We start from the raw sequence: 57,671 nt of genomic DNA on the forward strand, positions 1-57,671 counted from the left end.
GAGTTCACGAATTACCAGCACCGTGTCTTCGCGCTGCACAAGGGTCAGGCGTACCAGTTCCCGATGGGGCTCGGCCTCGTGTCGCAGTTCTTCGGCCGGTACTTCACGCCCGAGGAAGCACGTGCCCTCATCGCCGAGCAGTCCAGCGAGATCGATTCGAAGGATGCCTCCAACCTCGAAGAGAAGGCGATCTCCCTGATCGGGCGCCCGCTCTACGAAGCATTCGTGCGCGACTACACCGCAAAGCAGTGGCAGACCGACCCCACCGAGCTGCCCGCGGCGAATATCAGCCGCCTGCCGGTCCGCTACAACTTCGACAACCGCTACTTCAACGACACGTACGAGGGCCTGCCCGTCGACGGCTACACGGCGTGGCTCGAGAACATGGCGAAGGATCCGAAGATCGAGGTCCGTCTCGACACCGATTACTTCGACGTCCGCGACGAACTGCGCGCCGCGAGCCCCGACGCACCTGTCATCTACACGGGCCCGCTCGACCGCTACTTCGACTACTCCGAAGGTGCGCTGGGATGGCGCACCCTCGACTTCGAAACCGAGGTTCTGCCCACCGGAGACTTCCAGGGCACTCCGGTCATGAACTACAACGACGCCGACGTGCCGTTCACCCGTATCCACGAGTTCCGTCACTTCCACCCGGAGCGCGAGTACCCGACCGACAAGACCGTCATCATGCGTGAGTTCTCACGTGCCGCCGAGTCGACGGACGAGCCGTACTACCCGATCAACACCCCCGAGGACCGCGAGAAGCTCGGCGCGTACCGCTCGCGCGCCAAGAAGGAGACCGCGGAGAACAAGGTCCTCTTCGGTGGACGTCTCGGCACCTACCAGTACCTGGACATGCACATGGCGATCGCCAGCGCGCTGACCATGTTCGAGAACACCCTGCGCCCGCATCTCGAATCGGGTGCGGAATTGGCAGGGGAGAGCGAATGAACGCACGTCATCTACTCGAAGGCGAAGACGCCGTCACCGGCGACGAGGTGACCTACCTCGGCAAGTCCCTGCTCCAGCGGATCATCCTGCCCCGCGCCGGTGAGCCGCTCGACGTCCGCACGTTGTACTTGGAAGAGTCCTGGTCCAACAGTCGGCGGGCGCACTCCACCTCGCGCACGTCGGTAGCGCTCGGCGCCGAGACCGAGGTCTCGTTCGCCACCTACTTCAACGCATTCCCCGCCAGCTACTGGCGTCGCTGGTCGATCCTGAAATCGGTGGTCCTGCGTCTGGAACTGTCCGGACACGGCCGCGTCGACATCTACCGTTCCAAGGCGGATTCCTCGCGAATTCACGTGGAAGGCAAGGAATTTGCCGACGGTGATGCCGCAGTCGAGTTCGAGGTGGAACTGGCACCGTTCGAGGACGGTGGCTGGATCTGGTTCGACATCACCACAGATACGGCAGTGGTCGTCGAGAGTGGTGGCTGGTACGCGCCCGTCGAGGCTCCCGGCGAAGCGACTGTCGCCGTTGGTATTCCGACCTTCAATCGTCCGACCGACGCAGTCAAGGCGCTCGCCGCGCTGGCTTCCGATCCGCTGGTGTCTGATGTGATCAAGGCCGTCATCATGCCGGATCAGGGCACCCGTAAGGTGCGTGACGAACCCGGATTCGCCGAAGCCGCTGCAGCGCTTGGTGATCGGCTCGCCATTCACGATCAGGGCAACCTCGGCGGTTCGGGCGGGTACAGCCGAATCATGTACGAGGCGCTCAAGACCACGCAGTGCCAGCACATCTTGTTCATGGACGACGACATCGAGATCGAACCCGATTCGATCCTTCGCGCGCTTTCGTTCTCGCGTTTCGCGAAGTCGCCGATGCTGGTGGGTGGGCAGATGCTCAACCTCCAGGAGCGCAGCCACCTCCACGTGATGGGTGAAGTGGTCAACCGCGGCATCTTCATGTGGACCGCAGCACCGAACGTCGAATACGACCACGACTTCTCGAAGAAGCCGCTGCGCGAATCGAAACTCCTGCACCGCCGCATCGACGTCGACTTCAACGGCTGGTGGATGTGCATGATCCCGCGGCAGGTCGCCGAAGAGATCAAGCAGCCCCTCCCGCTCTTCATCAAGTGGGACGACTGCGAATACGGTTTGCGCGCAAAGAAAGCCGGATACCCGACCGTCACGCTGCCCGGTGCCGCGATCTGGCACATGGCGTGGAGCGACAAGGACGACGCCATCGACTGGCAGGCGTACTTCCACCTCCGTAACCGCCTCGTGGTGGCAGCCCTCCACATGCCGGGCAACGGCCGCGGTCTCGTCGTCAACACGGTGAAGGCAACACTCAAGCACCTGCTGTGCCTCGAGTACTCCACCGTCGCGATCCAGAACAAGGCAATCGCGGACTTCCTCGCCGGTCCGGAACATGTCGCGAACATGCTGCCGACGGCACTCGGTGAGGTCCACGCCCAGCGCAAGGAATTCTCCGACGCCGTCGTACTGCCCTCGTCGACTGCGCTGCCGCTGCCCTCGGGTGCGGATGTCGGGGACGTGAGCCTGCCTCTGTCGACCGTCGCGAAGATCACCCGGGTACTCAAGGCAGGAGTGCACAACGTGAAGCCGGCCAAGCCGGAACACCTCGAGCGCCCTCAGCTCAACGTGCCGACCATCGACGCCCGTTGGTTCCTGCTCTCACAGGTCGACGGCGTCACTGTCACCACGGCCGACGGCCGCGGCGTCGTCTACCGCAAGCGCAATCCGAAGCTTGCGCTCGAACTGCTCAAGGAAGCCACACGGTTGCGCCGCGAACTCGCCGCACGTTTCCCTGAGCTCAAGAAGCAGTACCAGGACGCCGTTCCTTCACTGACCAGCACGGAAAGGTGGGAACGTGTCTTCGGCATCTCCTGAAGTACAGATTCTGGCCGGGATTCAATCGACCGTCGGGCAGCTTCCGGGAGCAGTGAAGGTCGCTCGCGGTATGTCTCACTTCGGTGAGCACTCCCTCGGGTGGATCGCGATCGCTGCCGTCGGAGCTGCCGTGGACAAGCCGCGTCGACGTGAATGGGCCGGAGCAGCCGTCGGAGCTTTCGGTGCACACGCCGCCTCCGTCGTGATCAAACGAGTCGTCAGGCGCAAGCGGCCTTCCGACCCTTCGGTGCAGGTCAACGTCTCGACACCGAGCAAGCTCAGCTTCCCGTCCTCACACGCGACGTCGACGACGGCGGCGGCTGTGCTGATCGGTCGACTGACCGGGCTACCCTTACCGGCGTTGCTGGTGCCCCCGATGATGCTCTCGCGTCTGGTCCTGGGAGTTCACTACCCGACCGACGTACTCGCCGGAGCGGCACTGGGAGCCGCATCCGCGGCGGTAGTTCGCCGGGTCGAAGAAGCCAGAGCCGAACAGAAATGTGGAGATAAATGAGCGAGGAACCGGCTACGGTCAGCGGACCCCCGAAGTCCCTGCCCGCCGGCATCGTCAAGGCGCTTCGCCCACGTCAGTGGGTCAAGAACGTCCTTGTGCTGGCAGCGCCCATCGCGGCCGGAACCGCCACCGAAGCCGACGTGCTGTTGCCCGTCGCGCTGGCGTTCGTCGTGTTCTGTATGGCGGCATCGGGCATCTACCTCGTCAACGACGCGATGGATGTCGAAGCCGACCGCGCTCACCCCACGAAGCGTTTCCGTCCCATCGCGGCCGGAGTTCTACCCGTCAACATCGCGTACGGCATGGCAGTCGTGCTGCTGGCCGGTGCGATCGGACTGTCGTTCCTGGCCAACTGGCAACTCGCCGTGGTCATGGGCGTGTACATCGTCATCCAGCTCGCCTACTGCTTCGGTCTCAAGCATCAGGCCGTGATCGACATCTGCATCGTCTCGTCCGGCTTCCTGCTTCGAGCGATCGCCGGTGGCGTTGCCGCCGAGATCGACCTCTCGCAGTGGTTCCTGCTGATGATGGCGTTCGGTTCACTGTTCATGGCGGCCGGCAAGCGCTACGCCGAACTGCAGTTGGCCGAGAAGACCGGCGCGAAGATCCGTAAGTCCCTCGAGAGCTACACGATGACGTACCTGCGTTTCGTGTGGACGATGGCAGCGACGACGCTGGTCCTCTGCTACGGACTGTGGGCGTTCCAGCAGGACGCCATCAAGGGCACCAACTGGTACGCCATCTCGATGGTGCCGTTCACCATCGCGGTGCTGCGATACGCGGTGGACGTCGACGGCGGCGAAGCCGGAGAGCCTGAGGAGATCGCGCTCGGTGACCGGGTGCTGCAACTCCTCGCGATTGCGTGGATCGGAGTAGTGGGTGTCGCTGTCTACCTCGTCTGAGCCACGCACCGAGGCCGACCCGCACGTCGACACTGCGGCGAACCGCACCACCCTCAGTCGAGGAGTTTTTCTCGGCGGGGTGGTGCTTGCTGCTGCCCTCATGTTCTGGGGTGCGTGGGAGCGTCGTTGGATCGCCGACGACGGACTCATCGTCTTGCGAACCGTCCGCAACCTGCTCGCGGGGAACGGCCCGGTCTTCAACGCGGGTGAGCGTGTCGAGGCGAACACGAGTACCGCGTGGACGTACATCGTCTACGCATTCAGCTGGCTCACGCAGGTCCGCCTCGAATACGTCGTTCTGACGATCGCGCTCGTACTCTCGACTGCTGCCGTCGTGTTGGCGATGCTCGGTACCGGTCGTCTGTACCGAGGCGTACGGCCGTCGGCGGGCGGAACGATCCTGCTGGTACCAGCAGGTGTTCTCGTCTACATCGCGGTTCCGCCTGCGCGAGATTTCGCCACTTCCGGGCTCGAGACGTGCTTGGTGATCTTCTGGATCGCGCTCCTGTGGCTATTGCTCGTTCGGTGGGCGCAGGCGTCGACGCCGTCCACGGCGTCGATCCTGATTCTCTCGTTCGTGGCAGGACTCGGACCACTGGTCCGACCCGAGATGGCAATTCCCGGTGCCGCCGCGTTGATGATGATCGTTCTCTCCGCCGGCCTGACCTGGAAGATTCGCGCACTGATCGTGGTCGTGGCGGGACTTGTCCCGGTGGGCTATCAGATCTGGCGAATGGGCTATTACGCCCTGCCGTACCCGAACACGGCAGTGTCGAAGGACGCCGGTGGTGCGAAGTGGGCGCAGGGATTTGCGTACCTGTGGAACCTCGTCGGGCCGTACCTGCTCTGGCTGCCGCTGCTGTTCCTGCTCATCGGTGCGCTGCTGCTCGTGTGGCGAAACCGAGCGGACGCACCGGCCACCACCACCGATCAACCTGCACGCCCGCTGTGGCAGCGCTTTCAACAGTTTCTGCGCACGCCGCGGGCCGTCGTCACGTTCATTCTCGGCAGCGGACTGATTCTCGGGATCTACTCTCTGCGCGTCGGCGGCGACTTCATGCACGGACGCGTCCTGTTGCCGGTGCTGTTCTGCCTGCTCATCCCGGTCGCCGTCATTCCGTTGCGAGTTCCGGCGCGGACAGCGTTCGGGAGCAACCGAGACACCGCGATCTTCGGGGTCTCGGCGGTGCTGTGGATCGGCACGATCATCTGGGCCTTCTTCGCCGCGAACACGACGGGTATGCCCGAAGGGTCCGTGGTGGGGCGCTCGGGAATCGTCGACGAGCGAGCGTTCTACGCCCTCAACACCGGTCACAAGCACCCGATCCTTGCCGAGGACTACCTCGACTATCCACGGATGCGTGCCATGGTCGAGACCATCGCACGGACTCCGGAGGGCGGGCTGCTGTTGCCGTCCGCCAACTACGATTCCTGGTTCGTCGTCCCCCCGCCGGGGCCGCTCGAGGAGCCGGCCGAGCACGTGGTCTTCTTCCTCAACCTCGGAATGACGAGCATGAACGTCGGGCTCGACGTTCGGGTGCTCGATCAGATGGGGCTGGCGTACCCCTTGGCCGCTCACACCGAGCGACTCGAGGACGGCCGGATCGGCCACGACAAGAATCTCTATCCGGACTGGGTGGTCGCGGATACGGGAATGATCGACGTTCGCCCGTGGCTGCCGTTCTTCCTCGACGAAGACTGGGTTGCCGACGCGAAGCTGGCCATCACCTGCCCGGAAACACAGGAGCTGCTCACGTCGTACCGCTCGGAGTTGACCTGGGCGAGATTCAAGCAGAATTTCCAGCAGGCATTCGACTTCGCGAAGTACCGATTCGACCGGGTTCCGGCCTACGAATTGGAACGCTGCGGGCTCGTTCCGCCAGAGCCACCCCGGTGATGTGATCAGCATCACCGGCTGTTGAAGGTTTGAATATTTCGATTCAGTAACACCGAATTGATTGACCACGATGTACTCGAAGACGATTCACCTAACCTGAATCACCCCCAGGGGTGAAGACGGCGTCGCTCGCAGACTGGGACGTAACGGTCCACCTATTTGTCACAGCTGAACCTGTGACATAAAGTCCAGCGAGCGCAGTGTGACTTGGAAGAGGTCCGCTGCCGACCCGAACTCGTTCGGGCTGGCAGAAAAGCCTGTTCCCCGACGGAATCCGCCGGAACCACTCCACCGAGTGGGTTCCGCAGACGAAGAGAGAGAGCAGTATCCATGCGTTTTGCCAGAAAGAGGCTGACCCAGCGCCTCAAGCACCGAGCGTTGGCCATCGGTGCCGCAGCACTTGTGCTCCCCCTTGCTGCAGGTGTTGCCGGTAGTGCTGTCGCCTCTGCTGCGCCCGCGCACACTGCTCCCAGCCACACCGCTCCCTCGGGCGGATACGACGAGCTGTGGGTGCCCTCCTCGATGGGCAACATCAAGGTCCAGGTCCAGTGGGCCGCACGCGGCGGAAACGCTGCTCTCTACCTCCTCGACGGCCTGCGTGCGCGTAACGACGCCAACGCGTGGAGCTTCGAGACCAACGCGATGGACCAGTACAAGAACGACAACATCACCCTCGTGATGCCCGTCGGTGGCGAGTCCAGCTTCTACAGCGACTGGTACGCACCGTCGAACTTCAACGGCCAGCAGATCACGTACAAGTGGGAAACGTTCCTCACGCAGGAACTCCCCAACTTCCTCGCGAACTACGGCGTTTCGCCCACCAACAACGCGGTTCTCGGTCTCTCGATGGGCGGCAGCGCTGCTCTGACGCTGGCTGCGTACCACCGTGACCAGTTCAAGTTCGCCGGCTCGCTCTCGGGTTACCTGAACATCTCGGCTCCCGGCATGCGCGAAGCAATCCGCGTCGCAATGCTCGATGCCGGTCGCTTCAACGTCGACTCCATGTGGGGACCGCCGTGGAGCCCGTCCTGGCTGCGCAACGACCCGTTCGTCTTCGCACCGCGTCTGCAGGGCCTGTCGATGTACATCTCGTCGGCAAGCGGCCTGCCCGGTGAATACGACCACCCGCGCGCACCGATCGACTACTACAACACGGCCAACGGCATGGGCCTCGAAGCTCTCGCCCTGGTCAACACCCGTGCATTCCAGATCCGCATGAACTCGCTGGGTATCCCGGCCACCTACAGCTTCCCGTCCAATGGCACGCACTCGTGGCCGTACTGGTCGGCAGAGCTGTGGAAGGCTCGCGGCCAGATCCTCGACACCATGAACGCTTGGTGATCGTGCGCGATCCCGTGACCTAGTCACTTCACCAGTGCCGTTCCGGACTCCCTCGAAGGAGAACCGGGACGGCACTTGTGTATTCAGGTGCTGCACAAGCGCCCGATGTCAGTAACAATTGCACCACCAGTAACAGCGCGGCTACCCCAAGCGGGGATCGTTTGCGTGTAGAAATAGTTTCAACGGGGGTCTGGCTGCTCAGGCGGCCACACGATCGACGCGCGGACCGACTGTAAGGAAAGAGAGTGAGCTCATGCGAGTAGGCCTTGCCACGGAGGACCGTCGCCGGTCCCGGGCAACCTTCCGGACAAAGGTCGTCGGCGCACTGGCAGCGATGCTGGTTCTGCCGATCGCCGCGGGCTTGACCACGGCCGGAACCGCGGCAGCCGCGCCGGCACCTGCTCAGGCCGCACCGGCCGCCACCCAGAACCCCACCGGTGCAGCGGTCACGAAGGTCGACTGGCTCAGCGAGCGTCGCGTCGCGCTGTGGGTGAACTCTCCCGCGATGGGCGCCCCGATTCAGGTGCAGATCCTGTTGGCCCGCGATTGGAACGTCAATCCGTCGGCCAGCTTCCCCTCGGTCTGGATGCTCGACGGTCTTCGCGCGACCGACAACGAGAACGCCTGGACCTACGAGACCGACGCCGAGTCCTTCTACGCGGACAAGAACGTCAACGTCATCCTCCCGGTCGGCGGTCAGTCCAGCTTCTACTCCGACTGGCTCCAGCCCGACAACGGCAAGAACTACCAGTGGGAGACGTTCCTGACCAAGGAACTGCCCCCCATCCTCGAAAAGGACTGGCGGACCACGCAGACACGCGGTGTCGTCGGACTGTCGATGGGCGGCACGTCCGCGATGTTCCTCACGGCGCGCAACCCCGGCTTCTTCAAGTTCGCTGCTTCGCTCTCCGGCATCCTCACCACGACTTCGCTCGGCATGCCTCAGGCAATCCAGTTCGCGATGACCGACGCCGGGGGATACAACTCCGCCGCAATGTGGGGACCCCCGTCCAACCCGCAGTGGGCCGCACATGATCCGTACGCGCTGGCCGAGAAGCTCAAGGGCGTCAGCCTGTACGTCTCGAGCGGTAGCGGTACGACCGGCCCCTACGACCAGCCGTCGGGAATTCCCGGTGTCAGCACCAACTACGCAGGTATGGGCCTCGAGATTCTCGCTCGCCTGACTTCGCAGACTTTCGCCACCAAGCTCAACCAGCTCGGTATCCCCGCACAGGTCAACTACCGCCCGTCCGGAACCCACTCGTGGCCGTACTGGCAGTTCGAGCTTCATCAGCTGTGGCCGCAGTTGGCCAACGCCATCGGCGTCGAGGTCGAGAAGCCGGCTTGTGGCACTTCGGGTGCGATCGGTGCGACGGCCGCAGCCAACGGCTGGATCGGCGACTGCATCACCCCCGAGTACAGCGTCGCGGGTGGCCTGGCACAGGACTTCCGCAACGGTCGCATCTACTTCACCAGTGGAACGGGCGCCCAGCCTGTCGCCGGTCGTATCGCCGGCGCGTACATGAACACCGGAGCAGCGGCCGGCCCGCTCGGCTTCCCGCGTACCCCGGAACTCGGTACCCCCGACGGACGCGGACGCTTCAACCACTTCCAGAACGGCTCCATCTACTGGACCCCGCAGACCGGCGCTCACCCCGTCAGCGGCGACATCCTCACCGAGTGGTCCGCACAGGGATGGGAAGGCGGCCCGCTCGGCTACCCGACTGCCGACGAGATCGCGACCCCCGGCAAGCCGGGCAAGGTTCAGGGATTCGAGATCGGCGCGATGTACAGCAGCGCCAACGGAACTCATGCCGTTCTCGGAATGATCATGGGCAAGTACGGCGAACTCGGTTGGGAAAACGGCTGGCTCGGATTCCCGAAGTCGAACGAGGTTCCGATCAAGGACAACGGACGCTTCACCGAGTTCGAGGGCGGCAACATCTACTGGAGCCCCGGCACCGGTGCATGGTCCGTCGAGAACGGCCCGCTGTTCGACGGTTGGAAGAGCGTCGGATACGAAGGCGGCCGCCTCGGATTCCCGATCAGTGACAAGTTCGACATTCCCGGTGGTGTCCAGCAGAACTTCCAGTTCGGCTACATCACGGTGATCGGTGACAAGACAGAAGTTCACTAACTCACAGTGGTGCACGACGGGCGGGCCCGATCACGGATCGGTGCCCGCCCGCGTGCGTTGCGTAACCTGTTGATGGACTTTCGACTGAAGGCAAGGACGGACATTGATGTCGCTTTTCTCGGGTAACCGAAACACTTGTGCACGCGCGATCGCGGTCGGCGCCTTGGCGCTCGCCACGGGTGGCGCACTGGTCGCGTGCGGTAGTGACGACTCCACTGCAACCTCCAATCCGGTCACCACGACGTCCGCTGCGGCTTCGTCCTCGAGCGGTTCGGCGTCTGCGTCCGCCTCTGCGACCACGACGGCGTCGGCTGCGCCCACCAGTCCGGGAGCAGCGGCCACCGCGCCGCCGGAGCAGCCGCAGAGCATCGAAGGCTTCCCGGGTCCCACAGTCGTCGAGGTCAGTCCCGAGGCTCAGAAGTTCCTCGACGGACTGAAGGCGAAGGGCATCACCCCGGCCGGTGACGGAAGCATCGCCGTCAACACAGCCAATTACATCTGTGCTGCCGGTCCTCAGACCGACGACGAGGTCCTGACCTTCGTGACTGCCTTCGTCGGCCAGGAAGCGTCTGCGGAAGGCAAGCAGATCACTCCCGAGCAGGCAGGTGCGAACGCTCAGATCTACGTCGACGTCGCCAACGCCACCTACTGCAAGTAGGCGCGGGTCATGGCGAGGTCTGGAAAGCGTCGTGGGTGCCTGATCCCGCTGCTGATCATTCTTGTGGTCGCAGCGGTCGTGATCGGCGGTTGGTACATCCTGGCCGGGCGGGTGCCTTCGCCGACTCCGATCCCGCCGAGTCCGGAGCCGCCGGTGTCTCAGCCGGCCAGTTGCCCCGATGTCCAGGTAGTAGCCATACCGGGTACGTGGGAGTCGAGCGCTACCGACGACCCGTACAACCCGACGGCCAATCCGGCGTCGTTGATGCTGAACGTGACCCGTCCTCTGCAGGAGCAGTTCGATACTTCGAGGGCCGACGTCTACACCGTTCCGTACGTCGCACAGTTTTCGAATCCGGTTGCGATCCCGCCGGACGGACAGCAGTCCTACAACAACAGTCGGGCGGCGGGAACTGCTGCCACTAACGACTTTCTGATGAAGCGGCACGCCGAGTGCCCGCTCACGAGCTACGTCCTGACCGGATTTTCCCAGGGCGCGGTGATCGCGGGTGACGTCGCCGCGAGCATCGGTGACGGTACCGGTGCGGTACCGGCCGATCTGGTTCTCGGCGTCGGCTTGATTGCCGACGGTCGACGCGATCCGGCGTTCGGGAACACCGTTGGCCCGAGCGTTGCCGGTGTGGGTGCCGAGCTGTCACTGAACGGGCTGAAACTTCCCGGTCTCACGATGACCGGCCCGAGGCCCGGCGGGTTCGGTGACCTCAACGATCGGACCTATCAGATATGCGCGCCCAGTGACGGTATCTGCGACGCTCCGGCCGCCGCTCTCAATCCGACCAACTGGCTGAGTTCGGCGCCGCGCCTGCTCGAGTACTACAACAACCCTGTGCACGCGATGTACAACTCCTTCCAAGTCGATCCGAACGGCACGACGGCCACCCAATGGATGGCACAGTGGGCTGCGGAGAAGATCGACGCCGCGCCGACGCCGCCCCACAGTTGAGTCACCGCCGCACTGTTGATTCGTCACAATCGGGCGTCTCGGGAGTTCGCTCGCGGGTAATCTGCTCGTTTGGTCCCGGTAGAGTGCTGCACGGTCCGGGGGCTTCCTCTACAGTGCTGTCACGTAAGTGACTGGCGAGTAGGTTCGATTTGTCCGGTTTCGAAGTCCGAGTACGACGTACGTGTCCATCACAGGAGAATCGTTATATGAGTTCCACCCACGGCAGCGATGCCCTACGCAAATTCCGGTTTGCGGCCGGTGGCGAGGGCAACGCCGAAGAGGGTGGTGCGCGACGCTTCGTCAAGCTTGCGCAGAAGGCCGAGGAACTCGGCTACGACTCGTTCATGATTCCGGACCACCTGGGTAATCAGGTCGGCCCGATCGCCGCTCTGGGAGCGCTCGCGGTGGCCACGGACAAGATTCGTCTCGGCACTGCCGTGTTGGCCAACGGCTTCCGTCATCCTGCTGTGCTCGCGAAGGACGCGGCGACCATCGACGTGCTGTCCGGTGGTCGACTCGAACTCGGTATCGGCGCAGGCTGGATGAAGGAAGAGTTCGACAAGGGCGGTATCGCCTACGAAAGCCCCGGCGTTCGAATCGAGAAACTCGAGGAGTCTCTGCAGATTCTCGACACACTGCTGCGCGGGCAGGAATGCACCTTCGAAGGCAAGCACTATCAGGTGCGTGGTCTCAAGGGCAGCCCGCGACCGCGGCAGGGCCCGCGGCCGCCGATCATCGTCGGTGGCGGCGGACCGAAGATGCTCGCTCTCGCCGCGAAGTACGCGGACATCATCTCGGTCGCCACACCGACCAACCGTGACGGGCGACTTCTGCTCTCCGGAATCACGATGGAAAAGACCATCGAACGTGTCGAGCGCATCCGCGAAGCTGCCGGCGAGCGTTTCGATGAGATCGAACTCAACTGGACCATCACCATGATCATGATCACCGACGACCGAGAGCAGGCTGCCGAGATGGCAATCGCCGCTCTGGACCAAGGTTTTCCGCCGAACATCGAAGTGGATCGTAAGCTGAGCGTGGAGGAGTTGCTGAACTCTCCATACCTGGCTGTGGGCACTTTCGAGGAGATCGCAGACCAGATTCGACTGGTCCGCGAGAAGACGTCGATGTCGTATGTGGGGGTCTTCCCGACGCAGATGGAAGCGTTCGCCCCGATCATCCCGTTACTGGCGGGCGAGTAGGCCGGAGAATACGGACGATGCGAATCTGTAACATATCGATGGTTTGGGATCGATGAAGTGATTCAGGTGAGTTGCGCACAAAGTGCGATTCGATTGATCGAAGATGGACCCGAGAGAGCGAAGGAAGTCTGGGGCGCAGGCATGAAAGACAGTGCTTGTGTGATCGCTTCGGAGGAGATGGAATGAACGCGCTGTTCGATGGCTTTCTCGACGAGAAGGGCCAGATCCGCCTGCAACCAGGCTTCACGCTGGTCGACTACGTCGAGCAACACTCGCGTGTCAACGCGGACGAGCTCGCGTATCGGTACATCGATTACTCACGCGAACGTGACGGTGAAGCCCTGGAGCTGACCTGGGAGCAGTTCGGTGTGCGTCTGCGCGCTGTTGCGGCCCGTCTGCAGCAGGTCACCAAGCGTGGCGACCGTGTCGCGATTCTTGCTCCGCAGGGACTCGACTACGTCATTTCGTTCTTCGCCGCCATCCAGGCCGGTTCCATCGCGGTGCCGCTCTTCGATCCGGACGAGCCCGGGCACACCGACCGTCTTCACGCTGTTCTCGGTGACTGCAAGCCGACTGCGATTCTGACTGCCGCATCGTCGGCGGCCGGTGTTCGTCAGTTGTTCCGCTCGCTTCCCGCTGCCGAGCGTCCGCGCATCATCGCCGTCGACGCGATTCCCGACACCGTCGGTGAGACGTGGGTTCGTCCAGACATCGAACTCGACGACATCGCGTACCTGCAGTACACCTCCGGTTCGACCCGAGTTCCCGCCGGCGTGGAGATCACCCACCGCGCAGTCGGAACGAACGCGCTCCAGATGGTCGACTCGATCGAACTCAACGAGGACTCACGCGGCGTCACGTGGCTGCCGCTGTTCCACGACATGGGCCTGCTGACGGTCATCCTGCCTGCTCTGGGCGGCAAGTACATCACCATCATGAGCCCGCGTGCTTTCGTGCAGCGGCCGTACCGGTGGATCAAGGAACTGGCTGCGGTCTCCGACGGCGCCGGCACCTTCGCTGCCGCTCCCAACTTCGCTTTCGAGCACGCCGCCGCACGCGGCCTGCCGAAGGATGGCGAGACCCTCGACCTGAGCAATGTCATCGGACTGATCAACGGCAGTGAGCCGGTCACGACGTCGTCGATGCGCAAGTTCAACGACGCTTTTGCTCAGTACGGTCTGCCCAAGACTGCGATCAAGCCGTCTTACGGCATGGCCGAAGCGACGCTCTTCGTCTCCTCGACCAAGCATTCCGACGAGGCCAAGGTCATCTACGTCGACCGCACGGAACTCAACAAGGGCCGCATGGTCATCGTCGACCAGTACTCCGAGAACGCCATCGCGCAGGTCTCCTGTGGGTACGTCTCGCGTAGTCAGTGGGCGGCGATCGTCGATCCCGAGACGCTGACCGAGGTCCCCGACAATCACGTCGGTGAAATCTGGTTGCACGGCGAGAACATCGGCATCGGCTACTGGGGACGCCCCGACGAGACGGCGGAGACCTTCCACAACAAGCTGGACAACCGGCTGAGCGAAGACAGTCACACCGAGGGCACGCCCGCGGATGCCAACTGGATGCGTACCGGCGACTTCGGCGTCTACGTCGACGGCGAGCTGTACATCACCGGTCGCGTCAAGGACCTCGTGATCGTCGACGGCCGCAATCATTACCCGCAGGATCTCGAGGCTTCGGCTCAGGAAGCCAGCCCCGCCCTGCGCCCCGGCTTCATCGCTGCGTTTGCCGTGCCGGCCAACCAGCTGCCCTCCGTCGTGTTCTCCAACACGCATTCGGGTCTGAAGTTCGACGACGACGATTCCTCGGAGCAGTTGGTCATCGTGGCCGAGCGTGCTCCCGGCGCAGGCAAGGCCGATCCGCAGCCGATCGCGGACACCGTGCGTGCGGCGATTTCTTCCCGTCACGGCGTTACAGCCCGAGACATCCTGCTCGTTCCTGCCGGTTCGATTCCGCGAACGTCCAGCGGCAAGATCGCTCGCCGCGCATGTAAGGCGAGCTATATCGAGGGAACGCTGCGAGGCGGCTATCAGCAGACCGCATTCCCCGATAGCGTTTGAGGAGCAGTCCCTTCATGATCGGTGGCTTGGTGAGTTGATGGTTGAACAAGATGGTGTGCAGAGCAAAGACGTCGTGAGCGAGATGAGTGTCGCGCAGTTGCGTGAGTGGCTTCGCAACTGGATCGCCGACGCGACCGGTCAGCCGGTGTCGACGATTGTGGACGACCGGCCGCTGGACGAGTTCGGACTCGCCTCGCGGGACGCAGTTGCTCTGAGCGGAGACATCGAGGATCTGCTCGGTGTCACGCTGACCGCCACGATCGTCTACCAACACCCCACCATCGCCTCGCTGGCTACTCGGATCATCGAAGGTGAGCCCGAGGCGCCGGAGGAGACCGTCGACGCGTCGTACTACGTCTCAGGCGCCACGACGGACGCCCACGACATCGCCATCGTCGGACTGTCCACACGATTCCCCGGTGCCGGGCATACGCCTTCGGACATGTGGGAAATGCTGGCGGCCGGACGCGACGGCATCAGCGACCTCCCCGAGGACCGCTGGGCCGAGTTCATGTCGGATCCCGCCATCAAGGCCGCGGTCGAGAACGCCAACACCAAGGGCGGGTACCTCGACGACGTCAAGGGCTTCGACGCCGAGTTCTTCGCGATGTCTCCGCTCGAGGTCGTCAACGTCGATCCGCAGCAGCGCCTCGCCCTGGAACTCGCGTGGGAAGCGCTCGAGCACGCACGCATTCCGGCCAGCGGGCTCAAGGGCAAGCAGGTCGGTGTTTTCATCGGCAGTTCCGCCAACGACTACCAGCTGCTCGCGGTCAGTGATCCGACGACGGCGCACCCGTACGCACTGACCGGAACGTCGACGGCCATCGTCGCGAACCGGGTTTCGTACTTCTTCGACTTCCGTGGACCGTCCATCGCTCTGGACACCGCCTGCTCGTCGTCGTTGGTTGCCGTTCACGAGGCTGTGCGTTCGCTGCGTAGTGGTGATTCCGACATCGCGCTGGCCGGTGGCGTCAACATGCTGCTGGCCCCTCCCGGAACCCTCGGTTTCGACCAGACCGGGATGCTCGCTCCCGACGGCAAACTGCGTGCCTTCTCCGCACAGGCTCAGGGAATCGTTCGCAGTGAGGGCGGCGGACTCGTCGTGCTCAAGCGTCTCGAAGACGCCGAGCGTGACGGCGATTCCATCCTCGCGGTGATCGCCGGATCCGCGATCAATCAGGACGGCCGTTCCAACGGTCTGCTCGCACCCAATCCCGATGCCCAGGCCGACGTGCTGCGTTTCGCGTACCGCGACGCCGGCATCCTGCCGACCACCGTCGACTACATCGAGGCACACGGGACGGGTACCGATCTCGGTGATCCGATCGAGGCCGACGCGCTCAGCCGTGTCGTCGGTCGTGGCCGTGACGACGACAAGCCGGCACTGCTCGGTAGTGCGAAGACCAACTTCGGGCACCTGGAGGCAGCGGCAGGCGCCGCCGGCCTGATCAAGGTCGTTCTGGCGATGCAGGAAAACAAGATTCCCGCGACGATCAACTACCTGGGTCCGAACCCGCACATCGACTTCGAGAAGGCGCACCTGCAGGTGACGCCCGAGGCCACCGATTGGCCGCGTTACACCGGCAAGGCTGTCGCCGGTGTTTCCGGTTTCGGTTTCGGTGGTACCAACGCGCACGTCGTCGTCAAGGAATACGTGCCTGCCGAGACGGTAGTGGATGCCCCTGTCGTCGATGCACCTGTGGAAGACGAGAGCACCGTTGTGCTGGCTGTGTCCGGTGCGCTGCCGTCGCGTCGTCGCCGCGCAGCTGCAGATCTGGCCGACTGGCTCGAAACCGAAGAGGGAAGCAAGACGCCCCTCGCCGACGTCGCCCGCACACTTGCGCGTCGCAACCACGGCCGCTCGCGTGCCGCTGTTCTGGCGAAGACGCGGTCCGAGGCCATCAGCTCGCTGCGCGGCGTCGCCGCGGGCAAGCCGGCCCAGGGAGTCTTCTCGGCCGACTCGCCGTCGCCCAAGGGCGCGGTGTGGGTGTTCTCGGGCTTCGGCTCGCAGCACCGCAAGATGGCCAAGCAGCTCTACACGGAGAACTCGGCTTTCAAGGCAGCCGTCGACGAGGTCGACGCGCTGATCCAGGACGAGGCCGGTTACTCGATGGTCGAGATGTTCCTCGACGATGCAATCGAGTACAACGTCGAGACCGCACAGGTGGGAATCTTCACCATCCAGGTCGGTCTTGCCGCGTTGCTGCGTCACCACGGCGCCGAGGCCGAAGCCGTGGTTCCGCACTCGATGGGTGAGGCCGCTGCTGCGTACGTTTCCGGTGGCCTGAACCTGGAAGACGCTGTCCGCGTGATCTGTTCACGTTCACGGCTGATGGGTGAGGCCGAGGGCGCGCTAGTCGGCGACGACATCCGTCTGATGGCACTGCTCGAGTACAGCGCATCCGAGATCGAGGCGTTGCTGCCCACGTACCCCAAGCTCGAGGTCTGCGTCTACGCAGCTCCGACGCACACGGTGATCGGTGGACCGCAGCCGGACATCGAGGCGATCGTCGCGGCCGCCGAGGCTGACGGCAAGATGGCGCGTGTCCTGCAGACCAAGGGTGCCAGCCATACTTCGCAGGTAGATCCGTTGCTCGGTGAGCTTGCCGCGGAGTTGGCCGGTATCGAGCCGACGACGTTGAAGCTCGGTGTCTACTCGTCCGTCGACAAGGACACCTTCTATCGTCCCGGCCACGAGCCGATCCATCAAGAGGCGTACTGGGTCAAGGGTCTTCGCCACAGCGTGTACTTCACCAACGCGGTGCGCGGTGCGGTTGCCCACGGCCACACCACCTTCGTCGAGCTCGCACCCAACCCGGTGACGCTGATGTCGGTGGCGGCTACCGCTTTCGATTCGGGTCTGCACGACATGGAGCTCATCCAGACGCTCAAGCGTAAGGAAGACGAGTCCGCGGGTGTGCTTGCCGCTCTCGCGCAGCTGTACGTCCACGGTCATGCCGTGAACCTCGAGTCTCTGCTTCCCGCAGGCGATTTCGCTTCGGTGCCGCGCACCGCGTTCCTGCGTAAGCCGTACTGGCTCGACATTCGCGTCAGTGCCGGCGGTTCGGCTCGCGTTCCCGGTTCGCACGTCGCTCTGCCCGACGGCCGTCACGTGTGGGAGGTCGACGCCTCCGCCGTCACCGACCTGGCGGTGCTCGTGACTGCCGCTGCCGGACAGGTTCTTTCGGACGTCGCTCTGACGGCTGCGGTTCCCCACGGTGAGCTGGCCGGTGCTGCGACCCTGACGACAACTCTCAACCCGCACCCGGGTGGAGCGTCGGTGCAGGTGCACGCTCGTGAGGGCGCTACGTTCCGTTTGCTGTTCGACGCCGTCGTCACGTCCGGTGAGCCGCTTCCCGAGCTGGTCGTCAGTGCGCCGGTCAAGACCAGTGCGCCGATGGAAACCCTGGCCGAGGTCGTCGAAGACGCCGGAGACAAGTGGGATCCGAACGGTTCGCAGAGCCTCGACGACCGCCTCAAGATCGTCGTTGCCGAGTCGATGGGGTACTCGCCGGAAGATCTTCCGGCCGAGGTTCCGCTGATCGAACTGGGCCTCGACTCGCTCATGGCGATGCGTATCAAGAACCGCGTCGAGTACGAGTTCGACATTCCGCAACTCCAGCTCCAGGCAGTCAAGGACGCGAGCCTCAACGAGGTCAACAAGTACCTGCGCTACGCGATCGACAATCGCGAAGAGGTTCAGGCGATGGCCGACAAGCAGGCCGCGGAGAAGCTGGCGGCCGATGCTGCTGACGAGGACGCTGCTCCCGCCGAGGTGTCGGTGGAACTGCCGGCGACTGCTCCGGTTGCTGCCGCGCCTGCCGATCCCTCCCGTGCCGGAACTGCCGACGACGCCGGCTCCGACGTTCCGCCGCGAGATGCGGCCGAGCGCTTGACGTTTGCGACGTGGGCCGTCGTCACCGGGAAGTCGGCCAAGGGCATCTTCAACGATCTGCCGATCGTCGGTGACGAGGTCGCCGAGAAGCTGGCAGCTCGGCTTTCCGAGCGTGCGGGCGGCGAGATCACTCTCGACGACGTGCTCGACTCCACCACCATCGAAGAACTCGCGGACGTCGTTCGCCAGTACCTCGAGGACGACGGCAAGATCGACGGACTCGTTCGTACGCTGCGTGCTCGTCCCGAAGGCTCCACGGCCGTACCGGTATTCGTCTTCCATGCTGCCGGTGGTTCGACGGTGACGTACGAGCCTTTGCTCAAGCGCCTGCCCGCCGGCACGCCGATGTACGGGTTCGAGCGGGTCGAAGGCTCGATCGAAACCCGCGCTGCGGCCTACGTTCCGCTGCTTCGTGAGATCCAGGGTGACGGGCCGTACGTGCTGTGCGGCTGGTCGTTCGGCGGCGTGATGTCGTATGCGGTCGCGAAGTTGCTGCGTGAGCAGGGCGCTGACGTGCGTGTGGTCGGACTGCTCGACACCGTCATGGCCGGCGAGGTCGTGCCGGACACCGAGGCGGAACGACGCAAGCGGTGGGAGCGCTACGGCAAGTTCGCCAAGCGTACCTACAACCTGGATGTGCCGCTGCCGCTCGATGTTCTGGCTTCCACCGAAGCCGACGAGGATCAGATCCAGATCTTGATGGACATGATCAAGATGAGCGGCGCCAAGATTCCCGGCGGCATCATCGAGCATCAGCGGACGTCGTGGTTGGACAATCGCGCCATCCAGACGGCCGAGTTCAGCAGTTACGACGGCGACGTCGTGCTCTACATGGCCGACAAGTACCACGACGAGCTGATGACGCTCGAGCCTGCATTCAAGACCCGCAAGGCAGATGGTGGCTGGGGTGACTACGTGAAGAACCTCGAGGTCGTCTACATCGGCGGGGACCACCTGCAGATCGTCGACGAGCCGTACATCGCGAAGGTTGCGGCAGACCTCACCACCAAGCTGGCCCAGATCGAGACAGCTCAGACCAAAGCAGCGGAAACCGGAGTTCAGAAGTGACGACAACCACCGCGGAGAAGCTCGCTGAACTCCGCGAAAAGTTGGAGAAGGCAAAGGAACCCGGCTCGGCTCGGGCCATTGCGAAGCGCGATGCAGCAGGGCACAGTACGCCGCGCCAGCGCATCGACATGTTGCTCGATCCCGGTAGCTTCGTCGAGGTCGGCGCCCTGGTGAAGATGGCGGGCGAGGACAACCCGTACAGCGACGGCGTCATGACCGGTCACGGAACCGTCGACGGGCGTCCGGTTGCCGTGTTCGCGCACGATCAGACTGTGTTCGGCGGTGCCGCCGGAGAGATGTTCGGCCGTAAGGTCGCAGCCGTCAACGATTTTGCACTGAAGGTGGGCTGCCCGGTCGTCGGTATCAACGATTCCGGTGGAGCTCGAATCCAGGATGCCGTTTCCTCATTGGCCTGGTACGCCAACATGGGTTCACGTCAGGAGCCCTTGTCCGGCGTCTGCCCACAGATCTCGGTCATCCTCGGTAAGTGCGCCGGCGGTGCCGTGTACGCACCGATCAACACCGACGTCGTGGTCGCGACCGAAGAGTCGTACATGTTCGTCACCGGACCCGACGTCATCAAGTCGGTCACCGGCGAAGAGGTCAGCCTCGAGGACCTGGGCGGAGCGCGCAAGCAGGCGGAGTACGGAAACATCCATCACGTCGCTCCCGACGAGAAGGCTGCATTCGACTGGGTGCGTGAGTACCTGAGCTTCATGCCGTCCTCGTGCACGGAGAAGGCGCCGCTGATCAACCCGGGTCTCGAACCCGAGATCACCGAGTCGGATCTCGAACTCGACGCCTTCATGCCGGATGCCGACAATGCCGGCTACGACATGCACGACATCATTCTGCGGATCTTCGACGACGGAACCTTCCACGAAATCGGAGCCCAGGTCGCGCACAACGTGATCACCGGGTTCTCCCGCGTCGACGGACTGCCCGTCGGTGTCGTGGCCAACCAGCCCACCTACCTCAGTGGCGCCCTCGACGCGGACAGCTCCGACAAGGCCGCACATTTCGTGCGCCTGTGCGACGCTTTCAACATCCCGCTCGTGTTCGTCGTCGACACACCGGGCTTCCTTCCCGGCGTCGATCAGGAAAAGGTCGGCGTCATCAAGCGCGGCGGACGTTTCCTGTTCTCGTACATCGAAGCCACCGTGCCGAAGGTGACCGTGGTGGTTCGTAAGGCGTACGGCGGCGGTTACGCCGTCATGGGCTGCAAGCAGCTCGGTGCCGACATCAACCTCGCGTGGCCGACCGCTCGTATCGCCGTGATGGGCGCCGAGGGTGCCGTCAACATCATGGGACGTCGTCAGCTCGCCGAGGCGGGCGAGAATGCTCCCGCAGTGCGTGCGCAGCTGATCAACTTCTACAACGAGTTCGTCGCGACGCCGTACATCGCGGCCGAGCGCGGATACATCGACGCGGTGATCGAGCCTTCGCAGACGCGTCTCGAAATCCGCAAGGCTCTGAAGTTGCTCAAGGACAAGACGATCTTCAAGAACCCGCGCAAGCACAACTTGATGCCGCTCTAATTCCGGCTGTCACCGAGAGCGTCGAACTGGCGGCGTAGCGCTTCTATCGCCGCCAGGACGGCCGGCCTCTCGCTGTCGGTCCGCCAGGCGAGGTAGATGTCTCGCCCCAACGGCGGAACAGTGTCGAGCATTCGAACACCTTCCGGCGGTACAACTCTCGCCAGTCGCGGAATCAAAGCGACGGCGAGTCCCTGAGCGACGAATTCGACCTGGGTGGGAAACTCGGCGACCTCGTACTCGATTCGAGGGTCGAACCCCTGCGCACGCAGGGTCCTGACGGTGAAGGTGTGAAAATCCGTTCCCCGCGTCCACGTCGCCCAGGCATGCTCGGACAGCTCGCTCAGTGCGACAACCTTGTTCTCCGCCAGCGGATGTGATGCCGGGAGTGCAAGTAGCGCCACGTCGTCGTACACGGGTGTGAAGGAGAGTCCGTCGGGAAGTTCGACGGGCAGGGTGCTCCAGCTGTCTACCACCACGACGTCGAGGTCGCGGCGAATCAGTGCGGGGAGCAGTTCTTCGGATTCGCCTTCGTTGAAGGTGATTTCGAGCTGGGGGTGTGCGTGCCTGATCTCGGCGATGGCTCGCGGCAGCACCGTCCTGCTGGGGGAGACCAGGGCGCCGATACGTACGCGGCCCGTCACTTCGCTCTGCAGCGACGCGATTTCCGCCTCGGCCTGAGCAAGCGTCGAGAGAACCTCTGCGGTTCGGCGCGCGAGGATCCGGCCCGCTTCGGTGAGTCGCACACCGCGGCCCTGTGGTTCGAGGAGCGGAACACCGACCTCGCGCTCGAGTTTGTTCAACTGCTGCGAAATGCCGGACGGTGTGACATGCAAGGTGCGGGCGGCTGCCGCCACTGATCCGTTCTCGGCGACAGCGTGCAGGGCGCGAAGTCTTTCGAGATTCAACACGGTAGTAATACTACTGAATATACGGTCTGAACATTTGCTTGTGCTGAATAGTTAGCGGCAGGAACATTGTCGAGTGACCACTCTGACCTCCGCGACTGCGCAGACACCGACACCCACCCGAACTCCTCGGGGGCGCATCGACCCTCGACTGCTTGTCGTCGGAGGCGCAGCTGCGATCTCGATCAGTTCGCTCCTCATCAAGCTGGCCGATGTCGGGCCTTCGACGGCAGTCTTCTTCCGTTGCTTCCTCGCTTTGCCGCCGCTGTTGTGGTTGGTGTGGCGGGAGTACCGCCGGGTGGGCAAGCCGAGCAGGCGGGCAGTCGTTCTGCAGGTGCTGGGTGGTCTGCTGCTCGGATTGGATTTCGCGTTGTGGTCGCAGTCGATTCTCATGATCGGCGCGGGTATGGCGAGCGTCGTCGTGAACGTGCAGGTGATCGTGGTGCCCACACTGTCCTGGTTGGTGTTCGGTAACAAGGTTCCGATGCGCTTCGTCTTTGCCCTGCCGTTCATGTTCACGGGAATCGCCTTGGCGGGCGGCGTGTTCGGGGGCGGGGGCACTGGCGACGAACTGCTGTGGGGAACGGCGCTCTCGCTCGTCTCCGGAATCGCCTACGGCGGCTACATCTTCGTGGTCGGCCGGACGGGCGAGGCGGATCGGGCAGCGAGCCAGGTGTTGATCTCGACGACGTCCGCGGGCATCGCCGGCTCCGTGATCGGATCACTGTGGGGCCGGATCGATTTCGTCCCGGGTTGGGAAGCGTTCGGCTGGCTCGCGGCACTGGCGCTGGTGGGCCAGGTGTTCGGCTGGATGCTGATGGGACACTCGCTCCCTCGGCTTCCCGCCGAGGTAGGCGCGACGCTCCTGCTCATGCAACCGGTGCTCGCCGTACTGCTGGCGGTTGTGCTGCTCGGTGAACGGCCAGGCGTTGGGCAACTACTCGGGTGCGTCGTCGTTGTCGGAGCGGTCTCGGCCGTCTCCGTACGTCGCACCCGAGCAGTCACCCGAGTAGGCAGCGCAGGCTAGTGCACCCGCATCTCGCCGGGCATCCACATGCCCGAGCGGGTTGCCGTGCCCGTCTCCACCTCTGCCGGAACAGCATTGGGGAAGTACCGGTCGTACCGCTCGAGTGATCCCCAGTCCCGCGCCCAGTCGTCCTTCAGGTACGTCGGAACCGTCGTCGCACCGGCGAGGACCTCGGTGAACCCGAGTGGGCCACCGTTGTCCGCGGACTGCCAGGTGTCGGTGGAGCTGACGGCCAGGGGACGGTCCGGGAGGATGCGGAAGTTCGGCATCTCGGCCACACCGTTCTGATGTGTGAACGGACGTTGGCACGGGAACTGAAGGCCGACAGCCCAGTCCAGGAGGACCGGCTGCTCGTTGCCGATGTACGAGTTCAGGGACTCGAGCTTCGGCACGCGCGGCGGCGTGAATGCCATCCACTGATCGCCTGTGAGGTTGGGATCGAACGCGACCACTCGAACGGCGTCGGCGTCCGGCGCGAGTTCGTCGATGGGGATGCGGACGTTGCGCCACGACGGCGCGGGCCCGATGTCCCGCGGCATGTACGAACCTTGAACCTGCACGGTTCCGTCGGGCTGAGTTTTTCCGTACTCGACCAGCAGCGACTGGCCGTACGTGATCGCACCGGTGTTGTCGACGGACCACACGCGGCCCGCCACGGACATGACCACCAGCGGTGATTCTTCACTGCGAGTGGGCAATCCGTACCAACTCGAGATGAGGGAAGCAGGTTCCTGCACGCCGGGCTGGTAGCTGCCCATGACCGGCGTCTTCGACGGATCGAGACCGAAGGGGAGTTTGGCCGTGCTGCCGTTGACGCCGATGTTGCCGGTGCCGCCGCTGGTTCCGGCGCCGGAACCGGTGGCGAAGCTGGGGCCGACACTCTGGGTGTCGGTATTGCCCATGCCCTGCTTGACTTCGATGTAATCCGCAGTGAGATCGCTGGGAACCCCGTTGGGGGAGAAACCCTTCGAATCAACTCCGGACAACGGATCCTCGGCGTTGAATCCGGGAGCGGTGAGCGGACGTAGATTCCCGGAATTGACGTCGGTCTCGACCAGGACGTCCTCGGCCATGCCGCAGGTCTTGCCCGCGAGTGCCTCGATGTTGCTTCGGCCCAGCGAGTACGCCGGGTACTGCGACACCGCTCCCTTGAGCAGCGAGAGCACCTCGAACAGGACCATCAGACCGGCGATCACGGTGAGCGGAGCGGCCGCGAACTTGCGAATTCGTCTGCCCTTGGCCGTGTTCGGCTTCTCGGGCGGAGCTGCAAATCCCTCACGCAGATACTGCCAGGCGGCAAAGGCCAAGGCGAGAGCAAAGAGCGCGAGGAACAGTGTGTTGGATTCACGGCCGTCGTAGGAGATGGTCTTGTCGAACCACGGCACGCCGTAACTCGAGACGTACCAGTAGCCGTTGATACCGGCGAACGTCAACGCCAGCATCAGGAGGAGTCCGGCCACGAACACCGATCGGTTACGACGTGAGCGCAGGGCCGACGCGGACACGGCGACGGCGGTCAGCGCGGCGAGAGAACCGGCGATGCCCGCGTACGCACCGAAGTGGTGAGTCCACTTGGTGGGGTTGAACATCATCAGGAACATCGTGCCGAAGACGACGCCGACCAGGCGCCACGACGGACCGGTTGCCGCGCCGGGGACGCGGCCGCGGCGCAACAACACGAAGAGCGTCGTGAAGAGGCACAGGATCATCGTCAAGAACGCGAAGCGTCGGGCAACCGAGCCGTCGACGGTCTGGACGAAGAGGTAGTAGTAGCGCAGGAAGTCCTGGTACCACTCGAGATTGGGGCCGATGATCGTTCGGACGCGCGTGGCTTCCATGACGCCGGCAAAGGTCTGGTCGGCGAAGATGACCACCAGCACGATGGTTCCGGCAGCGGCGATCGGTGCGAGAAGCGGCAGTGTGCCGACCAGTCGGTGACGCTTGACGACGATGCGCACCAATGGGCGCACACCGGCGAGAAGGGCTGCGATACACATCAATCCGGTGGGCGCGGCGGCAAGAGTGAAGGCACCGATCAAGATTGCGGTGGCCGCGGGAAGCAGGCGTCCGGTGGCGATGGCGCGCTCGATGGAGCACCAGGTGAGCAGTGCGCCGAGAGCCACGATGGGCTCGGGGCGAAGACCGTTGTTGTACGCCAGCCAGAAGGACAGGAACACCAGCCCGCCGGTCCACAGCGCGACGTTGTTCCGGCGAACCGCCCGGCCGAGACGCGGGACGACCTCGCGGCTGATGACCATCCAGCAGAGGATTCCGGCGAGCAGAGCGGGCAGGCGCATGAACGGGCTCGCGGTCGAGATCTTCGCCATCACGGCCAGCACTTCGTAGTACCAACCGAACGGAGCCTCGGGAACGCCGAACCAACGGAAGTAGTTGGCCATGTATCCCGCGTCCGGCGAGACTCGGGCCATGGTGAGGAGATAACCGTCGTCGGCGGTGTTCGCGCCGATGAAGTGCCAGACAACCAGTGTGCCGACCACAACTCCGTCGATGCCGGAGAACTTCCACCAGCGTGCAGGCAGGAAGCGTCGGTGCTTGCGGCCGTCGGTGCCGTCGAGGCGGGCCAGGGCGATCAGCGCGACGATGGTCGAGAGGACGGCCACGATCATCGCGACCAGCTTCACGACGCTGGGGCTCGACGAGAATCGTGAATCGATCGTCATCGAGAAGCCGAGGCCGTCGGGGGCAGCGCCGTCGGGCAGGTCGCTGAAGACACCGACCACCTGCGGGCGGAAGTCGCCGTCGAGCTGGCCACGAATCGGGTTGCCGTCGGGATAGGTCAGTCCGACGAACTCGGCGGCGGTCCGATTGACGTCCGAGCTGAACGCGATGGCTCCGCAGCGACTCGACTCGACGTCCTCGCGCGCCGCCGAAGCGACCACGACATTGCGATCGAGCACGTCGACACTGGTCGCGGACACGCGGACGAACATCGAGGAGAGTGCGGCGCCGTCGCCCTGAGCAGGCGCTGTCGACATGAGGATGCCGCCACCCTCGGGGAGCGAGCTGACCGCGGTGCAGGGGATCGACGCGTTGACGTCGATGGGAACCTGCGCCATCAGAGGTGCCTCGACGTCGCCGATCACGCCGTTCTGTGGCCAGTTGACCGTCGCCGTCGTCTGCACGACAGGAAGCAACGGAGTTGCCAGTGCGAGCACGAAGCCGAGCAAGCCGGCGATGATCGCGACCCATCGAGTGCGATGGAAACGCTCGCGGGCATCCTGACCAGCAGGAGGCGGCGAACTCGAAGTCTGAGGTGAAGCTGTCACGGCGTCGGGCACGGCTACCGATGGTATGTCAGGGCTGAGCGTGGACCTACCGTGACCGGGTGGTTGGTAGGTCCACGCGTAACAGTTACGACTGGTAACGAATCGGGCCCGGTGTCCAGGTGCCCGACCGGGTCTCGGTGGTGACGTTCATCTGCGCGGGAACCGCGTCCGAATCGAGCGGTGTGTACTGCTCGAGCGAACCCCAGTCCCGATCCCAGTCGTTGTCCAGATAGGTGGGCAACGCTCTGGCCGAGAGCAGTTCGCTGGTCCAACCGAGTGGTCCGCCGCCGTAGTGGTCCTGCCAGGCGTTGGTGGACTCTGCGCCGATGCGGTCGGGCAGGATGCGCCACTCGGGGATCTCGGCGACGCCGTACAGATGATCGACCGGACGTTGGCACGGGAAGGCAAGACCGACGGCCCAGTCCATCAGGACCGGATCGGTGGATCCGACGACGTCCTGCAGCGTGCGCATCGTCGGCACTCGCGGCGGTGTGACCGCCAGCCACTGGTCCGCACTGATGTCGGTGTCACTGGCCACCAGACGCACGGTGTCGGCGTCGGCGGGCAGCTGATCCATCGGCACGCGCAGGTTGCGCCACGACGGCGACGGGCCGATGTCGATCGGATCGACTCGTCCCAGCGCATCGACGCTTCCGTCGGCCTGCTTCTTGCCGTACTCGACCTGCAGTACCGCGCCGGGGGTGACGATGCCGTCGGAATTGACGTAGCGAATACGTCCCGCAGCCGCGACGGTGAGGAGCGGTGCGGCGTCGTTGCGCTCGGGTAGTGAGTACCAACCGGTGGTCAGCGACGCGTTCTGGGGTGCTCCGTAGCTGCCGAGCACCGGCGTCTTTGCGGGATCGAGCCCGAACGGGAGCGCGACGTTGCTGCCGTTGACGCCCGCCGTGGACTGCGAGCCGCCGGCAGTTCCGGATCCGGTTCCGGGCGTGGTGGTGGTGCCGGACTGAGATGTGGTCGTGTCGAGGCTGTTTGCACTACCTGCCGTCGAGTCTTCGGCATCGGCCGTGAGATCGCCTGCGACCCCGTCCGGGGAGAATCCGGTCGATTCGCTCGCGCCGAATGCACCGGCGCCGGCGAGATCGGTGGGCCTGTCGACCAATTGCAGAACGCCGGCGTTCGGATCGGACTCGACGAGTACCTCGCCTGCGAGACCGCAGCTGCCACCGAAGACCGATTCGATGTTGGACTTGCCGATCGAATACGCCGGGTACTGCGCGACTGCTCCCTTGAGTAGGGACAGCACCTCGAAGAGCACGACAGCTCCCGCTGCGATGGTCAACGGTGACGGGGCGAGGAGGCGAAGGCGCCTTGTCTTCTCGACGCTGTCCGTCTTCTCGACGCCGTCTTCTGTGCCGTTTCGCTCGCGCGGCTCCATGACGTGGTACCAGGCTGCCAGCAGCAGCGCGAGGATGGTGAGACCGAGGAAGGCCGTCGAGAATCCCTTGCCGGCGATTGACGGTGGCTTGTCCCACCACGGGACGCCGTAACTCGAGACGTACCACCAGCCGTTGGAACTCGTGAACGCCACAGCGAGGATGAACAGGATGCCGGCGGCGAACAGCGCGCGGTTTCGTTTGGAACGCATGCTCGACGCACTCACGCCGACGGCAGCGAGCACGGCCACCGTGGCGGCCAGCCCGGCGTACACGCCGAAGTGGTGAGTCCACTTCGTCGGGGTGAACTGCATCAGGAGCAGCGATGCGAACACGATGCCGAGGATTCGGCGCGACGGTCCGATCGCGGTGCCGGGGACCCGGCCCTTGCGCAAAATCATCATCACGCAGAAGACGAGTCCGACGATCATGACGAACATGCCGAAGCGGCGCGCCAGTGAACCGTCGGGGGAAATGGTCATCAGTGCGTCCCACCGCAACCGTTCCTCGAACCACGGAACGTTCGGTCCGACGGCGGTTCGCACCCTGGTGGATTCGAGAACTGTCGCGAGGGTTTGATCTGCGAAGACGGCGACGAGCACCACGGTTCCGGCCGCGAGGATCGGCATGATCTGGGACAGGAAGCCGACGCGCTTGCCGCGGGCGATCAGGATCTGCAGGATCGGCCGGGCGCCGGCGATCAACGCGCCGATCGCGATCAGCCCCGAAGGCCCGGCGGCCAACGAGAATGCGGCGATCAGCACCGCCATAGCGGCGGGCAACAGACGTCCGGTGGCGATGGCGCGTTCGATGGAGCACCACGTGAGCAGAGCGCCGAGGGCGATGATGGGCTCGGGACGCAGGCCGTTGTTGTACGGCAACCAGAAGGCGAGGAACACGAGCCCGCCGGTCCAGATGGCAACCTTGTTGCGGCGCACCGCAACACCGAGTCGCGGTATCACCTCGCGGCTGATCACCATCCAGCACAGAATGCCGGCGATCAACGCGGGAAGGCGCATCCACATGCTTGCGGTGCTGACCTTCGCGAACAGAGCCAGCACGTCGTAATACCAACCGAAGGGCGCTTCGGGGACGCCGAACCAACGGAAGTAGTTCGCCATGTACCCGGAGTGCTCCGAGACTCTGGCCATGCCGAGCAGGTAGCCGTCGTCGGAAGTGTTGGCGCCGAACACATGCCAGAGCGCCAGCGTGCCGATAACCAGGGCGTCGATGCCGGTGAACTTCCACCACCGTGCCGGTAGGAACCGCCGCGCACGACGGCCGTCGACGCCGTCGATCCGGTGCAGTGCGTACAGCGAGACGATGGTCGAGAGTGCCGCGACGATCATCGCGAACAGTTTGAGAAGTGTGGGGCTGGACGAGAACCGGGAGTCGACGTCCATGTGGGCGGACAGTCCGGCGGGCGCTGCGCCCTGCAGGTCGGTGAAGATGCCGACCACCTGTGGGCGGTAGTCGCCGGTCAAGGTGGCGCCGACGCCGTCGATTCCGGTGACGGCCGCGACGGTCTGCTCGGAGTTGGTCGTGATGGTGAGCGCGGTGCATCCGCTCAGTTGATCGAGCGGGGCCGAGATCAGCACCGAATCGCGGGTGAGTGCTTCGAGGCGGTCGGCCGTGGTGCGGACGGTGAGGCCGCGAGCGTTTCGGTCCGGAGCACCGTTCGGCATGGTCGAGAGCAGTGTGCCGCCGCTGCCGCCCAATTGGCCGAAGGTCGAACACGGGATGCTGATGTCCAGCGATGTGGGCGAGTAGGAGATCAGCGGCGACGAGACGCTGTTGACGGTCCCACCCTGCGGCCAGTCGATGCTCGCGGCTTCCTGCTTGACGGGCAGGAAGGGCGTCGCGAGTGCAAGTAGCAAGCCCAGAAGGCCGGTGACTATCGCGATGAGTCGTGCCGTCCGGACTCTCTGGGAATCCGATTCTCGGGGAGCATCGGGGCCAGTGGGCACGGGTTTCGGGGGCACTACTACTTCAGACGGCACAAGGAACGATGTTAGGCGAGTGCGGGCCCGCACATCCTGAGAGAACTACTCAGGATGCAACTTCCTGTTCGGATTGTGGTGTTTCAAGTGTTCGGGCGATGGTGTCGAGTGAAATACCCAACACTTCCGCGACCGCGCTGATGGTGAAGAAGGCGGGTGTCGCGATGCGTCCGGTTTCGATCTTGCGCAGAGTTTCGACCGAGATCCCGGCGTCGAGCGCTATTTGAACCATGCTTCGGTCCCCCCGCGCAGATCGCAGGAGTTCACCCAGTCGTAGTCCTCGTTCGAGTTCTTCCGCCGTCAGCGGCACGCGCACCATGTGCTTATAGTAATACCGGTATAGTTATTCGACAAGGAAGGTGTTCGAGATGGTCGAAATCAAGACCGCAGGCGAAATCGAGGCGATGGCGGCGGCGGGAAGTATCACGGCGCAGGCTCTGGCTGCGGCGCGTGCGGCGGCGAACGTCGGGGTGACGTTGCTCGAGCTGGACGCCGTTGCCGCGGAGGTTATCTCGGCAGCCGGTGCCTCGGCGCTGTTCTTGAACTACCGGCCGGCAACGGCGCCGACACCGTTCCCCGGCGCCATTTGTGCGAGTGTGAACGATGCTGTGGTGCACGGTATCCCGAATGGGTACCGACTCCGTGACGGTGATCTGGTCAGCATCGACTGCGGTGCGAGACTCGACGGTTGGTGTGGTGATTCCGCCATCAGCTTCACCGTCGGGCAGGGGAGCAGTGAGGATCAGGCACTGATCGACGCGACCGACGAGGCACTTGCCCGTGGCATTGCCGCCGCTCAGCCCGGAAACCGATTGGGCGACATCGGTGCCGCGATCGGACAGTACGCGCGCGGACGCGGGTACGGCATGCTGGCCGATCACGGTGGGCACGGCATCGGCCGCGAGATGCACGAAGGGCCGGACGTGCCCAACGAAGGTCGAGCAGGCAAAGGCTTCCGGCTACGGCCCGGCCTGGTCATCGCGATCGAACCGATGCTCATCGCCGACGGAACCGACGACTACCGGCACGACGCCGACGGGTGGACCCTCCGTACCGTTTCGGGCGCCAGGGCTGCGCACAGTGAGCACACGGTCGCGATCACCGAAGACGGTCCGGTGATCATGACCCGCTGATCAACCCTGCAGTTGGCTAGCTCTGGTTCGAGGTCTTGCCGCTCACGAGGTCTCGTACGTCCCACACCCACACGTCGTCGACGCGCTTGGCGTCGAAGCCGACCAGCTCGTCGACCGTGTGGCGCAGGGCGTCGTCGCCGGAGAATCGGGGAAGCACCAGGACGTCGGCGTGCCAGTACCGCAGGTCGGTCAGCGCGTTGGCTCTGGTGCCCACGTCGATCAACGGAACCTTGCCGGTTTGTTTGGCATTGACCAGCAGGGTCGAGGTGGGCCGGGACTCGGCGCCGTAGATTCCGGCGCGGGTCTTCGAATCCGGGCCGACGAAGTACCCGCCGGCGATGGGGAAGCCGAAGTCGGCGTCGACCTGCCAGCTCAGTGCGCGGGCGTCTTCGGCGCTCGCGACGGGGACCGTCACCAAGGTGCCGTCGCTGACGTAGTTCTCCCACGAGCCGCTGGTGATGAATTCTGGGGTCGCAGATCGCTGATCGGCGTCGATGGGCGTCGGGATGAGGGGAATCATCGCGACGGCGAGCGCCACCAGCCAGACACCGGCTGCCGTGCGGCGCGGTCCACGAAGTTCGACGAAAGCGCGGTAGGTGCCGAGGGTGAGCAGCAGTCCGATCGCCGGAATCGCGCCCATGGCGAATCGGGATTCGAGCACCGATTCGAACAACGGCAAGTCGGCGAGGAGTTTCCACGGCAGGGTGATGCCGGTCTTGTCACCGTCGATGGTCAGTTCTGACCCGAGTGAGAGCACACCCATGACCACGATCACGGCGGCCGCAGCGCGGGTCAGGCGGATGCGCCACAACCACACCGTTGCACCGAGAAGCAGGAGCACCAACGGCCAGCCGAAGTACGCGTTCTCCTCGGTCGGGTTCATCCGGAACTCCGCGCCCTCGGGATCGCCCGCGACCGATTCGGTCGGGAACGTGGTGAGTGCAGCGGTGTCGTTGCCGGCCTGACCGTGTGAGACGCCGTCGTAGCTCGCCGGGCCGAAGAACTGCGACCACAGCGGCACCGCGGTGATCAGGAGTGTGACTGCGCCGCCGATCACGAGGCCGGGCATCGCGCGCTTGATCGCCTGGCGGGATTTGGCCAGGTCGGGCAGGGCGTAGGCGGCGCCGAACACCATGGCTGACATCGTGAAGATGAGGAGTGGCTCTTCGCCGAGGAAGATCTGCCACGCGACGAGTAGGCCGAGAACGATTCCGTCGCGAACCGGGCGTTTGCCGTTCGAGATGCGTACTACCTGCAAGAAGATGAAGGGGAGTACGAAGAAAGCGACGAAGTTCGGATGACCGTTGGCGTGCGAGATCATGGCGGGCGCGAATCCGCAGAACCCCGCGCCGACGGCGGCGGCGATCTTGGAGCGGACGGAGACACCGGTCAGTACGTGCCGCGAGAATGCCCAGTACCAAGCGATGGCAGTGCCGCCGAGGCCGGCGGTCAGCCCGATCGCATACGTGGCCGTCGGTCCGAAGAACAGCGTGATCGGGGCCAGCGGGATGCTGATGCCGAACATCGCGGTGTTGGCCATCAGGTTCACACCGAGCGGGTAATTCTGCAGGTCACTGAACAGCGGGCTGCGGAACTGGGCGAGCGCGTGGGCGGTGTCGGCGAAGAACCATTCCCACATCGCCTGATCGCGTCCTGCGTTGAAGAGGTAGCCGGACTGAAGATCGCTCCACAGGTTCGACATCACGTAGATCGCCGCAACGGTGAACGTCGCCATGATCGCGAGGTCCACAAGACGCCCACGCTGGACGACCGAGCGCCGCACTGCTGAACCGACTCGCCCTGGACGTGCTTCTTCGAGCAGTTGGACGTCGGGCAAGGTCTCGGTCATGCAGTCGGTGCCTTTCGGTTCTGGCGCCCATCCCTGAAGTCGCAGTTCTCAGAAGTTCGGGGTGGCCTATTTAGGTCTCGATTCGATAACTTCCACTGTCAGAGTAACGAACAAAACGGTTCGCGTCTGCGAGCGGGCGCAGTCAGCGGGACAAACCGGTCCGCCCGACTTGTCCGGAAAGTAATGTTTTCGTGCATCGTTTGACGGGTTCGTGACCGGGGTATCGCAACAAGGATCTTGCTCGCGTTTGTTCAGGCAGCCCCGACGAATCCCATCCTCGACGAAGAGTTGGAACCTACGTCCGGGGCCTATACCGGATGGGATGGTGCTTGTGCATGTCGAAGACAGCAGTTCGCAGTAGCGCAGTGGGAGCAGTGGCCCTGTTGGCCGTTGTCCTGGGGGGTGGGACGGCGTCGGCAGGCGTCGACAACACCAGTTCGATCACCGACGTCAAAGGAAATCGGATAGAGGTCTATCAGGCTGATACCGCTATCCACGTCTTTCCACCTCTCGACAGCTCACCGCTGAGCGTCGAGTTCTTCCACGACGGGGTTGCCGGCGTGAAGATCGACGGGCCGGACGCAGCAAGTTTCACCGGCACGAAGCTGACGATCGGTTATCAGATCGGCTATCCGATCGCGTTGACCGGCGCGACGGTCGTTCTCAACAGCCCCGGTCTCGACTGGGCGATCGACAATGGCACCGACATCGGCATCGGACTCATTCCGGACCCCACGCTGGGCGTCGACTTCTCGAATCACGTCATCCTCGGCGGCGACATCATTCCGTCACAGGAACTTGACGTCGATCTGGCGCCGGGCGGTATCACCGACGTCGCGCTGCTCGAAGATCAGGAATTCGACGGTCCCGAAGCGGCCGTTCGGCTTTCCGGAGTTCACGGGTACGTACAGGGAGCAATCGGGCCGGTGACCATCAGGCCGTACGCGAAGGCTGTCACCTCGAATGGCGATACCGTAGTCACTTACGGTGTGCCGCAACGGTTGTAGCGCAGTACCGGCGCTCCCGCCGTCACGCTGCAACAGCGTGGTGGTGGGAGCGTTCCGCGCTGTGAGTGGTTGACGCGGTGCCACGAATAGGCTCCGCGTCCGCCCAATGAGCGCTGCGGGAAACACTCACGAGCTTCGCGGCCAGTCGTGCCACGATCCACACGAGGTACACGGCGGTGATCAGAAGCAGGAGTGCCCAGTCGTGCGCGAAGAATCCGACTATCCCGCCGATCGTGAACGCGAGGGCGACAAAGACGACGCGCCCGCCCACGTCGGTCTCGACCAGATACTCGGGTTCGACCGGGTCGTCGGGTTCGCTCGATTCATCGACGTCCCCAGCCGATTCGGCTCTGGACTTCTCGTGGTGTTCGGTCGGGATCTCGAGCAGTTCGCCCCATTCGAGCACCGCAACGGTGTGCGCGGTGTCGGTCGGGATCGCGCGGTAGTCGCGAGACTCGGACACGTCGATGAGAGCCCTTGCCAGAGTGAGGACTTCGATGCGGTTGCGAATCGCGACACTCAACACTTCGTGAAAGGCCTGCTCGCGCCCGAACGGTTTGCCACGTGCAATGACCAGAACATGCTCTGCGGAATCGAGAACTGCACGATGCGGTACAAGCTCGCGGCTTTGCGCAACGAGTTCGCTCACTGTCATCACCTACCCCGCCGGTGGTTGATGCGGCCGTTTGCTCGACTGCGCTTGGAGGGGCTGAGTACCCCGGCAGTTTCGGAAACAAACTCGCCGGGTGGCGTGTCAGATTTGCGCAGCCGGGGCCGAGAGTGCTCCGAGACAACTTTCGATCAGGTCGGCCACGATGACGTGAGCACGTTCTCGGCTGTCGACGCGGCCCTCCCAGGTGGCAAAAGTGACGACGGCGAGCACGGTCAGAGTTCCCGCCCGAAGCTCGGCGATTTCTGCCGGCAACGAGGACGCAGCGACGATCCGTCGCTGGACTTCGCGGAAGCTCTCGGCCTGCATGTGATCGCGGATGGTCGACGACATGGCCGGGTCGAAGATCGACTGCACCAGGAACCGTGCGTACAAAGTGCCCTCACGGTAGATGGTCTGTTCCGCCAACGGCAGGACCAGAGCCTCGACGAGAGCACGCATCGTGGGCGGATCCGACTCCAGATCCAATGCATCGAGCAAGTCACGCCGACGGTCACCGGCAGGTCGCATTCTGGACTCGACGACCGCCGCCAGCAAACCCTCGCGTGAACCGAAGTGATACTGCGCAGCCGACTTGTTGGCCTGCCCGGCTTCGGTCTGAACATCTCGAAGCGTCAGAGCGGCCAGACCTCGTTCGGCAACCAGACGCTCGGCTGCATCGATCATTGCCGCTCGGGCATCGGTTCGGGTCACGGTATGAAGTTAGGGGTGCGCCGGGGTCGCGTCAACGACCCCGGCGGTAAGCCTTTTGTGACGTATCTCCTGGTTAGATCGCGTCAGAGCGGGTAACGACCACAAACGGGCCCTGCTCTGTGACGGTGAATCGCGGATCGTCGAACAGTTCCTTGGGGAACGTGACCGTGTAGCGGCGGACGTTCGGGTCGTTGGGATAGACGTCCTCGGCCAACCGCAGTGTGTATCCGTCGGCGCCCTGGCGGAAGACGAAGGCGTCGGGGCTGCGCCACGGCGCCGAGTCCAGTGCAGCTATCAGTTCGTCAGGGGTCTTCAGTTCCGACCACTGCTCGATCAGCGCGGCGCGGGCGCGGAAGTCGGCGAGCGGGTTCGCGTAGTGCGACGTCAATCCTTGGAAGCCGAAGTACGGGTAAAAGCTCAGGAAGCCGATGTCGGCAGTGAGCACCACTGTGTCGTGGGGATCGCGTCCCAACTGCTCACGGATGATCCGGTCGATGTCGGCGTAATTGGCTTCGGCCCCGGGTGGCCTCTTGTCGCCGCGCTCACCGTTGCCGTCGGTATCGCTGTATGCCACAGCGATATCCGGTGCCAGCACCTGCGGGATGTTCTGCGCGAAGGCGATGGCTCCGATGACACCGAGTGCAACGAGTACCGCTTTGACGCGGGGATTTTCGCTGGTGGCCAGGACGATCCAGCCGGCGAACTCGAAGAAACCGAACACACCGGCGGCGGCAAGCAGTCCGATCAGCACTGGCTCCAGCCGGAATCCGAGGAGCGTGCTGCCGGCAACGGTGAACGTCATGGACAGCAGCGCCCACAGATAGACGGCAATGACACCGATACCGAGTGCTCGGGCGCGGCGGGAGAACAGGAACCGCGAAATCAGCCAGACCGTGCCGAGTAGGCACAGGCCGCCGACGAGCGAGAAACTCAGCATCGGGAAGGGCAGCACCGCACCGGAATCGGGGAGGTAATGCATTGCCGTGCCGGATTCTGCGGTGGCACCGGAGAGTGCCTTCAACAGGTACGGAGTCCAGACGGTCAGAGCGACCAGTCCGGAGATCACGGCGATGACAGCGAGCCTGACGAGGGGGCCAAGCGCGGCTTTCCACGTGTTCTGGGCGCGTGCGGCAAGTACTGCGGCAACGACGGCCATCAGAGTCACGGCGAATGCGGCGAATCCGAGGTACAGCGTGTAGACGGTTGCGGCGAAACCGAGGAACAGGCCCGTTCCGAGAATTGCGCCGGCTCCGGCAAATCGAGAGGCACCCGGGCGATCGAGAGCCCCCCACGCCAGGATCAGCACCGGCGGGATCAGGAGGTTGATGACGGCGCCGTACGCCTCGGGAGAGTTGTACGCCAACACGACGGCAGTGACGGCCAGTGCTGCGACGACGGCCCAATCGCGTCGAATCAGCTTGGTCCACAACACGAGTGCGACGACGGCGACGACTGCCAGGGAACCGATCGCATAAGGCTTGAAGGCTTCCCAGCCGTCCATGCCCAGTAGGTTCGCGACGCGTCCACCGATCCAGAACCAGCCGGCCGGGTAGAACGGCGGCAGATCCACGTACGTCATGTCCTGCAGCGCAGCAGAATCCGTCAACCGGGTCAGGTATTCGGTGCGAAACTGCTGATCGACGGAGACGCCGTGCAGATACAGACTTGTCGCCGCGAGGGGAAGACCGAGCGTCGTGGTGACGAAGCCGGAGAGCCCTGCCCACGAGAGGAGCTTCGCGACCCGCTCGGCTTTGCGGGCGCGGAACATCAGAACCGCGATACCGATCACCGCGATGCAGAGCACCTGCAGGACCGTCGTGACCGCCTGCGTGACGTTGGACGATGTGAACGCCGGCCACTGCACTCGGCCGAAAGCAAAGAGCCCGACAGCGGCTACAACAGCGGCGACCAGCGCTCCGAGGACCATTTCCACCACCGTCGCCGTGGCATTACGCCACGGCGACGGGGTCGAAAGGTCTGTACTCGGAGCAGTTGTTGTTTCTGGCACGGGAGGAGCTTAAACCGGCAACTTCCGGAAGATCGGGCGCGGCACGTGGCGAAGACCCATCATGACGAAGCGCCACGGGCCGGGAGTCCAGACGATTTCCTTGCCCTTGTCCGAGGCGGCAACAGCGAGCTTCGCGACGATGTCCTTGTTGACCGTCAGCGGAGCTTCCTTGACGTGGGCGCTGAACTGGGTGCGCACCATGCCGGGGCGAACGACGGTTACCTGCGGTCCGAATTCCGCGAGAGCCTCGCCGAGTCCGAGGTAGAAGCCGTCCAGGCCCGCCTTGGTGGAGCCGTAGACGAAGTTGGCACGCTTGACGCGCTCGCCGGCAACCGACGACATCGCGATGATCTTGCCGAAGCCCTGAGCCTTCATCTTCTCGCCGAGAAGAACGCCGACCGAGACGGACGCGGTGTAGTTGACGTTTGCCACCAGAACGGCCTTGCGCTGGTTCTGCCACAGCTCTTCGGAGTCACCGTCCAGTGCGAAGGCGACGATGGCGACGTCGACGTCCCCGTTGGAGAACGCCTGGTCGATGACCTTCGGGTGCGATTCGAAATCAACGGCGTCGAAGTCGATGAGCTCCACCGAGGTGGCGCCCTTCGCTTCGAGCTGCTTGACCGCAGCTTCGCGTCCCGGGTCGCCGGGAAGAGCCGCCAGAATGACGCGGAGCGGCGCCTTCTTCAGGTATTCCTCACAGATGGCGAGGCCGATCTCGGAGGTTCCACCGAGAAGCAAAACGGTTTGCGGGTTACCTACAGCGTTGATCACAGTTCCAGCCTTCTGGACATATCGGAGGCGAAAACGCCTGTGGGGTCGTACTTGCGGCGCGTCGCGATCCACTCGTCGATGCGCGGGTACATGGCGTGGAAGGTTTCCGCGGACGTTCGCGAATCCTTGGCCGTGTAGAGGCGTCCACCGAATTCGAGGACACGCTTGTCGAGTTCGGTGACGAACTCGTTCAGGCCCGGCTTGATACGGAAGTCGACGCAGATGTTCCAGCCCGGGATCGGGAAGCTCAGCGGCGCCTGGTTGCCCTCGCCGAACAGCTTGAACACGTTGAGGAACGAGTAGTGCCCGCTGCGCTGGATGTCGACGATGATCTTCTTGAACTCGTCGACGGCCTCGGGCGGAACCACGAACTGGTACTGCAGGAATCCGTTGGATCCGTACGCGCGGTTCCACTCACCGAACATGTCGAGGGGGTGGTAGAACTGCGTCAGATTCTGGACCTTGCCGCGATACTTGCCGGACTTGCGGAACCAGACCTCACCGATCGCGGTGAAGTTGAACTTGTTGGCCAGCCCGTTCGGGAAGACGTCGGGGAACGTCAGCAACTGCGGTGCATCGAATGCGAGCGGGTTCTTCTGCAGCTTGGCCGGAAGCTGATCGAGCTTCGCCAACGATCCGCGCGAGACTGCCGCACGACCGAGCTTCGGGGGCGCGGAAATCGCGTCGAACCAGGCGCTCGAGTACTCGTAGTTGGCCTCGCTGCCGTCGCTGTGCAGCGCGATGGTCTCGTCGAGGCTGTTGGTGACGTCGCCGTCGGCAATGAAGTACGCCGTCTCGGTCGGTGTCATCTTGATGGTGGCGCGCAGGATGATGCCCGTCAGGCCCATGCCGCCGATCGTGGCCCAGAACAGCGCGGCCTTGGGATCGTTGCGCCCGCCCTTGGGGGTGAGAGTGCGAACCTTGCCGTCGGCCGTCAGCAGATCCAACGACACGACGTGGTTGCCGAAGCTGCCCGCGCTGTGGTGGTTCTTGCCGTGGATATCCGAGCCGATGGCGCCGCCGATCGTGACCTGGCGAGTACCCGGCAGGACCGGAACCCACAGGCCGAACGGCAGAGCAGCCTTCATCAGCTGGTCCAGATTCACGCCGGCGTCGACGTCCACCAGAGCGGTGTCGCGATCGATGCGATGAATGCGGCTGAGTGCATTCATGTCGACGACCAGCCCGCCGGCGTTCTGCGCCGGGTCGCCGTACGAGCGGCCGAGGCCGCGCGCGATGACGCCGCGTCGCAGATGCGAGGGCTTGGAATCGTTCTGTTCCGCAACCTGGGCGACCGCGTTCGCGATCACTTCCACGTCGGGGGTGGACAGCACCTGTGCGGTGGTGGCGGCGGTGCGTCCCCAACCGGTGAGGGTGCGGGCTTGGGTGTGGAGAGCCGGCTTCGGCGTCTCTTCTGCTGTCGTGGACATCAAGGTAGAGGTTACCTGGGAGTAGTGCCGACGGCTCCGACTCGAGTGGTTACTCTCGTCGTCGTGCCCGAAACACCTGCAAGTCACCAGCACGAACCCCACGTCCCGCTGCCCGTCGAGATTCCGGTCACGACGGACATCGCCGACGACGCGTTGGACCTGAAAACGCAGATCGTCCGGTTCGTCGCGACGGGTGGGTTGTCGGCGGTCGTGGACTACGGGCTGTACGCATTCCTGTTCAAGGTCGTCGGCCTCGATCTGAGCGTGGCCAAGTCGATCAGCTTTATTGCCGGCACTACGACGGCGTATCTGATCAACCGGCGGTGGACGTTCAAGGCCGAGCCTTCTCGCGCCCGCTTCATCGCTGTCGTCGCGTTGTATGCGATCACTTTTGCGGTTCAGGTCGGGCTCAACGCGCTGATGGTGCATGTGCTCGCCGACGAGTGGTGGCGCATGCCGCTGGCCTTCGTCATCGCGCAGGGCACCGCGACGGTCATCAACTTCATCGTTCAGCGGGCAGTGATCTTCAAGATCAAGTAACGGTTCGGGGTGGATTAGCGCATTCGTCCGGTTTCGTGGGAGAGAATCGAGCCCATGATCATCGTTCTCGATTCTTCGGCCCTGACCAGGGGCGCACGGTTCGACGCCGCCATCGCCGACGCTCGCGCACTCGGACACCGCGTCGTCGTGCCGCGATTGGTCGTTCTCGAAGTTGCGAGTCGCTATCGCGAGGAATCGGCGGAGATGATCGCGGCCCTGAGCGTCCAGGCGCGCATGTACGACCGACTGGGATTGCGGCGCGACCTCACCAGATTCGTCGACGCAGCTCACGACAAGGCCGACGGCTATGTCGACGACGTGATCGAAGACCTCGTGGCGATCGGCGTCGAAGTGGTCGATCCAGTCGACGTGTCGCATCTCGAGGTGGCCGAGAGGGCGATCTCGCTGCGTCGGCCCTACACCGACAAGAAGAAACGTGACGGATATCCGGCGACCCTGAACTGGCTGACCGTGCTCGATCTTGCCGACCGGAACCCGGGCGTCGACGTGATCTGGGTCAGCTCCGACGCACGGGCGTACGGCGACGGCGAAGACGGGGTCTGGCACGCGGATCTCGCGCGTGAACTGGCGGCGCGCGGCCTCGAGTATCGGGTCCGGTGGGCGTCGGACATCCCGCTGATCGACGGACCGGTGCAGGTGGAGCAGGTGGCTGAGGTCGCACCCGAGGCCCCGGTTGCTCAGGGCTTCGTGGAGCCGGAAGCGGTCGTTCCGGCAGAGATTCCCGAACCCGTGGCCCCCGTGGTTCCCGCAGCGCCCGTCGTTCCGGAGGCACCGGCATCAGCTCCCGCGCCCAAGCCCGTACAGCGCGCAGCGCGGACGAGAGTTGCGCCGCAGCGCATCGAACCCGCCCCGAAAGCTCAGTCCGGTGGACTGCGCGGTCTGGGCAAGGTCATCGGCGGGCGGAAACGAAAGGTCACGATCGTCGACGATCTCGACGAAGTCGACCTCTTCGGTGCCTGATCGCTTCTAATCTGGACAGATGTCTCTGTTGCCGACTGTCAGTCGTAGGACCGGAACTCGATACGGCAGGCCGAGTATCGAATCGCAGGTCCTCTACAACGCGTGTCGATGGATGCTTCGGCCAGTGGTCGGGATCGCTCCGCTGACGCCTGGCGCCATGCGCCGCGCCGCAGTGCTGGACTCGGCCGCGGGTGTACGCATTCCCTCCGGGATCGATCGGGAAGCGATTCGTTTTCCAGGTTTCGACGGTGAGCTCGTGCGGACGGCAGGCTCGACGGCTGATCTGCGCGACGGTGTAGTTCTCTACCTGCACGGCGGCGGGTTCATGTGTTGCGGGCTCAACACGCATCGACCGGTGGTTGCCGGCCTCGCCAAGCGAACCGGCCTTCCGGTCCTGCACGTCGCGTATCGGCAGTTGCCGAGCACGAGCATCAGTGGGTCCGTCGACGACTGTCTGGGTGCATACCGGTGGCTCCTCGAACAGGGAGTACTGCCGGAAAAGGTTGTCTTCGTTGGTGATTCGGCCGGAGGTTTCCTGGTTTTCGCGACGGCGCTTGCAGCTGTTGCCGCCGGAATCGAGGTTCCCGCCGGGCTGGTCGGACTCTCGCCGCTCCTCGATCTCGATTGCACCACCAAATCGGTTCACGCCAACGCTCGACGCGACGTCATCGCCCCGGTGTCGGCATTGATAGCGATCGGAAAGCTTGGCGGACAGACGAACTCACCTGTCGACGGCGATCTGGCCGCGCTGCCACCGTCGTTGCTGATCGCCGCCGAATCCGAGGTTCTCAGAGTTGATTCGGAGGTGATGGCGCAGCGGCTCGCCGCCGCGGGGGTGCCGTGCTCGCTGCAGATCTGGAACGGTCAGGTTCACGCGTTTCCCGCCGTGTGGCCTGGCTTGCCGGAGAGCCGGGCCGCGTTACGCGACGTTGCCAGGTTCATTCGAACCAGGCTCGATGCGGTCCCACCCCAGGCCGCGGGCGAAAGTTGTTCGGGAAGTTGAACTTCCGTTTCACCTATGGATTATCGTGTGCTCGGGCATAGATCGATTCGAGTTCGGTTACCGCTGAACGTCGATCGACGTTGTCGGGATCGAGGCGGTGTTGGAGGTTGATTCCGAGAGTGCTGGCCAGAAGGGTGACGGCAACCAACTCCGGATTGGCGACCGGTGTGTCGATCGAACGCAGGTAGTCCGCGTACAGCGTTCGCATTGCGACGTACTGCTCTGCGTAGGTCTCGCGGATGGTGGACCCGGGAATCACGGCTTCGATCAGGATGGTCGAGAAAATTCGTGCCTCGGGGTACGACATCAACACGAAGTTGGCTTCGATCAATGCTTCGATTCCGGTCGCCGAGGATGATGCCAACTCTGCGCGCAACTTCTCCATGCCCCACCGGAATGCGTCTTCGACGACGGCTCGTAGAAGCCCGTCTTTCGATCCGAAGTGCCAGGCCACAGACCCTCGGCTGATGCCGGATCTTTCCGCCACGGCTTGTACGGACATGGCGGCCGACCCGCCTTCCGCAGCCAGTTCGGCCGCGGCCTTCACCAGTCGCCGTCTGGTTTCCTCGGAAATCTCCTGCTTGCGTGTCGACGCCATTCGGTGTTCCTGCCTTCTTTCGTTCTCGAGTGCAGCCAATTCCGGCACGCGGTGACGTCGACGTGCCCGTCGGGGCCGAGACCTGCGCACCGGCACTCATGCTACGAGGCCGGCCATCGGACGGCCGTATTCCTCTCTCGATACCCTCTTGCCTATGTTGATCGTCCAGTTCTATGCTGAGCGTCCAATAACTTAACGGAAATGGGCGGACATGGAACTCATCGATCTGACTAGAACTCTCGATCCGGCCGATCGGGAACTGCTCCCCGAGGGTTTGAAGGCACTGGCTTCCGTCGTTGCCCCCTCGGTGGCCTACTCGCACCCCGCAGGTGCCGGACGCGACGAGTTCGCGGCAGCACTGCAGTGCGGAGTTCATGATCTTCCGGACGGTGAGGGGTGGGGATCGGAGATGTTGAGTGAGTTCAACAGCCATCTGGGCACACACGTCGACGCGCCGTTGCACTACGGATCAACCTCAGAGGGTAAGCCTTCTCGCACGATCACAGACATCGCGTTGGATGAATTATTCTGCGAGACAGTGGTGCTCGACCTGCGCGGCCGGTGCGAGGCGAATCAGCCGATCTCGGTGGACGCGCTGAAAGCTGCCCTGGCGGCAAACGGTGCGTCCGTTCCCCAGGGTGGTGCCGTGTTGCTCCGTACCGGACAAGAGAGCTTCACCTTGGCCGATCCAGGGTTCTTTCAGTATCCAGGGATGAGTCGCGAAGGCACGCTGTTTCTCGCCGAGCAAGGCGCGAAGGTGCTGGGCACTGACGCTGCCGGCTGGGACTTGAGCTTTGCAGTCATGGCGCAGAAATTTCGCGACACCGGCGACAACTCGGTTCTCTGGGACGGGCACCGGGCCGGACGCGAACGTGAAGTATTCATCGTTCAGCAGCTGTCGAACCTCGCCGCGCTTCCGCCCTCGGGATTTCACGTGGCGTTTTTCCCGATCAAGCTTGCGCGAGCCAGCGCTGCCCCGGCTCGTGTGGTCGCGTTCGTCTGAGCAGCATTCCCGCCTCAACTAACGAACAATTCAGTGAAAGGTATTGATTCACAGTGAAACTTGCGACCGTCGAATACGAAAAGACCCAGCAGACGGCTCTGGTGACGGGCAGCGGCGAGCAACTGTTGTTACTCGAGCGAGCTCATCATGATGTGACGGGAAAACCGGCTCCAGAACTGGAAACCATGCAAACCATCATCGAAGGTGGTCCGGCGGCACGGGAGATCCTGGATCGGCTTGCAGACGAGCAGCCGGCAAGTGCAATCGTCGATGCGGGTGATGTGCGCTGGATGTCGCCGCTTCCTCAGCCGGTCCAGATCCGAGACTTCGGCTGCTTCATGGATCACTTCCGCAACGCTCGCGCCCGAATTCAAGGGGTCGCACTCGAGGACGTCGAACTGCCGAAGATCCAGTTGGAGCGCCCGCTGTATTACATAGCGAACCGATTGGCGGTGACCGGACACGAATCCGACGTCGTGTGGCCCGAGTACTCGAGCCTGCGCGATTACGAACTCGAATTCGCCTGTGTGCTGGGGCGCGGTGGAACCGACATCTCACGCGCGGATGCCTCTGCGCATATCTTCGGTTACACCATCTTCAACGATTTCAGCGCCCGCGATACTCAGCTCGAGGAGATCTCCACCGGACTCGGTCTCAGTAAGAGCAAGGACTTTTCGAACGCGAATGTCCTCGGCCCCTGGATCGTGACGGCCGACGAAGTCGGTGACCCCTACCAACTCGAGATGACCGCGAGAATCAACGGAGACGAGGTGAGCCGAGGAACCAGCGCCGACATGGACCATCGTTTCGAGGACGTGATTTCGTTCGCCTCGACTTCCACGCGGCTGTACCCGGGTGAAGTCTTCTGTTCCGGCACCGTGCCGAGTGGATGCGGCTTGGAACACGGGCGGTTCCTCGAACCGGGAGACGTAGTCGAACTCGAGGTCGCCGGCCTCGGTGTATTGAGGAATCGAGTGGTGGCGTGAGCGGCGAAGTCATGGTTCTCGGTGTCGGCGCGACTCCCTTCGGGCGGCACGCGGATACCTCGGCCTCGGAATTGGCGGGGCGTGCGGCGATCGATGCCGTCGAAGACGCGGGCCTGACCCGCGGTGACGTCGGTGCAGTCTTCTACGCGACCGTCAGTCAGAAGGCGATCGACCGGCAGCACATGATCCCAGGCCAGATTGCCTTGAGGCCTTACGGTTTCGGTGGAGTCCCGGTCGTCAATGTCGAAAATGCCTGCGCCGGCGGGGCAACGGCACTCTGGCTGGCGATCGCCCACGTTCGCGCCGGTCTGTCCGAGGTCGCATTGGCGGTCGGGGTGGACAAGCTGGTGTGCTCGGATCCGGCTCGAAGTCTGGAGGTGTTCGACGGTGCGCTCGACGTTGCGCATCGCGACGAGACGCTCGCCAGCCTTGCTTCGCTGTCCGCTCCGGTGCCGGGTGAACTCGGATCGCAGGGTGAGCGTTCGGTGTTCATGGAGATCTACGCTTCTCTTGCCCGGGCGCACATGGAGAGATTCGGAACGACCGAGTTCGAACTCGCGTCCGTAGCAGCCAAAAATCATGCGCATTCCGTGCACAATCCGCGGTCGCACTTTCGCAAACCCTTCACTGTCGACGAGGTGCTTGCCGCGAGGCGAGTCGCGTGGCCTCTGACCGTTCCGATGTGCTCGCCCGTCAGTGACGGTGCAGCGGCGGTCGTTGTGACCACTGCAGACTTTGCGCGAAGGCACGATTCCTCTCGGCGGGCGGCGCGGGTACTCGGTTGCAGCTTGGTGTCAGGCACGGATCGGGCCGCAGATGACGTGGAGAGTCACATCGGTCGCCGAGCGGCAGTGAGCGCATACGAGGAAGCCGGAGTCGGGCCAGGCGATGTGGATGTGGCAGAGGTCCACGACGCCACGGCCTTCGGTGAAGTACAGCAGGTCGAGAATTTGGGGTTCTGCCCGATCGGTGAGGGCGGCGCATGGTCGGCGTCCGGTGCGAGTTCATTGGGAGGCGTGCGTCCGGTCAATCCGTCAGGTGGGCTCGAATCCCGTGGTCATCCGGTCTCGGCAACGGGACTGGCGCAGGTCTTCGAGCTTGTCACGCAGTTGCGTGGACAAGCAGCGCGGCGACAGGTTCCCGGGGCTCGAATCGCGGTCGCAGAGAACGGCGGAGGTCTCTACGGCATCGAGGAAGCCGTCGCCGCGGTCACGATCTTGGGAGGGCCACGATGAACGCGGACATGATGAACGATGAACCGATGGCGCCAGGCTTGCACGAGCAAGCGGGATATGCGGATCTGATTCTGTCGGCGCTGCGACGCCGACCAGACCACATCGCGTTTCGATTCACGGATCGGAACGGTGATCGGGCCGAGCTGACATATCGGCAGACCGCGGAACAGATCGAGCGGATTGCAGGTGTCCTCGGTAGCCTCGCTCTGCCGGACGGAGGCGGGGTAGCCCTGCTGGCGGGTCCGTGTCCTGAAGCATTCACGGTCATGGCCGCGGCGTGTCTGGCGGGCGTGCGCTACACGGCACTCCATCCGCTCGCGACCGAAGAGAACGACAGGATGGTGCTGAAAGACAGTGGTACCGATCTCCTGTTGGTTGCCGACGGACAGTTCCAGGCGCGCGCCGAAGCGGCGCAGACTCGAGTGATGTCACTGTCAGCCCTCGAATCGGCGTGTGAATTAGTTACGGCGGGAACAGGTTCAGGCTTCGGCGGTCAGGGTCGAGCTTTGTATCTCTTCTACACCGGTGGAACTACCGGTGAGCCGAAGGGCGTCATGCTCAGGGATCGATCCTTGGTCGCCAATGCCTGGGCCTGCACCACGTGGGAGTGGCCGGCTGATACCACCATGCTGCTCACTACGCCGATGTCTCATGCTGCCGGTCTGCTCGTCGCACCCGGTCTGCTGCGAGGTGCAAGCTTCGAGTTGCACCGGTCGTTCGACCCGGACAGGGTTGTCGATTCAATCGAAAATGACGGAGTCACAGCTACATTCGTCGTTCCTACGATGCTCTACGCCTTGCTCGACCATCCACGTCTGTCGGATGCGAATCTGTCCGGGCTGAACTGGATGCTTTACGGTGCTGCACCCATCGACCCCACCAGGCTCGCGCAGGCAGGGGCGGTGTTCGGGCCGATCCTGAGCCAGCACTACGGTCAGGCCGAAGCCCCGAATGCGTTGACGGTGCTCGATACACGTGAGCACACGGACGATCCCGCAGTTCTGGGGAGTTGTGGGCGCGCGATGCCAGGTGTCGAAGTGGTGTTGTTCGACGAGCAGGGAAACGAGACCGCGACGGGTGTACCCGGCGAGCTTTGTGTGCGAGGTCCGCTCGTGATGGACGGCTATTGGAACAAACCTGAACAAACCGCTGCAGCGCTTGCGAATGGGTGGTTGCACACCGGCGACGTTGCTCGGATCGGCGAAACTGGGCTCATCTCGATCGTCGACCGCATCAAGGACACGATCATCAGCGGTGGATTCAACGTCTACCCGCGCGAAGTCGAGGACTCGCTCGGACGTCATCCCGCAGTGGCCGCCTGTGCAGTATTCGGTGTCCCCGATCCTCAATGGGGAGAAGCGGTTACCGCGGCAGTCGTACTGAAGACGGGATGGTCGGTCACGCCCGAGCAGCTCATCGCGCACGTCAGATCACACAAGGGCCCGATCTGGGCGCCCAAGGAGATTTCAATTCTGGAAGCGTTGCCGCTCACTGCCTTGGGGAAGGTCGACAAGAAGGCACTCCGAGGCGCTTCACAGACCTAGTGACGCGACAACTGCACGTGCGAGGGCATCGGCAGATCCGGGGGCGAAGGGCAGGAAGAGTTCGGGCTCGATCAATTCCACTTCCATGAGTAGTGGTTGATCCACCGGCCCCACGACGTCCACACGCGCATAAAGCAATTCGCCGGGACCGCAGGGGGCTGCGGCCAGCGCCGCGTCGGCCACCGCGAGTTCGGCGGTGGACGGTTCGTGGACGTGGTTGGTTCCGCCGTGGAACTCCTGCACACGGAAATCGTTGGTGGCCGGGATCTTCCGGACGGCATGGAAGTAACGCCCACCGAGGTGGATGATCGAGCGCTCACCGTCGACGACGTCCGAGATGAAGGGCTGAACCAATGCGTCGTTACCGCCGTCGAGGATCGAGCTGAGGTGAGTGCGGGCCTGCGCGGACCCCGCGGCAAACTTTCCCACTCCGACAGCGCCGGCCGACACCGCAGGCTTGACGATGACGTCGGCACTCTCGAACGAAGGGAGAGTGAGTGTTTCGCTCCTTCCGGGGGTGATCACCGCAGTGGGGACGATGGGGACGCCGGCCGCGGCAAGTTCGGTCAGGTATCCCTTGTGGGCGTTCCACTTCACGATCGAGAGCGGATTGGCGATCGGGGCGGTCAGCTGATCGAGAACGGCAAGAAATTCGTCGAGGCGCTGGGTGTAGTCCCAGGTCGAACGGATCAGAACCAGGTCGGCGTCGATGTCGTGGAGGGACGGACTCGACCACGGCGCCATTGTCGACGCAACGCCGTAGGTGGTGAGAGCTTCCATGACGAGTTTGCTTTCGACATCCGCCTCGCGGGCGGCGCCGTCACAGGTGAGCAGGAGAACCGTGGTCATGCCACGATGCTTTCACGGCTGGCGCATTGTCCGACTAGCGAGGTGGCCCCTCGTCGAGGACCAGGGAACCGGTCCCGGGTTGTCCCGTTGCGTCCACCCACGTCACCGCGACGGTGTCGCCGGGGCGGTGCGAGCTCATCGCCGCATTGAGATCGGCCGACGACGCGATCCGGCTGCCGCCGAACTCCGTGATGACCGCACCTTTGGTGAGCCCCACCCGCTCGGCCGGCGAATCGAAGCTCACGGCAACAACTTCGGCGCCGACCGGCATGTCTGCGTGGTCCTTCACCGCGACACCGAGCACGGGCGTCGGTCCCACGCGCACGGTTTCGGAGGAGCGGCCACCGAGTACCTGATCGACGATCGGTAGTGCCGTGTCGATCGGTATCGCGTAGGACTGAGGCGCCGGCGAGGTTTCGGTGCGGTCGGTGACGGCGTTGCCCGCGCTGCTGACGCCGATCAGTTCGCCCACGGCGTTGACCAGCGGGCCACCGGAATCGCCCGGCCGGATGTCCGCGTCCACCTCGATGAGGCCTTTCAACTGGTTTCGCGATCCGTCGGACGCGTTGCGGGTGTTGACGGTGACACCGAGGTTGGTGATGACGCCGGGAGCTGGGACGGGTACGCCGCCACCTTCGGCATTTCCGATTGCGGTGACGGCGTCCCCGCGAGCGGCTTCCGCGGACTTCCCGACCACTGCCACCGGCAGATCGGTGGCGCCCGCGAGGCGCAGGACGGCAAGGTCGCTGACGCTGTCGTACCCGAGGATCTCGGCGTCGTAGATCAACCCGTTGGACATGCTGACGGCGGTGACGTCCGAGGCTCCGCTGATGACGTGGTGATTCGTGAGCACCACCCCGTCAGGGGAGAGCACGATCCCGGTCCCGGCAGTGGTGGTGAATCCGGCCGGCGCCGTGATGGTGACGATGGTGGGGACCACCCGGGCCGAGAGCTCCTCCGGAGTGAGTGGAACAACGGGCGCGGGTGGGGTGGTCGTGATGACCGTGACGGGGGCGGACTCGATCGTGCCTGGAGTCAGGGGCGGGGCGACCAGCGCGAGACCGCCGAGGCCGGCTGCGAGAACGACGGCCGTCCACAGGCCGCGTCTGCTCGCGCGTTTGGTCATCCAGCCGTCCGTCCCGCCGGTCGTCACCCCATCGAGTGTGAAAGGTGAAGATTACCGATTCGGCGATTCTTCGGCCACAAAACCGGGCAACAGACCGTCTGCGCGGAGCGTCGTCAGGGACGGTGCAGCAGCGTCCTTTGCGGAGAGTTCGTAGGTCAGGGGCTTGCCCTGACGATCCGTCTTCGGCCAGTCGATCGCGAGTTCCGGATCGAAGGGATCGAGGTCGCGGTCCAGATGGGGGGAGTATTCGATGCTGCAGAGGTACATCACTGTCGATCCGTCTTCGAGTGAAAGGATCGCGTGGCCGAGGCCTTCCGCCAGGAATACTGCTCGTCGATCGACGTCGTCGATCACCACCGCATCCCACTCGCCGAAGGTCGGTGATCCGACGCGCAGGTCGACGACGACGTCGAGGAAGGCACCTTTGACGCAGGTGATGTACTTCGCCTGTCCGGGCGGATTGTCGGTGAAGTGGATCCCGCGGAGGCTGCCGGCTTCGGAAACCGAGCAGTTGGCCTGAGCGAGGTCGAGAGTGCGGCCGGTCGCGGCGGTGAAGGTGGAGCTTTTGAACCATTCGAGAAAGACGCCGCGATGGTCGCCGAACTGCTTCGGCGTGATCTCCCAGGCTCCGGCGATTTTCAGTGGACGAATTTCCACGTCACCATTCCTTGCCGTGCTCGAGCAGTTCGAGTAGGTAGTTGCCGTAGCCGGATTTGCCCAATGCTTCTGCCTGAGTGTGCAATTGGTCGGAGTTGATGAATCCCTGACGCCACGCGACCTCTTCAGGTGAACCGATCTTGAGGCCTTGGCGGTGTTCGATGGTCCGCACGTAGTTTGCTGCCTCGAGCAGGGAATCGGGTGTGCCGGTGTCGAGCCACGCGGTTCCGCGAGGGAGGACGTCGACAGAAAGTTTGCCAGCTTCGAGATAGTGCTGATTGATGTCGCTGATTTCGTATTCACCACGCGCAGAGGGCTTCAGAGTGCGTGCGATGTCCACGACGTCACTGTCGTAGAAGTAGAGACCGGGGACGGCGTAATTGGATTTCGGTGACGTCGGTTTTTCCTCGATGGACACAGCCCGACCCGAGTCGTCGAATTCGACAACACCGTAGGCGGTCGGATTCGATACCCAGTAAGCGAACACGGCGCCACCGTCGATATCGGAGAAACGCCTGAGTTGGGTTCCGAGGCCGGGGCCGTAGAAGATGTTGTCGCCGAGGACGAGCGCCACGGACTCGGATCCGATGTGATCCGCGCCGAGGGTGAATGCCGTTGCAAGACCATTGGGTTCGTGCTGGATCGCGTACGTGAGGTTCACGCCGAATTGTGAGCCGTCGCCGAGCACTCGACGGAATTGCTCCGCATCGTGCGGAGTCGTGATGATCAAGATGTCGCGAATATCGGCGAGCATGAGAGTGGAGAGCGGGTAATAGATCATCGGCTTGTCGTAAACAGGCAAGAGTTGCTTGCTCACTCCGAGGGTGATCGGGTGCAACCGCGACCCGGTGCCACCGGCCAGAATGATTCCGCGCATGCGTGCAGTGTCCTGCACTCCTGCCTGCCGACGCAAACGGGACACTGCGAATTCGGCCGCTAAAGTGGGAGTTCGTTCGATGAGCCTGAGGAGATGAAGTGCGACTACTGGTCACCGGGGGTGCCGGCTTCATCGGTGCCAATTTCGTTCATCAGACGGTGTCGACTCGTCCCGACGTGGAAGTCACGGTTCTCGACGCTCTGACCTACGCCGGAAATCGCCAGTCCCTTGCGTCCGTCGAGGACCGGATCACGTTTGTTCACGGCAACGTTGCCGACGAGCCTCTGGTCGACGATCTTGTCTCGCGTTCCGACGCAGTCGTGCACTTTGCTGCCGAAAGCCACAACGACAATTCCCTCGCCGATCCGGAACCGTTCCTGCGGACCAACGTCATGGGGACGTTCTCGCTCTTGCAGGCAGTGCGTTCGCACGGGGTCCGCTATCACCACATTTCCACCGACGAGGTGTACGGCGACCTCGAACTGGATGATCCGACGAGGTTCACGGAGACGACACCGTACAACCCGTCGAGTCCGTATTCGGCGTCGAAGGCATCGAGTGATCTGTTCGTGCGCGCCTGGGTGCGGTCGTTCGGGATCGCGGCGACCATCTCCAACTGCTCCAACAATTACGGCCCGTATCAGCATGTGGAAAAGTTCATCCCGCGCCAGATCACGAACCTGATCGACGGGGTACGTCCTCGGTTGTACGGCGAGGGCCGCAACGTCCGCGACTGGATTCACGTCGAGGATCACAACCGTGCAGTCTGGGACGTCCTGGACCGAGGCAAGCCCGGCGAGACGTATCTGATCGGCGCCGACGGTGAAACCGACAACCGAACGGTGATTGCGGCCCTGCTCGAAATCTTCGGACGCAAGCCGGACGATTTCGACTTCGTCACCGACCGCCCCGGTCACGATCTGCGGTATGCGATCGATTCGACGCGACTGCAGCAGGAACTTGGGTGGAAGCCGCAGTACCGCGATTTCCGAAGCGGTCTGGAAGCCACCGTCGAGTGGTACCGCGACAACGAACAGTGGTGGCGTCCGCAGAAGGCCGGCGTCGAGACACAGTATTCCGCGTCCGAGAAAGTGGTCTGACCGAACGTCAGGCTTTGGTGGGGTCCGGCACCCGGGAACGCTCGTGCACGAGTGCGTTGCGCAGGCCCCGTGATCCCGACAGCGCAGCCACGACGCCGGCAAAGACTTCACAGAGGGTGAAGAGCAGCCTCGACGCCAGTGCGAGGCCGAGCGCGACGCCGGCATCCATGAACGGTGAAAGCGCTGCGACGATGACGGCTTCGCGGACACCGATTCCGGACGGGACGACGAACACGAGGACGCCCGCGCACATACCGAGGGCGAGGGCGCCGATGCATTGGACGAGCCCACGGATTTCGAAGCCGGCCGAACTCGACGCGAGCAGCCACAACTGGATGCCGTAGAGCACCCAGCTGGCTGCGCACCAGCCCAATGCGAGAGCGATCTTGTGCATCGTGAGCGGCTTGTGCAGCGGCGTGCGGCGGAGCAGTTTCAGCGCGAGGTTCACCAGGCGGGTGAGCACCGGAGGGTAGGCGCAGACCAATGCGATCGGCACCAGGATGATCACGCCGACCGCTGCCGCGGTGCTGACCTCGAACAGGGCAGGTAGACCGAAAAGACCGACGACCAGCGCCGAAGTTGTACTCAAACCGACCGTGACCAGCACAGCGACGAAGCCTGCTGCCCGAGACACACCGGCGCGCCGGACCAGTTCCGTTTGCAGAACGAAAGCCCAGACACTGCCGGGGAGGTACTTGCCGAGTTGGCCGACCAGATAGGCGCGAGCGGCGTCGAACGCCGGGATGGGTTGTTCGAGGGCACCGAGTGCGTGTTGCCATGCCCGCACTGCGGCACCCATGCCGAGGAAGATGAACACCGACGAGGCGGCAAGCGTCCACCAGTTCAGCTCGGTGATCGTGTTCTTGACCTCGGACCACTGGGACTTCACTGCGAAGACGATCGCAACCACGATCGCGAGAGTGACGAGAACCTTGAACCCGTTGACGAGAAGACCACGCAGAGCGTTCGGCTGTGCGGCCGGTTCGACGTCTTCGACCGGTTGTTCAGATTCGGGAGAGGTACTCACGCGCCTGCATCCCGCCCGTTCGTCATTTCGCAGACGATACCAACCAGAATTTGCCTCGCTAAACCACGAGCGGTTTGTCGGCGCGTTCCCGCCACCAGGTGAAGGCTTCCGAGAGCGAGTCCGGAATGGCCGGTGACGTGCCGAAGCTGCCCGCGGCGTACACGGCTTCGATCGCGGAAATATCCGCGTCCGCGATACCTGAACGGCTCATTCCGATCCGGTTGACACCGTGCAGTGACACCGGGTTGCCGAATGCTTTCGAGAAGGGTGGAACGTCCTTGACCACGACGGTTCCCATCCCGATCATGGATCCGGAGCCGATGACGCGTCGTTGGTGCGCGACAGTGTGCATGCCCAGATTGACGCCGTCTCCGACGCTGACGTGCCCGGCAAGCGTCGTACCGGATGACACGACGCATCGGTTACCGATCTGCACGTCGTGCTCGATTCCCACTCTGTTCATCACGAAGCAGTCTTCGCCGATTTCGGTTCGGCGTTCGCTTCCCTGATGGACGGTACTCAGTTCGCGAATCGTCGTTCGAGCGCCGATTCGAATTCCCAGACCGGCGCTGACGGACCACGACGTCGGGTGCAGCGCCCCAAGGATCTCGGGGGGAGCTCCCAATACCGCTCCCGCGCCGATCCAGCAGTCGTCGCCGATCTCGAGTGGGCCGGTCAGCACGGCGTTCGGTCCGACCGTGACCCCTGCCCCGATCAGTACGTCGGCGCCGATCACGGCGGTCGGATGGATGTGGCAGTCGGCTCGTTCAGACATGCGGGTTCCGGAATCCTCTCGAAGTATCGAATCGCGTTTCGATACGCTTCCTGGGTTGTCGGGGTATTTCGTTCCGACGACGGTCGGATGAATCTATCGGAGGTAACTCAGTGATCGCGATATCCAGTATCTCGTTCGGGGAAGAAGTCGAGCGCGAGGTGCTGGACACTCTGCGATCGGGAATCGTCGCGCAGGGACCCAAGGTGAAGCGGCTCGAGGACGAGTTCGCGGCGCTGGTGGGCACGCGACACGCGGTGGCGGTGAACAACGGCACTACGGCGTTGATCGCGGCTCTCCAGGTCCAGGATCTTCAGCCAGGTGACGAGGTTCTGACGACGCCGTTCACGTTCGTGGCCACGCTCAATGCGATTCTCGAGGCAGGCGCGACGGCGCGGTTCGCCGATATCTCCGAGTCCGATTTCAACATCGACCCGGCAGTCGCTGCCGATCGAATCGGTGACCGCACGAAGGTTCTGATGCCGGTTCATCTGTACGGACAGTCGGCGGACATGGGCGCCTTGATGCCACTGGCATCGAAGAATGGTCTGACTGTCGTCGAGGACGCCGCTCAGGCCCACGGAGCGACGTTCGACGGGCGAGGCGCGGGCAGTTTCGGTGTGGGTTGCTTCTCGTTCTACGCAACGAAGAACCTCACGACCGCCGAGGGCGGAATGATCACGACCGACGACGACGCGATCGCCGATCGACTTCGGGTTCTGCGGAACCAGGGCATGCGGGCGCGCTACCAGTACGAGATGGTCGGCCAGAACTACCGGATGACCGACCTCCAGGCGAGCTTGGCTCTGCCCCAGATGGCGACGTACATGCAGCAGGTCGAGGCGCGCCGCCGGAATGCGGAGGCGTTGCGTGTCGGCCTGAAGGATGTCGAAGGACTGATCCTGCCGAGCGAACTGTCCGGTCGCGGACATGTCTGGCATCAGTTCACCTTGCTGCTGGCCGAGGACGCAGCGGTCACTCGCGACCAGTTGAGTGAGCGTCTGGCTGCGAAGGACATCGGTAGCGGCATCTACTACCCGAAGGCCGTCTACGACTACGAGTGCTACCGCGAGCATCCGCGCGTCGTCATCGACGAGACGCCGGTGGCCACTTCGGTGGCGTCGCGGTGCCTGAGCATCCCTGTCCACGCTGCGTTGTCCGCCGGCGACGTCGATCAGATCGTTGCCGCAGTACGCGGCGCCATGGAGGCCTGAAAATGACTGCTAGCAAGCCACGTATCGCCCTTGTCGGATCCGGTCAGATGGGCTCGTTGCATGCGCGGGTCATCGCGCAGTCGGCACTGTGTGAGTTGGATCTGCTGATCGAGCCGCGCGAGGAACAGGGCAAAGCTGTTGCTGCGCGGTTCGATACGCGTTGGGCTGCAGATTTCGATTCGCTCGACGGTATCGACGCCGTGGTGATCGCCGCGGCTACGCCGGCGCACTACGAGTTGGCCGGGCGGGTTCTCGATCTGGGTAAGCCTGTCCTGGTGGAGAAGCCGTTGGCGGCGACGTACGAGCAGAGCGTCGACTTGGTCGATCGTTCACGCGCGGCCGGTGTTCCCCTGATGTGTGGACTGCTCGAACGCTTCAATCCTGCTGTCCGCACTGCCCGCGAGTTCTCCGGCGATGTCTGGCAGGTGAACGGTATCCGCCACTCTCCGTTCGTTTCCCGCATTCCGACGGGTGTCGCGACGGACCTGCTGATTCACGATATCGACCTCGCCATCGGATTCGCCGGTTCGGAACCCAGTTTGGCAAAAGGGGAGTTCGGCTACTTCCATCCGACGTCCGTGCAGAACCGGTCGGAGGATTGCGCCGACGCCGTATTGCGCTTCGGGTCAGGGGCTGTTGCAACGATTTCCGCGAGCCGAATCAGTCAGCGCAAGATCCGCCAGCTGTCGTTGCTCGAGGCCGATCGACTCATCGAGATCGATCTCTTGCGTCGTGACATCACGATCTACCGGCACATCGACGACAACATGCCTACCGATCGAGACGGCTACCAGCAGCAGACGGTCATCGAAATTCCGACGATCCGTTACAGCGAGGAACCGCTTGCCGCGCAGCTGACGCACTTCCTCGGATTGGTGCAGGGCACCGGTGATGCCGACGGTGAGCGGGCGTCGATTCTGCCCGCTCACCGCGCGGTTCACGAGGTGACGGAATCTGCGCTGGCTGCAGCGTTGTCGTCCTGACCGCTGCGTCGGCGTCGGAAGGCCCACGCTCCTTGAGACAGTGCCAGCAGTAGTCCGACTCCGGCGGCAGTCCAACCGAAAGTACTTCCGGGCGGACTGAATTCGATGGTGAGGGTAGACCCGGACGCGGCACTCGGCGGTAGATCGACCTGCAACAAACCGCCGGGGCTCGCCTTCGTTTCGACCGTCTGACCATCGACGGTCGCGCTCCAACCAGGCCAGGCCAGCAGTGCGAATGTGACCGTGCCCGACCCGGTGTACTCGACGGTTTCCCTGGTGTCCGTAGCGGCGGCATCGCCACGTACGTCGAGACCAGGCGTCGTTGCGGATACGCGGCCGTCGGGCCACTGATGCTCGGTGGTGCGATGGCCGACCGTGACCACCCGATCCGGCGACACCTTCCAGTCGCCCTCGGGTAAGGCGTCGAGAGCGTGTTTTCCGCCGTACGGTCCGGAATTCTGAACCACGACGGTATCGATACGCATCGCGTCCAGCCAGGACACACCCGTTCCCGGTGATTCGGCGAGCAGTCGTTCGACGCCGTCCGGACACTGGACGCCGCCGTAGTAGTTCAAGCACAGCGCTTGGACGAAATCGTTGTAGCTGATTCCGGCGTAGCTGTTGACGGCATTGACACCGGCGGGCTGCCAGGCGTTGCCGAACAGGAGGTCACCCCACTGCCCGGTTTCGTTGTCCGGCGGGATGTTGACGGGGTCGGCGATCGCGAAAGTTGTTCCCTGGTAACGGTCCTCGAACTTGGACTCCAGGAACGCCACCTGCCTGGGGAACTTCCACGGCGTCACGTTGTAGTTTCCGGTGAACCAGAAATTGGTCTGAGCACTGAGCACGACGACGATGCCGACAGCGAGTGTACCGGCGAGGTAGCGGGGCTTTCGGTAGGCCACGACCAACGCGAAAACGGTGAGAACCACGGTGATGAGCAGCGACGCCGAGTGAATACCGATGTCTTCCGGGACATTCGACCAGGCAAGGTAGAACTGAAGTGCCAACAATCCCGCGGTGATGATTGCTCTCGCCTGGATACGGTCACGATGCAGTCCGGCAGAGAGCGCGACCGCCGTGACCACGATGGCGGGCAGTTGACCGTACTCGAGCAGTCGCGCTGGCCAACGGAACAGCCAGAGATTCGACGGTCCGAGCAGTAGTACGACGTAGATTCCGCCGAATACGAACAGCGAGACGCTGTGGCGGCCCAACTTCTTCAGTGACTTCCATTGAATCCACGGTGCGAGCGGTATGAGGAACCAGGCGAGGTACACCAGCGGAATCGTCATGGCAGGCGAAGCGAAAGCGGTGACGTACGGCTGGTTCGACGGACCGGAGAGGTTGAGCAGATCACCGAGATCGGGTCGAAGCGAACCGTCGTTCGCGATTCCGGACTGGGTACGTACCGACACGCCGGTGGTGAAGAGCAAAGGTAGGTACACGATCAGCGACATCATGATGATCGCTGCCGCGCTGATCATCAGTGATTTGATGCTTCCTGCGCGTTTGATTGCGATGCATTCCGCTATGACAGCGAGGTAGACGACTGCGACACCGACAGCGCCGTACGGGTTGCCGGTTGTCATCGCCAGATAGCCGAAAACGATCGGCACCAGGGGGTTCACTCGGCCGAGGGCGCTGGCGCGGGTAGACCACCAGACGTGGGGGATCCAGGCGAAGGCGATCAGCCCGGATGCCCAACTGGAGGCGTCGAAATAGAGCGTGTAGCCGGCGAACGGCATGGCAAATCCGGCGATGAAAGCCATCGACCGATTGGCGCCGTACTGACGAGCGACCAGATAGACGCCCACCGCGAGTATCGCCATGAACTGCATCTTGACCAGGGTGATTCCGATTCCCAGGTTCGGAATGAGTGCAATGGCAACCGAATCCAGAAGGATCACGGGATTGTATGTCCCGTAAAGGGCTTCGGCTGTCACATTGC

Annotated in this window: 44 protein-coding genes (2 of these 44 cut by a window edge); 26 read left to right on the forward strand and 18 right to left on the reverse strand. The window is 63.6% G+C overall.

Annotated features, from left to right (window positions below; genetic code table 11):
- The 13 genes from glf to I7X09_RS14245 all read left to right on the forward strand — a co-directional run.
- A protein-coding gene (gene glf / locus I7X09_RS14185; RefSeq protein WP_200317411.1) for a UDP-galactopyranose mutase crosses the window boundary here: on the forward strand, positions 1 to 954 show its 3' portion. 261 nt of this gene lie to the left of the window's left edge; 954 of the gene's 1,215 nt are visible here — the last part of the coding sequence; the start codon falls outside the window, past its left edge; its stop codon occupies positions 952 to 954.
- On the forward strand, positions 951 to 2,864 hold the full coding sequence (locus I7X09_RS14190) for a glycosyltransferase (RefSeq protein ID WP_234036916.1): 1,914 nt from the start codon (positions 951 to 953) through the stop codon (positions 2,862 to 2,864). The genes glf and I7X09_RS14190 overlap by 4 nt, the downstream gene beginning before the upstream one ends.
- Entirely contained in the window at positions 2,845 to 3,378 is a 534-nt protein-coding gene (locus I7X09_RS14195; RefSeq protein ID WP_003943893.1) for a phosphatase PAP2 family protein, read from the forward strand. Before I7X09_RS14190 ends, I7X09_RS14195 begins: the two co-directional genes overlap by 20 nt.
- Positions 3,375 to 4,280: a decaprenyl-phosphate phosphoribosyltransferase gene (locus I7X09_RS14200; protein WP_003943808.1), complete on the forward strand. Its 906-nt coding sequence runs from the start codon at positions 3,375 to 3,377 to the stop codon at positions 4,278 to 4,280. Before I7X09_RS14195 ends, I7X09_RS14200 begins: the two co-directional genes overlap by 4 nt.
- The gene (gene zomB, locus I7X09_RS14205; protein ID WP_325100625.1) at positions 4,258 to 6,177 is read left to right on the forward strand and encodes a flagellar motor control protein ZomB; all 1,920 of its coding nucleotides are present in this window, start codon (positions 4,258 to 4,260) and stop codon (positions 6,175 to 6,177) included. The genes I7X09_RS14200 and zomB overlap by 23 nt, the downstream gene beginning before the upstream one ends.
- 330 nt (positions 6,178 to 6,507) lie before the next feature.
- The gene (locus I7X09_RS14210; protein WP_095969486.1) at positions 6,508 to 7,518 is read left to right on the forward strand and encodes an alpha/beta hydrolase; all 1,011 of its coding nucleotides are present in this window, start codon (positions 6,508 to 6,510) and stop codon (positions 7,516 to 7,518) included.
- Between the two features lie 253 nt (positions 7,519 to 7,771).
- On the forward strand, positions 7,772 to 9,655 hold the full coding sequence (locus tag I7X09_RS14215; protein WP_095969487.1) for an alpha/beta hydrolase-fold protein: 1,884 nt from the start codon (positions 7,772 to 7,774) through the stop codon (positions 9,653 to 9,655).
- A 106-nt stretch (positions 9,656 to 9,761) separates the two neighbouring features.
- Positions 9,762 to 10,313: a DUF732 domain-containing protein gene (locus I7X09_RS14220; protein WP_095969488.1), complete on the forward strand. Its 552-nt coding sequence runs from the start codon at positions 9,762 to 9,764 to the stop codon at positions 10,311 to 10,313.
- 9 nt (positions 10,314 to 10,322) lie between these two features.
- Positions 10,323 to 11,276 carry a cutinase family protein gene (locus I7X09_RS14225; protein WP_095969489.1) on the forward strand — a complete coding sequence of 318 codons (954 nt, stop codon included), beginning with the start codon at positions 10,323 to 10,325 and terminating at the stop codon, positions 11,274 to 11,276.
- Positions 11,277 to 11,482: 206 nt separating this feature from the next.
- Positions 11,483 to 12,478, forward strand: a complete 996-nt coding sequence (locus I7X09_RS14230) for an LLM class F420-dependent oxidoreductase (protein WP_019746410.1) — start codon at positions 11,483 to 11,485, stop codon at positions 12,476 to 12,478.
- A 182-nt stretch (positions 12,479 to 12,660) separates the two neighbouring features.
- Positions 12,661 to 14,550, forward strand: coding sequence for a long-chain-fatty-acid--AMP ligase FadD32 (fadD32, locus tag I7X09_RS14235; protein ID WP_003943899.1), 1,890 nt, complete (start codon positions 12,661 to 12,663; stop codon positions 14,548 to 14,550).
- Between the two features lie 37 nt (positions 14,551 to 14,587).
- A complete protein-coding gene (pks13, locus tag I7X09_RS14240; RefSeq protein ID WP_200317413.1) occupies positions 14,588 to 19,513 on the forward strand; it encodes a polyketide synthase Pks13 in 4,926 nt (1,641 codons plus the stop codon).
- The gene (locus tag I7X09_RS14245; protein WP_200317415.1) at positions 19,510 to 21,051 is read left to right on the forward strand and encodes an acyl-CoA carboxylase subunit beta; all 1,542 of its coding nucleotides are present in this window, start codon (positions 19,510 to 19,512) and stop codon (positions 21,049 to 21,051) included. Before pks13 ends, I7X09_RS14245 begins: the two co-directional genes overlap by 4 nt.
- Here I7X09_RS14245 and I7X09_RS14250 read toward each other — a convergent pair.
- The gene (locus I7X09_RS14250; RefSeq protein ID WP_095969493.1) at positions 21,048 to 21,959 is read right to left on the reverse strand and encodes a LysR family transcriptional regulator; all 912 of its coding nucleotides are present in this window, start codon (positions 21,957 to 21,959) and stop codon (positions 21,048 to 21,050) included. The genes I7X09_RS14245 and I7X09_RS14250 overlap by 4 nt on opposite strands.
- Positions 21,960 to 22,032: 73 nt before the next feature.
- On the opposite strand from I7X09_RS14250, the gene I7X09_RS14255 reads away from it, so the two are divergent.
- On the forward strand, positions 22,033 to 22,983 hold the full coding sequence (locus tag I7X09_RS14255) for a DMT family transporter (RefSeq protein WP_200317417.1): 951 nt from the start codon (positions 22,033 to 22,035) through the stop codon (positions 22,981 to 22,983).
- Here the strand turns inward: I7X09_RS14255 and I7X09_RS14260 are convergent.
- The 3 genes from I7X09_RS14260 to I7X09_RS14270 form a co-directional block, all read right to left on the reverse strand.
- Positions 22,980 to 26,282, reverse strand: coding sequence for an arabinosyltransferase domain-containing protein (locus I7X09_RS14260; RefSeq protein ID WP_095969495.1), 3,303 nt, complete (start codon positions 26,280 to 26,282; stop codon positions 22,980 to 22,982). The two genes, I7X09_RS14255 and I7X09_RS14260, sit on opposite strands and share 4 nt — an antisense overlap.
- Positions 26,283 to 26,355: 73 nt before the next feature.
- Positions 26,356 to 29,631 carry an arabinosyltransferase domain-containing protein gene (locus I7X09_RS14265; RefSeq protein WP_200317832.1) on the reverse strand — a complete coding sequence of 1,092 codons (3,276 nt, stop codon included), beginning with the start codon at positions 29,629 to 29,631 and terminating at the stop codon, positions 26,356 to 26,358.
- An 82-nt stretch (positions 29,632 to 29,713) separates the two neighbouring features.
- On the reverse strand, positions 29,714 to 29,983 hold the full coding sequence (locus tag I7X09_RS14270) for a helix-turn-helix domain-containing protein (RefSeq protein WP_200317419.1): 270 nt from the start codon (positions 29,981 to 29,983) through the stop codon (positions 29,714 to 29,716).
- 49 nt (positions 29,984 to 30,032) lie between these two features.
- On the opposite strand from I7X09_RS14270, the gene map reads away from it, so the two are divergent.
- Entirely contained in the window at positions 30,033 to 30,797 is a 765-nt protein-coding gene (gene map / locus I7X09_RS14275; RefSeq protein WP_200317421.1) for a type I methionyl aminopeptidase, read from the forward strand.
- Positions 30,798 to 30,813: 16 nt separating this feature from the next.
- On the opposite strand, the gene I7X09_RS14280 is transcribed toward map, so the two are convergent.
- On the reverse strand, positions 30,814 to 32,646 hold the full coding sequence (locus I7X09_RS14280) for a glycosyl transferase (protein ID WP_200317423.1): 1,833 nt from the start codon (positions 32,644 to 32,646) through the stop codon (positions 30,814 to 30,816).
- 335 nt (positions 32,647 to 32,981) lie between these two features.
- On the opposite strand from I7X09_RS14280, the gene I7X09_RS14285 reads away from it, so the two are divergent.
- Positions 32,982 to 33,653, forward strand: coding sequence for an MspA family porin (locus tag I7X09_RS14285; RefSeq protein WP_234036917.1), 672 nt, complete (start codon positions 32,982 to 32,984; stop codon positions 33,651 to 33,653).
- A gap of 22 nt (positions 33,654 to 33,675) precedes the next feature.
- Here I7X09_RS14285 and I7X09_RS14290 read toward each other — a convergent pair whose 3' ends face one another.
- The 5 genes from I7X09_RS14290 to I7X09_RS14310 form a co-directional block, all read right to left on the reverse strand.
- On the reverse strand, positions 33,676 to 34,308 hold the full coding sequence (locus I7X09_RS14290; protein ID WP_234036918.1) for a hypothetical protein: 633 nt from the start codon (positions 34,306 to 34,308) through the stop codon (positions 33,676 to 33,678).
- Between the two features lie 99 nt (positions 34,309 to 34,407).
- Positions 34,408 to 35,016 (reverse strand): TetR/AcrR family transcriptional regulator, encoded by a 609-nt coding sequence (locus I7X09_RS14295; protein WP_124566834.1) that lies wholly within the window; start codon positions 35,014 to 35,016, stop codon positions 34,408 to 34,410.
- Positions 35,017 to 35,089: 73 nt separating this feature from the next.
- On the reverse strand, positions 35,090 to 36,943 hold the full coding sequence (locus I7X09_RS14300) for a galactan 5-O-arabinofuranosyltransferase (protein WP_095969682.1): 1,854 nt from the start codon (positions 36,941 to 36,943) through the stop codon (positions 35,090 to 35,092).
- 90 nt (positions 36,944 to 37,033) lie between these two features.
- Positions 37,034 to 37,795: a decaprenylphospho-beta-D-erythro-pentofuranosid-2-ulose 2-reductase gene (locus I7X09_RS14305; RefSeq protein WP_019746424.1), complete on the reverse strand. Its 762-nt coding sequence runs from the start codon at positions 37,793 to 37,795 to the stop codon at positions 37,034 to 37,036.
- A complete protein-coding gene (locus I7X09_RS14310) occupies positions 37,792 to 39,225 on the reverse strand; it encodes an FAD-binding oxidoreductase (protein ID WP_124566833.1) in 1,434 nt (477 codons plus the stop codon). Before I7X09_RS14310 ends, I7X09_RS14305 begins: the two co-directional genes overlap by 4 nt.
- Positions 39,226 to 39,288: 63 nt before the next feature.
- Between I7X09_RS14310 and I7X09_RS14315 the strand changes: the two genes are divergently transcribed.
- The 3 genes from I7X09_RS14315 to I7X09_RS14325 are packed head-to-tail and all read left to right on the forward strand — an operon-like array spanning position 39,289 to position 41,749.
- On the forward strand, positions 39,289 to 39,765 hold the full coding sequence (locus I7X09_RS14315) for a GtrA family protein (protein ID WP_200317428.1): 477 nt from the start codon (positions 39,289 to 39,291) through the stop codon (positions 39,763 to 39,765).
- Positions 39,766 to 39,819: 54 nt separating this feature from the next.
- Complete coding sequence (locus I7X09_RS14320) at positions 39,820 to 40,746, forward strand: PIN domain-containing protein (RefSeq protein ID WP_200317429.1); 927 nt, start codon at positions 39,820 to 39,822, stop codon at positions 40,744 to 40,746.
- Positions 40,747 to 40,765: 19 nt separating this feature from the next.
- On the forward strand, positions 40,766 to 41,749 hold the full coding sequence (locus tag I7X09_RS14325) for an alpha/beta hydrolase (RefSeq protein WP_095969501.1): 984 nt from the start codon (positions 40,766 to 40,768) through the stop codon (positions 41,747 to 41,749).
- A gap of 13 nt (positions 41,750 to 41,762) precedes the next feature.
- Here the strand turns inward: I7X09_RS14325 and I7X09_RS14330 are convergent, their stop codons facing one another.
- Positions 41,763 to 42,347 carry a TetR/AcrR family transcriptional regulator gene (locus I7X09_RS14330; RefSeq protein WP_200317430.1) on the reverse strand — a complete coding sequence of 195 codons (585 nt, stop codon included), beginning with the start codon at positions 42,345 to 42,347 and terminating at the stop codon, positions 41,763 to 41,765.
- A gap of 211 nt (positions 42,348 to 42,558) precedes the next feature.
- Here I7X09_RS14330 and I7X09_RS14335 point away from each other — a divergent pair, with 211 nt between their 5' ends.
- From I7X09_RS14335 to I7X09_RS14350, 4 genes are read left to right on the forward strand one after another with little or no spacing between them, the layout of a single operon-like run.
- A complete protein-coding gene (locus I7X09_RS14335; RefSeq protein ID WP_200317431.1) occupies positions 42,559 to 43,350 on the forward strand; it encodes a cyclase family protein in 792 nt (263 codons plus the stop codon).
- Positions 43,351 to 43,403: 53 nt separating this feature from the next.
- Positions 43,404 to 44,336: a fumarylacetoacetate hydrolase family protein gene (locus tag I7X09_RS14340; protein WP_097388030.1), complete on the forward strand. Its 933-nt coding sequence runs from the start codon at positions 43,404 to 43,406 to the stop codon at positions 44,334 to 44,336.
- Complete coding sequence (locus I7X09_RS14345) at positions 44,333 to 45,571, forward strand: thiolase family protein (protein ID WP_166811771.1); 1,239 nt, start codon at positions 44,333 to 44,335, stop codon at positions 45,569 to 45,571. The genes I7X09_RS14340 and I7X09_RS14345 overlap by 4 nt, the downstream gene beginning before the upstream one ends.
- Positions 45,568 to 47,115 carry an AMP-binding protein gene (locus I7X09_RS14350; RefSeq protein ID WP_200317432.1) on the forward strand — a complete coding sequence of 516 codons (1,548 nt, stop codon included), beginning with the start codon at positions 45,568 to 45,570 and terminating at the stop codon, positions 47,113 to 47,115. The genes I7X09_RS14345 and I7X09_RS14350 overlap by 4 nt, the downstream gene beginning before the upstream one ends.
- Here the strand turns inward: I7X09_RS14350 and I7X09_RS14355 are convergent.
- Genes I7X09_RS14355 through rfbA form a run of 4 tightly spaced genes read right to left on the reverse strand, consistent with a single transcriptional unit; the run spans position 47,104 to position 50,624 of the window.
- Positions 47,104 to 47,964: an ATP-grasp domain-containing protein gene (locus tag I7X09_RS14355; RefSeq protein WP_200317434.1), complete on the reverse strand. Its 861-nt coding sequence runs from the start codon at positions 47,962 to 47,964 to the stop codon at positions 47,104 to 47,106. The genes I7X09_RS14350 and I7X09_RS14355 overlap by 12 nt on opposite strands.
- A gap of 34 nt (positions 47,965 to 47,998) precedes the next feature.
- Complete coding sequence (locus I7X09_RS14360; protein ID WP_200317834.1) at positions 47,999 to 49,090, reverse strand: S1C family serine protease; 1,092 nt, start codon at positions 49,088 to 49,090, stop codon at positions 47,999 to 48,001.
- Positions 49,091 to 49,141: 51 nt separating this feature from the next.
- Positions 49,142 to 49,747: a dTDP-4-dehydrorhamnose 3,5-epimerase family protein gene (locus I7X09_RS14365; RefSeq protein ID WP_200317436.1), complete on the reverse strand. Its 606-nt coding sequence runs from the start codon at positions 49,745 to 49,747 to the stop codon at positions 49,142 to 49,144.
- Between the two features lies 1 nt (position 49,748).
- Positions 49,749 to 50,624 (reverse strand): glucose-1-phosphate thymidylyltransferase RfbA, encoded by an 876-nt coding sequence (gene rfbA / locus I7X09_RS14370; protein WP_200317438.1) that lies wholly within the window; start codon positions 50,622 to 50,624, stop codon positions 49,749 to 49,751.
- 98 nt (positions 50,625 to 50,722) lie between these two features.
- Between rfbA and rfbB the strand changes: the two genes are divergently transcribed.
- Entirely contained in the window at positions 50,723 to 51,724 is a 1,002-nt protein-coding gene (rfbB, locus tag I7X09_RS14375; RefSeq protein WP_200317440.1) for a dTDP-glucose 4,6-dehydratase, read from the forward strand.
- Between the two features lie 7 nt (positions 51,725 to 51,731).
- Here rfbB and I7X09_RS14380 read toward each other — a convergent pair whose 3' ends face one another.
- Together I7X09_RS14380 and I7X09_RS14385 are read right to left on the reverse strand one after the other, a co-directional pair.
- The gene (locus tag I7X09_RS14380; protein WP_200317836.1) at positions 51,732 to 52,685 is read right to left on the reverse strand and encodes a lysylphosphatidylglycerol synthase transmembrane domain-containing protein; all 954 of its coding nucleotides are present in this window, start codon (positions 52,683 to 52,685) and stop codon (positions 51,732 to 51,734) included.
- Positions 52,686 to 52,809: 124 nt separating this feature from the next.
- Positions 52,810 to 53,526 (reverse strand): DapH/DapD/GlmU-related protein, encoded by a 717-nt coding sequence (locus tag I7X09_RS14385; RefSeq protein ID WP_200317441.1) that lies wholly within the window; start codon positions 53,524 to 53,526, stop codon positions 52,810 to 52,812.
- A 110-nt stretch (positions 53,527 to 53,636) separates the two neighbouring features.
- On the opposite strand from I7X09_RS14385, the gene I7X09_RS14390 reads away from it, so the two are divergent.
- Both I7X09_RS14390 and I7X09_RS14395 read left to right on the forward strand, forming a co-directional pair.
- The gene (locus I7X09_RS14390) at positions 53,637 to 54,737 is read left to right on the forward strand and encodes a DegT/DnrJ/EryC1/StrS family aminotransferase (protein ID WP_200317443.1); all 1,101 of its coding nucleotides are present in this window, start codon (positions 53,637 to 53,639) and stop codon (positions 54,735 to 54,737) included.
- A gap of 2 nt (positions 54,738 to 54,739) precedes the next feature.
- Positions 54,740 to 55,720, forward strand: coding sequence for a Gfo/Idh/MocA family protein (locus I7X09_RS14395; RefSeq protein ID WP_021332833.1), 981 nt, complete (start codon positions 54,740 to 54,742; stop codon positions 55,718 to 55,720).
- Here I7X09_RS14395 and I7X09_RS14400 read toward each other — a convergent pair.
- Positions 55,675 to 57,671 carry the 3' portion of a hypothetical protein gene (locus I7X09_RS14400; protein ID WP_200317445.1) on the reverse strand. The gene runs 214 nt beyond the window's last position, so the window shows 1,997 of its 2,211 coding nt (coding positions 215-2,211); its start codon lies beyond the right edge, outside the window — the gene reads right to left on this strand; it ends in the stop codon at positions 55,675 to 55,677. The genes I7X09_RS14395 and I7X09_RS14400 overlap by 46 nt on opposite strands.

The organism is Rhodococcus sp. P-2 (assembly GCF_016598535.1).
Classification (GTDB): Bacteria; Actinomycetota; Actinomycetes; order Mycobacteriales; family Mycobacteriaceae; genus Rhodococcus_F; species Rhodococcus_F baikonurensis.

Coding starts and splice junctions, on each gene's coding strand:
- I7X09_RS14360 (WP_200317834.1), bottom strand. CDS start 49,090: ATGACCAAACGCGCGAGCAGACGCGGCCTGTGGACGGCCGTCGTTCTC.
- pks13 (WP_200317413.1), top strand. CDS start 14,588: ATGGTTGAACAAGATGGTGTGCAGAGCAAAGACGTCGTGAGCGAGATG.
- I7X09_RS14310 (WP_124566833.1), bottom strand. CDS start 39,225: ATGTCCACGACAGCAGAAGAGACGCCGAAGCCGGCTCTCCACACCCAA.
- I7X09_RS14385 (WP_200317441.1), bottom strand. CDS start 53,526: ATGTCTGAACGAGCCGACTGCCACATCCATCCGACCGCCGTGATCGGC.
- I7X09_RS14355 (WP_200317434.1), bottom strand. CDS start 47,964: ATGACCACGGTTCTCCTGCTCACCTGTGACGGCGCCGCCCGCGAGGCG.
- fadD32 (WP_003943899.1), top strand. CDS start 12,661: ATGAACGCGCTGTTCGATGGCTTTCTCGACGAGAAGGGCCAGATCCGC.
- I7X09_RS14335 (WP_200317431.1), top strand. CDS start 42,559: ATGGAACTCATCGATCTGACTAGAACTCTCGATCCGGCCGATCGGGAA.
- I7X09_RS14230 (WP_019746410.1), top strand. CDS start 11,483: ATGAGTTCCACCCACGGCAGCGATGCCCTACGCAAATTCCGGTTTGCG.
- I7X09_RS14285 (WP_234036917.1), top strand. CDS start 32,982: ATGTCGAAGACAGCAGTTCGCAGTAGCGCAGTGGGAGCAGTGGCCCTG.
- I7X09_RS14290 (WP_234036918.1), bottom strand. CDS start 34,308: ATGACAGTGAGCGAACTCGTTGCGCAAAGCCGCGAGCTTGTACCGCAT.
- I7X09_RS14350 (WP_200317432.1), top strand. CDS start 45,568: ATGAACGCGGACATGATGAACGATGAACCGATGGCGCCAGGCTTGCAC.
- map (WP_200317421.1), top strand. CDS start 30,033: ATGGTCGAAATCAAGACCGCAGGCGAAATCGAGGCGATGGCGGCGGCG.
- I7X09_RS14225 (WP_095969489.1), top strand. CDS start 10,323: ATGGCGAGGTCTGGAAAGCGTCGTGGGTGCCTGATCCCGCTGCTGATC.
- rfbA (WP_200317438.1), bottom strand. CDS start 50,624: ATGCGCGGAATCATTCTGGCCGGTGGCACCGGGTCGCGGTTGCACCCG.
- I7X09_RS14280 (WP_200317423.1), bottom strand. CDS start 32,646: ATGACCGAGACCTTGCCCGACGTCCAACTGCTCGAAGAAGCACGTCCA.
- I7X09_RS14320 (WP_200317429.1), top strand. CDS start 39,820: ATGATCATCGTTCTCGATTCTTCGGCCCTGACCAGGGGCGCACGGTTC.
- I7X09_RS14300 (WP_095969682.1), bottom strand. CDS start 36,943: ATGGTCCTCGGAGCGCTGGTCGCCGCTGTTGTAGCCGCTGTCGGGCTC.
- I7X09_RS14325 (WP_095969501.1), top strand. CDS start 40,766: ATGTCTCTGTTGCCGACTGTCAGTCGTAGGACCGGAACTCGATACGGC.
- I7X09_RS14215 (WP_095969487.1), top strand. CDS start 7,772: ATGCGAGTAGGCCTTGCCACGGAGGACCGTCGCCGGTCCCGGGCAACC.
- I7X09_RS14395 (WP_021332833.1), top strand. CDS start 54,740: ATGACTGCTAGCAAGCCACGTATCGCCCTTGTCGGATCCGGTCAGATG.
- I7X09_RS14330 (WP_200317430.1), bottom strand. CDS start 42,347: ATGGCGTCGACACGCAAGCAGGAGATTTCCGAGGAAACCAGACGGCGA.
- I7X09_RS14190 (WP_234036916.1), top strand. CDS start 951: ATGAACGCACGTCATCTACTCGAAGGCGAAGACGCCGTCACCGGCGAC.
- I7X09_RS14210 (WP_095969486.1), top strand. CDS start 6,508: ATGCGTTTTGCCAGAAAGAGGCTGACCCAGCGCCTCAAGCACCGAGCG.
- I7X09_RS14200 (WP_003943808.1), top strand. CDS start 3,375: ATGAGCGAGGAACCGGCTACGGTCAGCGGACCCCCGAAGTCCCTGCCC.
- I7X09_RS14270 (WP_200317419.1), bottom strand. CDS start 29,983: ATGGTGCGCGTGCCGCTGACGGCGGAAGAACTCGAACGAGGACTACGA.
- I7X09_RS14220 (WP_095969488.1), top strand. CDS start 9,762: ATGTCGCTTTTCTCGGGTAACCGAAACACTTGTGCACGCGCGATCGCG.